General features: G+C 61.7%; 52 protein-coding genes and 3 tRNA genes (1 of these 55 running past the window's edge). 30 read left to right on the plus strand and 25 right to left on the minus strand.

From position 1 onward, the window contains the following. The 8 genes from G520_RS22480 to G520_RS0111130 all read left to right on the plus strand — a co-directional run. The coding region (locus G520_RS22480) for an NAD-dependent epimerase/dehydratase family protein (RefSeq protein ID WP_036666091.1) at positions 1 to 502 on the plus strand (502 nt) is incomplete at its 5' end. A gap of 14 nt (positions 503 to 516) precedes the next feature. Continuing rightward, a complete protein-coding gene (locus G520_RS0111100) occupies positions 517 to 1797 on the plus strand; it encodes a lipopolysaccharide biosynthesis protein (RefSeq protein ID WP_028535726.1) in 1281 nt (426 codons plus the stop codon). Continuing rightward, a complete protein-coding gene (locus tag G520_RS0111105) occupies positions 1794 to 3005 on the plus strand; it encodes an O-antigen ligase family protein (RefSeq protein ID WP_156876925.1) in 1212 nt (403 codons plus the stop codon). Before G520_RS0111100 ends, G520_RS0111105 begins: the two co-directional genes overlap by 4 nt. Before the next feature lie 4 nt (positions 3006 to 3009). Further along, complete coding sequence (locus G520_RS0111110; protein WP_028535728.1) at positions 3010 to 4278, plus strand: beta-galactosidase; 1269 nt, start codon at positions 3010 to 3012, stop codon at positions 4276 to 4278. A gap of 10 nt (positions 4279 to 4288) precedes the next feature. Next, complete coding sequence (locus tag G520_RS0111115) at positions 4289 to 5446, plus strand: glycosyltransferase family 4 protein (RefSeq protein WP_028535729.1); 1158 nt, start codon at positions 4289 to 4291, stop codon at positions 5444 to 5446. Further along, a complete protein-coding gene (locus G520_RS0111120) occupies positions 5443 to 6615 on the plus strand; it encodes a glycosyltransferase family 4 protein (protein ID WP_028535730.1) in 1173 nt (390 codons plus the stop codon). The genes G520_RS0111115 and G520_RS0111120 overlap by 4 nt, the downstream gene beginning before the upstream one ends. Then, on the plus strand, positions 6581 to 7357 hold the full coding sequence (locus tag G520_RS0111125; protein ID WP_211222814.1) for a WecB/TagA/CpsF family glycosyltransferase: 777 nt from the start codon (positions 6581 to 6583) through the stop codon (positions 7355 to 7357). The genes G520_RS0111120 and G520_RS0111125 overlap by 35 nt, the downstream gene beginning before the upstream one ends. After that, positions 7357 to 7818 carry a GDP-mannose mannosyl hydrolase gene (locus tag G520_RS0111130; protein WP_036666094.1) on the plus strand — a complete coding sequence of 154 codons (462 nt, stop codon included), beginning with the start codon at positions 7357 to 7359 and terminating at the stop codon, positions 7816 to 7818. Before G520_RS0111125 ends, G520_RS0111130 begins: the two co-directional genes overlap by 1 nt. A 55-nt stretch (positions 7819 to 7873) precedes the next feature. Here G520_RS0111130 and G520_RS22485 read toward each other — a convergent pair whose 3' ends face one another. From G520_RS22485 to G520_RS0111155, 5 genes are all read right to left on the minus strand, one after another. Beyond that, positions 7874 to 8953 (minus strand): acyltransferase family protein, encoded by a 1080-nt coding sequence (locus G520_RS22485; protein WP_169449832.1) that lies wholly within the window; start codon positions 8951 to 8953, stop codon positions 7874 to 7876. A gap of 122 nt (positions 8954 to 9075) precedes the next feature. After that, on the minus strand, positions 9076 to 10161 hold the full coding sequence (locus tag G520_RS23985) for an acyltransferase family protein (RefSeq protein WP_028535733.1): 1086 nt from the start codon (positions 10159 to 10161) through the stop codon (positions 9076 to 9078). Between the two features lie 180 nt (positions 10162 to 10341). After that, a complete protein-coding gene (locus tag G520_RS0111145) occupies positions 10342 to 11181 on the minus strand; it encodes a class I SAM-dependent methyltransferase (RefSeq protein WP_028535734.1) in 840 nt (279 codons plus the stop codon). A gap of 121 nt (positions 11182 to 11302) precedes the next feature. Continuing rightward, a complete protein-coding gene (locus tag G520_RS0111150) occupies positions 11303 to 11482 on the minus strand; it encodes a hypothetical protein (RefSeq protein ID WP_028535735.1) in 180 nt (59 codons plus the stop codon). Between the two features lie 116 nt (positions 11483 to 11598). Then, the gene (locus G520_RS0111155; RefSeq protein WP_028535736.1) at positions 11599 to 12702 is read right to left on the minus strand and encodes an NAD(P)/FAD-dependent oxidoreductase; all 1104 of its coding nucleotides are present in this window, start codon (positions 12700 to 12702) and stop codon (positions 11599 to 11601) included. A 133-nt stretch (positions 12703 to 12835) separates the two neighbouring features. Here G520_RS0111155 and G520_RS0111160 point away from each other — a divergent pair, with 133 nt between their 5' ends. Then, a complete protein-coding gene (locus G520_RS0111160; RefSeq protein WP_036666098.1) occupies positions 12836 to 13714 on the plus strand; it encodes a type 2 periplasmic-binding domain-containing protein in 879 nt (292 codons plus the stop codon). Between the two features lie 13 nt (positions 13715 to 13727). Here the strand turns inward: G520_RS0111160 and G520_RS22495 are convergent, their stop codons facing one another. From G520_RS22495 to G520_RS0111190, 6 genes are all read right to left on the minus strand, one after another. Beyond that, a complete protein-coding gene (locus tag G520_RS22495) occupies positions 13728 to 14048 on the minus strand; it encodes a hypothetical protein (RefSeq protein WP_051229335.1) in 321 nt (106 codons plus the stop codon). A gap of 74 nt (positions 14049 to 14122) precedes the next feature. After that, positions 14123 to 14998 carry an alpha-1,2-fucosyltransferase gene (locus G520_RS0111170; RefSeq protein ID WP_036666101.1) on the minus strand — a complete coding sequence of 292 codons (876 nt, stop codon included), beginning with the start codon at positions 14996 to 14998 and terminating at the stop codon, positions 14123 to 14125. Between the two features lie 252 nt (positions 14999 to 15250). Further along, positions 15251 to 15326 (minus strand) — tRNA-Ala (locus G520_RS0111175). Between the two features lie 79 nt (positions 15327 to 15405). Further along, on the minus strand, positions 15406 to 16575 hold the full coding sequence (locus G520_RS0111180; RefSeq protein ID WP_028535739.1) for a methionine aminotransferase: 1170 nt from the start codon (positions 16573 to 16575) through the stop codon (positions 15406 to 15408). 309 nt (positions 16576 to 16884) lie between these two features. Continuing rightward, positions 16885 to 16960 (minus strand) — tRNA-Glu (locus G520_RS0111185). 21 nt (positions 16961 to 16981) lie between these two features. Beyond that, a tRNA-Ala gene (locus G520_RS0111190) sits at positions 16982 to 17057 on the minus strand. A 227-nt stretch (positions 17058 to 17284) separates the two neighbouring features. Here G520_RS0111190 and hpnC point away from each other — a divergent pair. The 6 genes from hpnC to radA are packed head-to-tail and all read left to right on the plus strand — an operon-like array spanning position 17285 to position 22865. After that, positions 17285 to 18091: a squalene synthase HpnC gene (gene hpnC / locus G520_RS0111195; protein WP_028535740.1), complete on the plus strand. Its 807-nt coding sequence runs from the start codon at positions 17285 to 17287 to the stop codon at positions 18089 to 18091. A 26-nt stretch (positions 18092 to 18117) separates the two neighbouring features. After that, positions 18118 to 18963, plus strand: a complete 846-nt coding sequence (gene hpnD, locus G520_RS0111200; RefSeq protein WP_028535741.1) for a presqualene diphosphate synthase HpnD — start codon at positions 18118 to 18120, stop codon at positions 18961 to 18963. After that, positions 18960 to 20219, plus strand: coding sequence for a hydroxysqualene dehydroxylase HpnE (hpnE, locus tag G520_RS0111205; RefSeq protein ID WP_028535742.1), 1260 nt, complete (start codon positions 18960 to 18962; stop codon positions 20217 to 20219). Before hpnD ends, hpnE begins: the two co-directional genes overlap by 4 nt. Next, complete coding sequence (locus tag G520_RS0111210) at positions 20216 to 20986, plus strand: SDR family oxidoreductase (RefSeq protein ID WP_211222815.1); 771 nt, start codon at positions 20216 to 20218, stop codon at positions 20984 to 20986. Before hpnE ends, G520_RS0111210 begins: the two co-directional genes overlap by 4 nt. A 2-nt stretch (positions 20987 to 20988) precedes the next feature. Then, on the plus strand, positions 20989 to 21501 hold the full coding sequence (locus G520_RS0111215) for a hypothetical protein (protein WP_028535744.1): 513 nt from the start codon (positions 20989 to 20991) through the stop codon (positions 21499 to 21501). 8 nt (positions 21502 to 21509) lie between these two features. Continuing rightward, entirely contained in the window at positions 21510 to 22865 is a 1356-nt protein-coding gene (radA, locus tag G520_RS0111220; protein WP_028535745.1) for a DNA repair protein RadA, read from the plus strand. Here the strand turns inward: radA and G520_RS0111225 are convergent. Together G520_RS0111225 and G520_RS0111230 are read right to left on the minus strand one after the other, a co-directional pair. Beyond that, on the minus strand, positions 22819 to 23202 hold the full coding sequence (locus tag G520_RS0111225; RefSeq protein ID WP_028535746.1) for a DUF2325 domain-containing protein: 384 nt from the start codon (positions 23200 to 23202) through the stop codon (positions 22819 to 22821). The genes radA and G520_RS0111225 overlap by 47 nt on opposite strands. A 92-nt stretch (positions 23203 to 23294) precedes the next feature. Then, a complete protein-coding gene (locus G520_RS0111230) occupies positions 23295 to 24977 on the minus strand; it encodes an ABC1 kinase family protein (protein WP_028535747.1) in 1683 nt (560 codons plus the stop codon). A 60-nt stretch (positions 24978 to 25037) separates the two neighbouring features. On the opposite strand from G520_RS0111230, the gene G520_RS22500 reads away from it, so the two are divergent. From G520_RS22500 to G520_RS0111280, 10 genes are all read left to right on the plus strand, one after another. Then, positions 25038 to 25739: a C40 family peptidase gene (locus tag G520_RS22500; protein WP_051229336.1), complete on the plus strand. Its 702-nt coding sequence runs from the start codon at positions 25038 to 25040 to the stop codon at positions 25737 to 25739. Positions 25740 to 25785: 46 nt separating this feature from the next. After that, the gene (locus tag G520_RS0111240; RefSeq protein WP_425516750.1) at positions 25786 to 25992 is read left to right on the plus strand and encodes a hypothetical protein; all 207 of its coding nucleotides are present in this window, start codon (positions 25786 to 25788) and stop codon (positions 25990 to 25992) included. A gap of 21 nt (positions 25993 to 26013) precedes the next feature. Beyond that, the gene (locus G520_RS0111245; protein WP_028535750.1) at positions 26014 to 27261 is read left to right on the plus strand and encodes a lipoprotein-releasing ABC transporter permease subunit; all 1248 of its coding nucleotides are present in this window, start codon (positions 26014 to 26016) and stop codon (positions 27259 to 27261) included. Continuing rightward, complete coding sequence (gene lolD, locus G520_RS0111250; RefSeq protein WP_028535751.1) at positions 27254 to 27937, plus strand: lipoprotein-releasing ABC transporter ATP-binding protein LolD; 684 nt, start codon at positions 27254 to 27256, stop codon at positions 27935 to 27937. Before G520_RS0111245 ends, lolD begins: the two co-directional genes overlap by 8 nt. 32 nt (positions 27938 to 27969) lie before the next feature. Beyond that, on the plus strand, positions 27970 to 29283 hold the full coding sequence (locus G520_RS22505) for a mechanosensitive ion channel family protein (protein WP_246542668.1): 1314 nt from the start codon (positions 27970 to 27972) through the stop codon (positions 29281 to 29283). Between the two features lie 16 nt (positions 29284 to 29299). Then, on the plus strand, positions 29300 to 29758 hold the full coding sequence (nudB, locus tag G520_RS0111260; RefSeq protein WP_028535752.1) for a dihydroneopterin triphosphate diphosphatase: 459 nt from the start codon (positions 29300 to 29302) through the stop codon (positions 29756 to 29758). After that, positions 29746 to 30495: an endonuclease/exonuclease/phosphatase family protein gene (locus G520_RS0111265; protein ID WP_028535753.1), complete on the plus strand. Its 750-nt coding sequence runs from the start codon at positions 29746 to 29748 to the stop codon at positions 30493 to 30495. The genes nudB and G520_RS0111265 overlap by 13 nt, the downstream gene beginning before the upstream one ends. A 181-nt stretch (positions 30496 to 30676) precedes the next feature. Next, positions 30677 to 31414: a methionine ABC transporter ATP-binding protein gene (locus G520_RS22510; protein WP_051229337.1), complete on the plus strand. Its 738-nt coding sequence runs from the start codon at positions 30677 to 30679 to the stop codon at positions 31412 to 31414. Then, positions 31414 to 32100, plus strand: a complete 687-nt coding sequence (locus G520_RS0111275; RefSeq protein WP_028535754.1) for a methionine ABC transporter permease — start codon at positions 31414 to 31416, stop codon at positions 32098 to 32100. Before G520_RS22510 ends, G520_RS0111275 begins: the two co-directional genes overlap by 1 nt. 36 nt (positions 32101 to 32136) lie before the next feature. Next, on the plus strand, positions 32137 to 32931 hold the full coding sequence (locus G520_RS0111280) for a MetQ/NlpA family ABC transporter substrate-binding protein (RefSeq protein ID WP_425516769.1): 795 nt from the start codon (positions 32137 to 32139) through the stop codon (positions 32929 to 32931). Between the two features lie 116 nt (positions 32932 to 33047). Here the strand turns inward: G520_RS0111280 and G520_RS0111285 are convergent, their stop codons facing one another. Beyond that, complete coding sequence (locus G520_RS0111285; protein ID WP_028535756.1) at positions 33048 to 33602, minus strand: flavodoxin family protein; 555 nt, start codon at positions 33600 to 33602, stop codon at positions 33048 to 33050. Positions 33603 to 33872: 270 nt separating this feature from the next. Further along, the gene (locus G520_RS0111290) at positions 33873 to 35141 is read right to left on the minus strand and encodes an AraC family transcriptional regulator (protein ID WP_028535757.1); all 1269 of its coding nucleotides are present in this window, start codon (positions 35139 to 35141) and stop codon (positions 33873 to 33875) included. Between the two features lie 623 nt (positions 35142 to 35764). Here G520_RS0111290 and xylF point away from each other — a divergent pair. The 3 genes from xylF to G520_RS0111305 all read left to right on the plus strand — a co-directional run bounded on the left by xylF (position 35765) and on the right by G520_RS0111305 (position 39550). Beyond that, on the plus strand, positions 35765 to 36778 hold the full coding sequence (gene xylF / locus G520_RS0111295) for a D-xylose ABC transporter substrate-binding protein (RefSeq protein WP_036666104.1): 1014 nt from the start codon (positions 35765 to 35767) through the stop codon (positions 36776 to 36778). 73 nt (positions 36779 to 36851) lie between these two features. Next, positions 36852 to 38414 (plus strand): D-xylose ABC transporter ATP-binding protein, encoded by a 1563-nt coding sequence (xylG, locus tag G520_RS0111300; RefSeq protein ID WP_028535759.1) that lies wholly within the window; start codon positions 36852 to 36854, stop codon positions 38412 to 38414. Next, positions 38411 to 39550, plus strand: a complete 1140-nt coding sequence (locus G520_RS0111305; RefSeq protein WP_028535760.1) for a sugar ABC transporter permease — start codon at positions 38411 to 38413, stop codon at positions 39548 to 39550. The genes xylG and G520_RS0111305 overlap by 4 nt, the downstream gene beginning before the upstream one ends. Positions 39551 to 39560: 10 nt before the next feature. On the opposite strand, the gene G520_RS22515 is transcribed toward G520_RS0111305, so the two are convergent. The 5 genes from G520_RS22515 to G520_RS0111330 form a co-directional block, all read right to left on the minus strand. Then, on the minus strand, positions 39561 to 41180 hold the full coding sequence (locus G520_RS22515) for a tetratricopeptide repeat protein (RefSeq protein ID WP_036666106.1): 1620 nt from the start codon (positions 41178 to 41180) through the stop codon (positions 39561 to 39563). Positions 41181 to 41200: 20 nt separating this feature from the next. Continuing rightward, a complete protein-coding gene (locus tag G520_RS0111315) occupies positions 41201 to 41830 on the minus strand; it encodes a sensor histidine kinase (protein ID WP_211222816.1) in 630 nt (209 codons plus the stop codon). Positions 41831 to 42025: 195 nt separating this feature from the next. After that, on the minus strand, positions 42026 to 42682 hold the full coding sequence (locus G520_RS0111320; protein WP_028535762.1) for an HD domain-containing protein: 657 nt from the start codon (positions 42680 to 42682) through the stop codon (positions 42026 to 42028). Continuing rightward, entirely contained in the window at positions 42679 to 43599 is a 921-nt protein-coding gene (locus G520_RS0111325; RefSeq protein ID WP_028535763.1) for a pseudouridine-5'-phosphate glycosidase, read from the minus strand. Before G520_RS0111325 ends, G520_RS0111320 begins: the two co-directional genes overlap by 4 nt. A gap of 23 nt (positions 43600 to 43622) precedes the next feature. Continuing rightward, entirely contained in the window at positions 43623 to 44714 is a 1092-nt protein-coding gene (locus G520_RS0111330; RefSeq protein ID WP_028535764.1) for a PfkB family carbohydrate kinase, read from the minus strand. 159 nt (positions 44715 to 44873) lie between these two features. Here G520_RS0111330 and G520_RS0111335 point away from each other — a divergent pair, with 159 nt between their 5' ends. Beyond that, a complete protein-coding gene (locus tag G520_RS0111335; protein ID WP_028535765.1) occupies positions 44874 to 45920 on the plus strand; it encodes a sensor domain-containing diguanylate cyclase in 1047 nt (348 codons plus the stop codon). Here G520_RS0111335 and dnaE read toward each other — a convergent pair whose 3' ends face one another. Continuing rightward, on the minus strand, positions 45921 to 49364 hold the full coding sequence (gene dnaE, locus G520_RS0111340; protein WP_028535766.1) for a DNA polymerase III subunit alpha: 3444 nt from the start codon (positions 49362 to 49364) through the stop codon (positions 45921 to 45923). Positions 49365 to 49409: 45 nt separating this feature from the next. Then, positions 49410 to 50318, minus strand: coding sequence for a VirK/YbjX family protein (locus G520_RS22520; protein ID WP_036666108.1), 909 nt, complete (start codon positions 50316 to 50318; stop codon positions 49410 to 49412). Between the two features lie 197 nt (positions 50319 to 50515). Here G520_RS22520 and G520_RS22525 point away from each other — a divergent pair, with 197 nt between their 5' ends. Beyond that, on the plus strand, positions 50516 to 52198 hold the full coding sequence (locus G520_RS22525; RefSeq protein WP_051229338.1) for an ArnT family glycosyltransferase: 1683 nt from the start codon (positions 50516 to 50518) through the stop codon (positions 52196 to 52198). 22 nt (positions 52199 to 52220) lie between these two features. On the opposite strand, the gene G520_RS0111355 is transcribed toward G520_RS22525, so the two are convergent. From G520_RS0111355 to nadB, 3 genes are all read right to left on the minus strand, one after another. Beyond that, positions 52221 to 52466, minus strand: coding sequence for a PhaM family polyhydroxyalkanoate granule multifunctional regulatory protein (locus G520_RS0111355; protein ID WP_028535767.1), 246 nt, complete (start codon positions 52464 to 52466; stop codon positions 52221 to 52223). Between the two features lie 52 nt (positions 52467 to 52518). Further along, positions 52519 to 54798 (minus strand): NADP-dependent malic enzyme, encoded by a 2280-nt coding sequence (locus G520_RS0111360; protein WP_028535768.1) that lies wholly within the window; start codon positions 54796 to 54798, stop codon positions 52519 to 52521. An 80-nt stretch (positions 54799 to 54878) separates the two neighbouring features. Continuing rightward, a protein-coding gene (nadB, locus tag G520_RS0111365) for an L-aspartate oxidase (protein ID WP_028535769.1) crosses the window boundary here: on the minus strand, positions 54879 to 56432 show its 3' portion. Its footprint extends 21 nt past the window's final position; only the last 1554 of its 1575 coding nucleotides appear in the window; its start codon lies off the right edge, out of view — the gene reads right to left on this strand; it ends in the stop codon at positions 54879 to 54881.

Consider the following 56432-nt stretch of genomic DNA (forward strand, 5'->3'; position numbering starts at 1 on the left):
GTACGGCACGCGCTACCTGGCGGTGATGCCGACCAATCTGTACGGTCCGGGCGACAACTACCACCCGGAGAACAGCCATGTGATCCCGGCGCTGATCCGCAAGGCGCACGAGGCCAAGGTCCGCGGCGACGCGCAGATGGTGGTGTGGGGCAGCGGACGGCCGCTGCGCGAGTTTCTGTACAGCGAGGACATGGCGGCGGCGTGCGTGCATCTGGCGCTGCTGCCCGAGCCCGAGTACGGGGCTCTGCTGAACGATCGCACGCCGCCGCTGGTGAATATCGGCGTCGGTCACGACATGAGCATCCGCGAGCTGGCGGAGACGGTGTGCCGGGTGGTGGGCTTCGACGGCGAGCTGGTCTTCGACGCGAGCAAGCCGGACGGCACGCCGAAGAAGCTGCTCGACGTAAGCCTGCTCGCGGCGCAGGGCTGGCGGGCGCAGGTGGCGTTCGAGGACGGACTGGCGCGCGCTTATGCCGATTTTCAGGCACAGCAAGCGCTCTGAGCCGCCGGAGCACTATGCGTAATTTCAGTAAGTTGCTGACAGGCCAGCTCGCACTCGGCGCGTACTGGTCGATGCTGGATCAAGCGGTGCTGAGCGGTTTGAATTTGCTCATCGGCATGGTGTTCATCCGCTTTTCCAGCAAACCGGACTATGCCTTGTATTCGCAGGTGATCGCGTTGATGTACCTGACGACATCGGTGCAAAGTTCGCTGATCAACTCGCCGGCGCTCAGCGTCTTGCCCAAGGCGAGGCCTCATCGCAAGAAAGAGCTGGCCAGCGGTTTCTTGTTCTGGCAATCGATACTCAGTGCGACGATGGTGATCGGCACGATGATCGGTCTGTTTCTGTTCCCTTCGCTGCTCAATAACGGCAGCCAGGTCGGTGTGGCGTGGGTGGCGGCAGCGGCGGGGCTGACCATCTTTACCTCGTGGTTGCGCGATTTCATCCGCAATCAGATCTATATCGAGATGCGCCCCTTCGCCTGCCTGCTGCTCGACGGCAGTTATGCGCTGCTGCTCGCGCTGGGACTGGCGGCGCTGTGCTTCTGGCATCGGGTCGATGCGCGCTGGGTTCTGCTGCTTGGCGGTGCGATTGCTCTGGCGACGGCACTGCCGTTTTTCCGTCTGGCCGGCTTGTCGCGCACGCGTCCCGCCATCGGCGTGGTCCTGCGCAAGGCGGCGCGGCTGGGAAAATGGGCTTTGCCGGCCGGGGTGGTATTGTGGGTCTTCGGTAACGGTTATGTGCTGCTCTGTGCCCGCCTGGTCGGTGTCGACGCCACGGCCGAAGTGGTGGCCGCCCGTCTGTTCATGGCGCCGCTCGGCATGATTTTTCTGGCCTGGGCCAATATCTTCAGGCCGCGCGCCAGTCGCTGGGTCGCCGGAAAGCAATGGGACCCGCTGGTACGGGCATCGGCATTGGCGGTGTTGGCGATTGCGGTGCTGGTCGTGGCCTATACCGCTGTCTTTTTGCTGGCCTATCCCTTTCTGCTGCAGCATGCAATGGGTGGGAAGTATGGAAATATCCAGCAGGAGATCCTGATATGGGCGGTATTTTTTCTGTTTGGCGGGGTGTGCAGCATTGCCACCGGGGTACTCATGGCGCTTGAAAATTACAAGTCGACTTTCGTCGGGTCGCTACTGGGAGCGGGTGTCAGCCTGCCGCTGATGATGGTCCTGGCCGGCCCCTACCACAAGGCGGGAGTGATGTCCGGGCTGGTCGCAGGCCAGATGGTGGTCGCGATCTACCTTTTCGCCGTTGTCAGACGCATGATCGCTGACAGGAGGATATCCGCTTGACTACTGAAATCCGGGTGCAAAACATCAGTTCGATCAAGTTCAGCGACTGGTTTTTCTATATCGTCCTGTTCCTCAAGCCGGCAGCGGATGCGTTTTACGAAGTCGGTTCCATCCGTTATCTGTATATGGTGCTGTTGTTCGGCACGGCCGCCATCGCCTTTACCGGCAAGAAGCTGGCGGGGGGGGCGATGCATTTCGACGGACGCAACTGGCTGCAGGTTGCGCTGTTCTCGCTGGCTTATTTCAGCTTCCTGCTGATCATGTCCGTCATCTATGGCGGTTCATGGGACGGGATGTTCAAAATCATCAGTCCTTTCATTCTGTTTCTGCTGATCAGTGCCGCGGCGGACGAGAATCTGATCTACGTCCTTGGTTGGAGCAGCGTGGGCACGATCATTGGCAATGCGATGCTGCTGCCGTTCAGCTATGGCTGGGTGTACTGGGGAACAGTGCATACCTTCAAGGGCTTTTACTACTTCAAGACCGATCTGGCCTATGCACTGACGTTTTCCGCCTTGTTCGTGGCGATGATGGACAAGTTCAAGCTTACACCGCTGGTCATGTTCTGCTTCGGCCTGGCTTCCATCCAGATCGTGCTTTCGAATTCGCGCATGAACTATCTGACGTTCTCGGTGCTGACGTTGTTTCTGCTGACGCGCAGCGGCTTGAGCGTGATGTCGATTGTCCGCATCCTCCTGTTGCTGACCTTCATCGGCGGGGTTGCGGCCACCCTGTACGATCCTACCCGCCTGCTGTCGTTCGATGCCAGCAACCTCAACAGTTTTACTCAGGGGCGCGATCATATCTGGTCGGTCATGTTTTACCAGGGCTTGATGAAGTACACCCCGCTGCAGTGGATGTTTGGCAAGGGAATGTTTGCCGATTCGTTAATCTATGCCCGAAATGTATTCTCGGCCGAGGCGCACAACGCACATAACGAATGGTTGCACATGCTGACCACGCAGGGGGTCATGGGACAGATCGCCTACCTTGCCCTGTGGTGGATGGTGGCCCGCGCCTGCCGCCGTTCGGACACCCCCGGCTGGTGCCGCCGGGTATTGGGGCTGGCGATGCTACTGGCTTTTCTGCAGAGCTTTACCATTCAGATTTCCTTGTTCTCGACCAAGACCTGGCCGTTGATGTGCGTCTTCCTTGCTGTCGCCATGGTGAAAGCGGAGAAGCCGGGCGTCGGCGCGCGGGAGAAATGAAGCCATGCGTTTTTTGAAGCTGCTGTGTTGCATCATCCTGCTCGCCGGGAAGTCCTGGGGCGGCGCACCGCTGGATAAGCGGTTTTTCGGTTTTCACGGGCACGAGCTGTTTTCGTCCGCCGCCGCTTTCAATGTCGGTTTCGGTTCGATCCGGCTGTGGGACACCGGCACATCGTGGCGTGATGTCGAACCCGAGAAAGGGCGTTTCGATTTCTCGCGCCTCGACGAGTTTGTGCGCATTGCCGGCAAGAACGATCTGAAGGTCACGCTGACGCTCGGCAGTACGCCGCAATGGGCCTCCCTGCGCAAGAACGAATCCTGCGCCTATGGCCAGGGCTGCGCTGCGCCGCCGGCCGATATCGAGGACTGGAAAAATTATGTCGCCACCGTCGTCAGCCGTTACAAGGGACGCATCGAGTGCTACGAGAGCTGGAATGAAGTCAGTTTCCCATCGGAGCCCGCCCTGCTGTACAAGGTCGGCGGGGGCAATCCGATGTTCTATTCCGGAACGATCGCGCAGCTGGTCGACTTGCAAAAGGTCGTCTACGAGCAGGTCAAGGCCATCGATCCAAAGGCCTGTGTCCTGTCGCCATCCTTTCACAGCACGGGAGACTGGGTGCGCAAGGCCGATCTGTTCATGAAGGCGGGTGGGGGGCGCTATTTCGACAATCTGAGCTTCCACTTGTATTTTGGCGATTGGCCCGAGCGGATGGTGCCGGTCATCGCAAGGCTGCGCGCTGCGCTCGACCACTATGGTCTGAAGGCCAGCCGCATCTACAACACAGAGGTCGGCATCCCCTTCGATCAGTACCAGAACCGCGCCCGCAGCCAGGCTGTATTGTCGGGGCACAGCAGCGGCGACCCGGCGAATATCGGCGCGGCCTTGATATTGCGAACCTATCTGACCAATGCGGCCTTCGGCGTGGACCGGGTCTATTGGTATGCCTGGGACGATGGGGTCTTCGGGATGGAAAAGCCCGATGCGTTTTCACGCGACGGCGAGAAACGCGTATTCGGGCAAGTGGTGAAATTACTGGAGGGGCAGACCATCGACGGTTGCGCCAAGGAGAGCGGCGATCGCTACTGGACGTGCCGCCTGCATTCGGCGGCGGGGAAAATGGCGGTGTACTGGACCGATCCGCATGCAGAGAGGGCGCAGTTCAAGATTCCGGCCACCGCCCGCTCCGCCTATCTGTTCGGGCGCGAGGGGGGGCAACTGCCCGCCGGCAGCAGTCTTATGCTGGGTTTTGAACCCGTCGTCGTGCGTTTCTGAGATGCTAACGATGAATCAGGCGACAGAGCTTGGCGAGGGAAAGCCGGTCACCAGCCAGGTGCCGCAAGGGGGCCGACGCCGGGTGGCGTTGATCACCAATATTCCCGCTCCATACCGGATCCCGGTATTCGAGCGTTTGGCCCAGTATCGCGAGTTGGAAATCTGCATTTTCTACTGCAGCGCGCGCGAGCCCAACCGCGACTGGAACATGGGGCGAGGACGTTATCGGCATACCTTCATGCGCGAACGGATACTGACCTGGCGCGGCCGCTATATCCACATCAACCCTGATATATGGGGCGAGTTGAAGCGCTTTTCGCCCGACGTTGTCATCACCACCGGTTTCAATCCGACGCATCTCCTGGCCTATGCCTATGCGCGTTTCCATGGTGTGCTGCATATACCGATGACAGATGGGACGGTGGTGTCCGAACGTACGCTGGGGTTCTGGCATCGCCTGGTCCGCAAGCATGTGTATCGCCACAGCGCAGCGTTCGTCGGTGCGAGCCTCGGCTCGCTCGATCTATACCGTGCTTATGGTGCCCGTGCCAGCGCGCTGTTTCAGTCCCACTTGTGCACGGATAATGCCGTCTACCCCGGGGTGCCGAAATCGGCCCGTCGATTCGACTTCATCTTTTGCGGCCGCTTTGCTCCGGTCAAGCTTCCCGGCTTTGCCATCGATGTCGCGCAGAGCGCAAGCCATCGTCTCGGGCGCAAGACATCCCTGCTGTTTGTCGGCTCGGGCGAACTGGAGAGTCGCCTGCGCTCCCAGGCCGCGCGTGTCAGCGAGGACGTCGAGTGCGAGTTCGCCGGATTTGCAACTCAGGCCGAGCTGCCCGGGTATTATGCCGCGGCGAGAATCATGCTGTTCCCCACGCTCTACGATCCGTGGGGCGTCGTCGCCAATGAAGCCTGTGCCGCGGGCTTGCCGGTACTGACCATGGCCAGCGCCGGTGTCGCGGGCGAGCTGGTCCGCGACGGTGAGAATGGCTATATCCTCGAGCGTGACCTCGAACGCTGGACCGATGCCGCTTGCGCCCTGTTGAGCGACCCGGCTTTGTACGCGGCGCAGTCGGCGCGCAGTCGCGAACTGGTCGCCAGCTACCATTACGATAATGCCGCGAAGGGCATTGCCGATGCCGTGACGTTCGCCCTGGAGAGTCGATGAGCCCGGTACGGGTATTACTGGTTCACAATGCGTATCAGCAGGCCGGGGGCGAGGATGCGGTCGTGGCCTCCGAAGCGGCGATGCTGCGCCGTTTTGGACACGAGGTCGCTCTCCTTACCCGGCATAACGATGATATCGCTGCGATCGGGCGGCTTTCCTTGCTGCGGCAAACGCTATGGTCCGGCACGACCCGGCGCGACTTTGATGCGAGTTGCTGCGAGTTCGCCCCTGACATCGTGCATGTCCATAATACCTTCCCCCTGATCTCGCCCTCGGTGTACTGGGCGGCGGGCCGGCGCCGCTTGCCGGTCGTGCAGACCTTGCATAATTTCAGGCTGTTGTGCCCGCAAGCCATCTTCCTGCGCGATGGGCACATCTGCGAGGATTGCCTGGGAAAGTTGCCGTGGCGCGGAGTGGCGCGGCGTTGTTACCGTGCTTCCCTGGCCCAGAGCGCGGCGCTGGGCGGCATGTTGGTGCTGCATCGTGCACTCGGAACCTGGCGCGGGCATGTCGATCGCTATATCGCCCTCAACGCGTTTTGCCGCGATAAATTCATCGCCGGGGGACTGCCTGCCGACAAGTTTTCGATCAAGCCCAACTTCGCCGATATCGCCGAACTCCCGGGGGAGGGCGCGCGTCGCGGCGGCCTGTTCGTCGGTCGACTATCGCAAGAGAAGGGACTGCAGGTTCTGGTCGGCGCCATGGAGCGCGCGCCCGGCCTGAACGTGCAGGTAATCGGCGCCGGCGATGGCGCCGATCTCGCGCGCCAGGTTTTCGGCGCCGGTTTTCTCGGCTACCGCGATCTGGATAGTATCTTGCACGGCATGCGCCGTGCGAGCTATCTGGTCGTGCCCAGCATCTGCTACGAGAGCTTTCCGCGCACGATTGTCGAAGCGTTCGCCTGCGGCCTGCCGGTCATTGCCAGCCGGCTGGGATCGCTGATCGATATTGTCGGACATGAGCGAACCGGCCTGTTGTTCGAGCCCGGCAACAGCGACGATCTGGCGGCCAAAATGGCCTGGGCCGACGCGCATCCCGAACGGATGGCGGAGATGGGGCGCGCGGCTCGCGCCGAGTACGAGCGCCATTACACGGCCGAGACGAACTATCAGATGCTTATGGAGATTTACCGACATGCTATCGACGATCATGCCGCTGCCCGCGCGTAGACGGGGTCGCGTAATCGGGGCGTCCATCGATGCGCTCGATTGGGACGAGGCCTTGACGAAACTGTTGCACTGGGGGGCGCAACATGAATCGCGCAGCGTATTCATCTGTAATGCGCATTCGGTGGTGACCGCGCGCCGCGATCCCGCCTTCTCGGCGGCCCTGGCGCGAGCCGACATGGCCACGCCGGACGGCATGCCGGTCGCCTGGATGCTGCGCTGGCAGGGCTTTTCCGCCCAGCAGCGCATAAACGGACCCGATCTGATGTGGCGCTATTGCCAACGGGCCGAAGCCGAGGGGCATAGCCTGTATCTCTATGGTGCGAGCGGGGACACGCTGCAGGCCCTGGTTGCCGTGCTGCGCCGTCATTTTCCGCGCCTTGCGATCGCCGGTTGGTATTCGCCGCCGTTCCGTCCCCTGAGTCCGGTGGAAGATCAGGAGGTCATCGAGCGCATCAATGCCAGCGGAGCGAATGCCCTGTTCGTCGGCCTCGGCTGCCCGAAGCAGGAGCTGTGGATGGACGAGCACCGTGGCCGTATCAATGCCGTGATGATCGGCGTGGGGGCGGCTTTCGACTACCACGCCGGCAGCGTGCGCCGTGCGCCGCTCTGGATGCAACGCCACGGTCTGGAGTGGCTCCATCGGTTGTGCTCCGAACCGCGGCGCTTGTGGAGGCGTTATCTTGTGACCAATACCCTGTTCTTGTTTCATGCTCTGCGCCAGTTGCTCGGACGTAAAGACTGATGCTCGACGTTGACGATTTCAGGCGTGTCGTACGCGATGCGCCTTTGGTGGCAATCGATCTGTTGGTCGGAGACGGGAACGGACACTATCTGCTCGGTTTGCGGCGCAACCGGCCGGCAGCGGGCTTCTGGTTCGTTCCTGGCGGGCGCGTTTACAAGGACGAAGCGCTGGATGCCGCCTTCGCACGTATCGCCCGGGCCGAGTTGGGACTCGAATTGTCCCGCTCAGGTGCAACGGCGATGGGGGTGTCCGAGCATTTTTATCCAGACAGCTTCGCCGATGTGACGATAGGCACGCACTATGTGGTGCTGCCGTACCGCGTGACGGTGTCGCGCGAGGCCATTCCCGTGCGGGCGGGCGAGAAGCAGCATTGTGCGCTCGAGTGGATGTCGTCCATGCAGCTGCGGACCCGCACCGACGTGCATGCGCATACACGTGCCTATTTTATTGCAGACGAATGAGGGGGGCGGAGCGGCTGGGATTGTGACTGACGGGCCATCCGGGCGGGCCACCTTGTCAGCCCAGTGCGTTTATCCATTTCCTGGTCAAGGCATGGCTTCCGCTGTCTATCGTAATGGCTGCCAGCCTGGAAACGAGATAGCCGAGCGCGGTTGTCGAAACGATGGCAAAGACAAAGGCGACATTGTCGAGTCGCGGTAGCAACCTCAGCGCGTGGCCAATAATATTCATTATAATAAAGTGAGATAGGTATATCACATAGGAATTTCTGCCTAGCTCATTGATTGCTGCGTTGTGCAATGATTTTTTTATTGCAAATGCACTCGAATAATACATTGTAATTATCGCAAGTACAAAATAAAATGATTGATGGCTTATTGTTTTTGTGTAAGCCAATAGGAGGCTTGTTAAAATCCATGCAATTATAATTTTTTCTCCGTGCAACCCTTTGTGATAAATTGCCATCCCAAGAAAAAATATCGGAAGCTGGTTGAAGAAATTATAATAAAGAAAATTTGCTATCAGAATACTGCCCGCGACGTGATAGTGGTCATTAAAAAAAAGGGTTGTTGCCGGTGCAATCGCAAGCGCGTTCAGGAAATAGGCCCCGGCCGCCAGCCATAGAAAGCCGTATTGGTTCCTGGTTCTCGAGATGATGAACGGGAAAACCAGATAGAATGTCATCTCGACGGCAATGCTCCATCCTCCCGGCACGACTGCATTGAAGCTGTCTGGCCAGAACCCGTGCATGAACGTCGCAGTCAGAACGATCTGCCTGGCACTTATCCCTTGCGGGGCCCAGTAGCCAGGCTCGGTTCCGTTGATGAGCAGGTATACGGGAATCGCGAGCCAGAACATCGGTGCAATGCGCATCATCCTGCGAATGTAGAATTTGAGCGTGCGGAAATTCTCACCTTCTCTGATATCCCACATATGGCACATCGTCATGGCACTGACCATGAAAAAAAGCTGTACACCAAAGTGCCCCAGATTGACCACTCTATTCAAGGTGGAGGACATTGTCGGGAATCGCGATACGGCATGAATCGCGATAACTCCGATGATGGCGATGCCGCGCAAGAAATCGAAAGGAAGCACTCGCCTGTCGTTTTCAATTGCTATGTTGGCTGCTGTCATGAGAGCTTCCGTTCTAATCAAGCTGAATCCGCCGATAGATATCATCCCGTTCCAGAGCTCGATGCGAGCTTGGAGTGGCGTGTGTCGACAGCTTTCGAAACCGTTGCTGCGTCAACTCTCTGCTAAGGTTCTTTTTGTCCAATGATAGTCATCGTCCATGGAGTCGAGAAGCGGCTTAACATTGCTTTTCGCATCCGCGGCTCATAGTGACGGGCAATGGCCAACGCGCTTGGGACGAGCACCGCCAGCAGCAGCAGACCGCTGAGTGGCGCGTACGCCGGCACCCGGTTTTTGAAGACAAAATAGAATATCTGACCGAACGGAATGTGAAACAGGTAGAGAGGGTAGCTGATTTCGCCGAGAGCAATCAGGAGCGGGCTCCAGCGCGTTTCCTGTCCTCTTGCCGCAATCAGTACCAGTATCGGGAATATGAAGATAATGATGAGCACATCGGTGATTTCATCATAGCGCCCGAAAGAAGGGGTCGACAGTATCAGCGCCACGGCAAGCAGGGTGGCCCAGGCGGGAAGGGCTGACGGCAGGTAGTGCTGCAGACGTTCTTTGTTATGGAACAGATAGATGCCGGCAAAGATTCCGAACGCCGAACGCGTGATACCCGTGCCGAAGCTGGACATCCCCCATGTCGACCCGCCGCCACCCGCGCCCTCCAGGAAAATTTCGGCGCTGAGCAGGCCTGCCGCTGCAATCGCAATCCAGGCCAGGCGACTGTTGTCGAGTCGGCGGCGGAAGCGGGCATAGACGCCGTTGATGACCAGCTCGTAAAACAGGGACCAGTAGGCCCCATTCATCGAATACAGGCTTGTGCTGTCACCGACTCTGGACGGCAGAAAGAGTGCTGCCAGCATGATCGCGGCAAGGAGCTGCAGGCACGTCGCATTAGACAGCCCGTGCCCGGGGTAGATGACTTTTCCGATTTCGCATGCGCCACTCAGTAGCAGCGACAGGATGAATGCCGGGTAGAGGCGCGCGAGCCGAATTTTCATGAATTCGAGTGCCGACAGTGTGCCGTTGGCGATTTTTGCATCATAGGCACAGGCAATCACGAACCCACTGAGGATGAAGAAAAGATCGACAGCGAGGTAGCTGCGGAACAGGGAGACGTTCCAGTAATGGCCGGTGTGACGCGTGAGAACGAAGAGGGCGGCGAGGCCACGGATCCCATCGAGAAAGCAGTACCTGTTTTTCATAATCGAACGCCCCTCCGATGGCAAGAGAGTCAGTGGTCGATCTGATTTTCGGTCGGGGTGGGGAGGAGCGGCAATTGCAGATACGGCAGGTTCGCTGCATTGGTACTAATGAGCGAGCCCAAGATGGTCTCTGTGTTAAAGAAACAGAACGGTCCGCGGGGAGCGGACCGGAGCTGGAACTCAGCTTCCTGCTTGCGGGGCGAAGAAGCGTTCGCCCATTTCTTCCAGACCGAGTTCGCTCAGCAATTCTTGCAAGCGCTGTGTGGGTTGGCGACGGGCCTGCCCCTTGCGCGTGGCGATGATCAGTTCGTTCTTCATCGAGTGTTCCCAGCCGACCAGCTCGGTCACGCTGACCTGATAGCCATGCGCTTCGAGCTGAAGACAGCGCAGGACATTGGTGAGCTGGCTGCCGAATTCCCTCGTATGCATGGGATGACGCCATAATTCGGTCAGTACGTTCTTGGCCAGAATTTTGCTCTTGTTCTTGCGCAACACTGCCGCAACCTCAGCCTGGCAGCAGGGCACGAGTACGATGAAACGCGCGTCCTTTTGCAACGCAAAGCGAATCGCGTCGTCGGTGGCGGTATCGCAGGCGTGCAGGGCGGTCACGACATCGATGCGTGCGGGCAGCTGGTCCGACACGATGGAGTCGGCGACACTGAGATTGAGAAAGGACATGCCGGGGAAGCCCAGGCGCTCTGCCAGTGCGCGCGAGCGCTCGACCAGTTCGTCCCGCGTTTCTATGCCAAAGATATGTCCGTCGCGGCTTCGGTTTTTGAAGAAGAGGTCGTAGAGGATGAACCCCAGGTAGGATTTGCCTGCCCCGTGATCGACCAGGCGCAAGGTCTGTCCGTCCTGATCGAGTTCGCGCAGCAGGGGTTCTATAAATTGGTAGAGGTGGTAAACCTGTTTCAGCTTGCGACGGCTGTCCTGGTTCATTTTTCCGTCCCGCGTAAGGATGTGCAGCTCCTTGAGCAGTTCGATCGACTGACCGGGGCGGATTTCTGGCATGTCTTGCATGTACGGTTCTCTGATAGGACGGCGGTAAGCCCTCTATTTTAGAGAATCTGCGGCTCTCGCGCTGCGTTTTAGCGCGGCAATGCAAATGGGCGCCGCAGCGCCCATCGTTTACCGTCGCGGTTTACCACTGAACAGGGTGCTGACCGCTGATTTGCAGGCTGCGGACCAGAAAGCGGATCAATGCGCTGCCCAGACGTTGTTGCCATGCCGGATCAATATCGTAGTCGAGGCCGGGAAGGCCGCTTCCGTTCAGAGTCGGAGAATAAACGTTAGCGCTTGCTTGGCTGGACTGGGTATTCATGGTTGTCCTCTCTGGGGGCTGGATGACCTGACTTTAGTTCCTGCACGGCGATAGATAAAATGAATAAATTTTACAAATAAAGTTCCAGTTAGGAATGAAATCGGTTTCGTTACTGCTTATAGCAGGGTCAGTACATGGTCGGCGATCGCGAGGGAGGCGGTGAGTCCCGGCGATTCCATGCCAAACAGATTGACGAGGCCGGGGATGCCGTGTCGCTGCGGCCCATCGATGAGAAAATCGGCTGCGGCTTCGCCCGGGCCGCTGATCTTGGGACGGATGCCTGCATAGGCCGGGTCCAGTGCGCCGTCGGGCAAGCCCGGCCAGTATGTGCGGATGGCGGCGTAGAAGGCATCCGCTTCGGCCGGGTCAACCCGGTAGTCCTCTTCCTGTATCCAGCGGACATTGGGGCCGAAGCGGGCCTGACCGGCCAGATCCAGGGTCAGGTGGGTGCCGAGCCCGCCCGGTACCGGAATCGGGTAGATCAGGTGGCTGAACGGCGGCTTGCCGCGCAAGCTGAAATAACTGCCTTTTGCCATGCGTGCCTGCGGCAGTGCCTGGCGCGGGTACGCCGCGATGGCCGCCGCCAGGCGCGGTGCGGAGAGTCCGGCGGCATTGATCAGTGTCCGGCACGCGACATCCATCGTCCCGCTCTCTTCGCCGACGGTCAGCACGATGCGCCCCGCCGTGTCGATCCGGCCCGCGACAAGCGGGCTCTGTACGGCAAGCATGGCGCCGTGGCGCTCGGCGTCGTGCAGTAATGCCGCCATCAGGCCATGGCTGTCGACGATGCCGGTCGACGGCGACAGCAAGGCGGCCCGGGCGTGCAGTGCGGGCTCCAGTTCCGCCAGTTCGTCCGGGCCGATCCGGCGAAGGTCATTGACGCCGCAAGCTTGTGCATTGCGGTGAATGTCGCCCAGCTGTTGCGCCTGCGCGTCGTCGCAAGCGACGACGAGTTTGCCCGGTCGCGCGTGTGCGACGGCATGCTCCTGGCAAAATCGGTATAACTGCGGGCGCCCGCTGATGCAAAGACGGGACTTGAACGAGCCTGCGGGATAGTAGAGTCCGGCATGGATGACTTCGCTATTGCGCGCACTGATGCCGCAGCCAAAGGCAGACTCCCGTTCGACTATCACGACCTCGCGTCCGGAGCGGGAGAGCAAACGCGCGCAGGCCAACCCTATGACACCGGCTCCAACGACGACGCAGTCCAGCGTTTCCATGATTTCCTCATGCCCCGAGCGAAGAGACTGCCGGCAGTATAGCGTGGCCCGCTCCGGAAATTGTCACATGTCCCATGTTATCGTGGGGCCGAAGGCACAGTGTCCATACTTTTTGTATGCACGGAGAAATGCGATGTGGCTGATCCGGTTTTTACTTCTGTCCGTGCTGGCGCTGTTCGCTGCGAGGGTCTCCAGTGCGGCGCCGGCTTTCGATATTGTGTATCCGCGCCCCGAGTCCTCCAGCGACCCGCGTTCGCTCTATCCCGAGCAGTTGCTGCGGCTGGCGCTGGAACGGAGTTGCCCGCAATGCCGAATGCGGCCTTCGTCGTTGCTGCTGATGCAGAACCGCGCTCTGACCGAACTCGGGAGAGCGGATGGGGAGGTCAATATCGCGTGGTCCATGACTTCGATCGAGCGTGAGCAACGCCTGCTGCCGATACGGATACCTCTCGATCGAGGTTTGCTCGGATGGCGGATTCTGCTGCTGATGCCGGCGACCGAAACACGGCTGGCGGCGGTGACCGGACTGGCCGATCTGCGCCGCTTCAGCTTGGGCCAGGAGCAGGATTGGCCCGATACGGCCATTCTGCGTCAAAATCAGTTGAATGTGCAGGCTAGCGCACAGTATGAAACCCTGTTCAAGATGCTGGTGGCTGGCCGCTTTGAACTGTTTCCCCGCTCCCTGATCGAGATCGGGCAGGAGGCGCGGCTCCATGCGGCAGAGGGAATGGTCATCGACAGGTATATCGTCATGCATTACCCGACGGCGTTCTATTTTTTTGTGAATCGTGGCAATGTCGCGCTGGCGGCGACGGTACGGCGAGGCCTGTTGCGGACCCTGGCAGATGGCAGTTTCGAGGCTTTGTTCCAGAAGACATTCGGGGCGCAGCTGAAGGCGGCGCGCCTCGAGAACCGCCGCGTGATCGAACTGGCAAATCCGCTGCTGCCGACGGAAACGCCCGTCATGCAGTCTGTCTTATGGTTTCGTCCGCGCGGGCGGTCCGCCAGTTGAACGTGTCAACGGTTTAACGCTTGCGGTTTTTTTTCGCCATTCTGGCTGCGCGAGCGAGCGAGGCCAGGTATTGATATCGCGCGATATGGAAGCCGGATTGCCAGAAGACGAAGCCGCCGATGGCGGCGCCGACCGCCAGCCCAGGCCCGGGGGCGCCGAGGCGCTCGCCCAGATACTCGCCGATGCCGGCCAGCAGGCAGGCAAGGACCAGACTTAGCCATGTCTGCCACATGATCAGATTGTGGCCCTGAACCTTGCGCCAGGCTTGCTCGCGTTCCTGTTCCGGGAGTGCTGCCAGTTCGGGAATGTCGTGAAACGAACGGAAAAAATGCATGCAGTGCCCTGTCTAGAAGTAGGGGATCCTGTCGGCCATGATAGTGGGCCGCAGACATGCCGGCAAGCCGGCTCCTAGCAGCGCAGCCAGGCGGCCGGGATGATGTCGGCCGATTCGTACTGTCCGCCGCTGAACCAGCACTGCGGGGCGACGACGACTTTGTCCGGGGCCGCGTTCAGCCATGCGCTCCACCAGCTGTAGCTGCTGTTGGCGATAATGGCGTGTCGGCACTGGCTCATCAGCTGCATGTCGTGAAAGTCGAGCTTGTCCCAGCCGTCGATGAAACTGACTGGCGCACCCGGAATGTTCACGTTTTGTCTGGCCCAGTCCAGGTCGTCCGAGAAAACGAAAAAATGCGGGGCGGAAACGCGCGTGCGGATTTCCGCTACCGCTCGTGCGTAGTAGTCCAGTCCGAGCGCCTGGAGCGAGGCGGCGGCGTTCGCCGGTTGCACATAGTCGCCGCGCCTTATGTGGATGGCCACGGCTTCGCACGCGCCGATTTTTTGCTCCCAGTCGCGCATGATCGCGTTGTCCGTGGCGGGGAAGCGCAACGCCTTGCGCACGGCGGGGGCGTGATCGTCGAAATAGCGTTCGCTCTGAAAAAAACCATCGAGGATGTAGACGCTGCCGCGTGCGTCGGCAAAGAAATCCGGATTGATATCGTGCCCGTTTTCGGTAAATAGCCAGCGACCGAGCAACGGGGGCTTGCCATTGCGCTTGCGTTTCCGGTCCAGTATCACTGCCGCCTCCATCAGACAGCACAACAGCTTGCCCAGGTTGGCCTGGGGTGCATTGAATGCGCCGAGCGAATAGCTGCGGATTTTCTCGGTAAACATGCGGCTGCTGTCGACCATGAGGCGCCGGCCCGAGCGTTCCGCCTGAGCAATGCCTGCCGCGTACTGGAACATCTGATTGCCAAGTCCACCGCGGAGTCGAACGATAACGGTCATGATTCTGCCTCGGTTTGGCATCGTCAGCGGCGACGATGCGACGACGGGAGATGCGCTGTTGTAGCGTGTGGTAAGTGTATAGAGTACATGAAGAGCTATTTTAAATAAATACAAATAACACTTGATGAATGATGCGTGTTCACAAGGCAGGCTCGGGCGAAATCGGCAAGGCGGGATAACGGAAATACAGGCCGCAGAAGCAGTGGGACGGGTGGGGCCGGAAGGGGACAACGATATCGGGAAAAAAGGAAGTGGTGGAGATAAGCGGGATCGAACCGCTGACCTCTTGCATGCCATGCAAGCGCTCTCCCAGCTGAGCTATACCCCCACTGGTGTGACTGCCGTCGCACCGTGTGTGCTGCGACGAGGCCGAACTATACCGGTCTGCGTCGTAGCGCACAAGCCCCTCACGGCGTTTTTTGCACGCAGCCTGCCAGTTTTTCCAGATGCTGCTGTGCTGCGCGCAGCGTCGATTCGCGCTTGGCAAAGCAGAAGCGCACCAGGTGCTGGCTGCGGCCGTCGCCGTAGAACGCCGAAACCGGGATGCTGGCCACGCCATATTGCTCGATCAGCCAGCGCGCGAATTCCATCTCGGTCAGATCGGGGCGGATATCCGAGTAATCGGCCAACTGGAAATAGGTCCCGCGGCAGGGCAGCAGGCGGAAACCGGCTCGGGTCAGGCTGGTCGACAACATGTCGCGTTTACGCTGAAACAGCTCCGGCAACCCTTGCCACGGTGCCGAGGTTTTCAGAAAACTCGCGAGGGCATACTGGCTCGGAGTATGTACGGAGAACACGAGGTACTGGTGCAATTTCCGGAATTCACGCGTCAACTCGGGTGGGGCCACGCAATAGCCTATCTTCCAACCGGTGGTGTGTACGGTTTTCCCGAAAGAATAGACGGCGAAGCTGCGTTCGCGCAGGGCTTCGTACTCCAGGACGCTGTGGTGGACCGCTCCGTCGAACACCAGGTGTTCGTAGACTTCGTCCGACAGCACGAGGAGGTCGTGGCGTTGCACCAGTTCGCTCAACGCTTCCATGTCCTCGCGTTCGAATACGCTGCATGCGGGATTGTTAGGGTTGTTCAGAATAATCAGCCTGGTGCGTGGCGTGACGGCATGCTCCACCGCCTGCCAGTCGACGGCGAACGCGGGCGGAGACAGGGGGACGCGTATGGCACGGGCGCCCTGGGCGCGGATCGCGGGTTCGTAGCTGTCGTACGCCGGCTCCAGGATCAGGGCTTCGTCGCCGGCATGGAGAACCGTGGCGATGACCGTGTACAGGGCTTGTGTGGCTCCGGCGGTGATGGTGATCTCGGTTTCGGCATCGACGGTCAGCCCGCGCTGCTGCTGGATCTTGTGGGAAATGGCGCCGCACAGCGCCGGCACGCCCGCCATCGGGGCATACTGATTGTGCCCGGCGCGCAGCGCGGACATCATCGCCTCGGCCAGGGCTTCGTCGCATGGAAAATCAGGGAAACCCTGCGACAGGTTTACGGCTCCCTGTTCTTGCGCCAGTTGGCTCATGACACTGAAAATCGTGGTTCCGACCTGGGGCAGCTTGGAAACGAGGGCCATGGTCTCTCCCTTCCGGCGGACAAGGCCGCAAAATGGTATCGATCGAATTAGAGGGCTGTCTTGTCGCCTGCGGGGTGCGCGAGCCGCGGCGAAAGCGGCGCTGCTTCCTGGCTGTTCCTGACACCTGGCGCGGCGCGGCGTACGGGACGCGTTGTCGCTGCCCGCAGGGGGCGAGGACGGACTGACAGTGTTCCATACTTCGCTGTCTGCGCCAGTCTGTCAAATGCTTCCGTGAGTCCGGCAAGTGCCGATAGGGGGGTGTGCAGAGGCAAAAAGCGCCGGAATGGCCCGGCGCTTGTCGGCGGTATCTGGCGTCCCTACGGGGATTCGAACCCCGGTTACCGCCGTGAAAGGGCGATGTCCTAGGCCTCTAGACGATGGGGACGTGGTGTGACGACTGGAATGATGGTGGAGATAAGCGGGATCGAACCGCTGACCTCTTGCATGCCATGCAAGCGCTCTCCCAGCTGAGCTATACCCCCATGCGCATTCACAGTGCGGGGCATTTTAAGCAAGAGTGCGCCGGCTGTAAAGGGGGAGGCCGATTTTGGTTTTTTGGGCCGGGCTGCCGCGTGCACGGCGAGACGGGCAGAGCGGCCGGATACCGGTGCAAACGGTGCCCGGTCGGCGAGCTTGCGCGGGAAATCGCGATGACTTCACGATCGTGGGACGGCGTCCGGTTATAATCGCTCTTTTTCAGGGGGACGGAATGTCGGTAAGCCATTACGAGAATTTCCCCGTCGGTTCCGTTCTGTTGCCGCGGCACTTGCGCGAGGCGGTGCACGCGATCTATCGCTTCGCGCGTTATGCCGACGATGTGGCGGATGAGGGCGATCTCGACGCTGCGGGGCGTCTGGCCGAACTCGGCCGGCTCGAGGCCGGGCTGGACGCCATCGCACGCGGCGACACCGGTCTGGAGCCCCTGTTCGCCGATCTGGCTGCCGCCGTGGCGCGGCATGCGTTGCCGCTGGCCCCGTTCTACGATTTGCTGTCGGCCTTTCGCCAGGATGTGGTGCAGACGCGATACCGCACTTTTGCCGAGGTGATCGATTACTGCCGCCGTTCCGCCAATCCGGTCGGGCGTCTGATGCTGGCGCTTTACGGAGAGAACGATAGCCGTAGCATCGCCATGGCGGATGGTATCTGCAGCGCCTTGCAACTGATCAACTTTCTGCAGGATGTGGCGATCGACGAAAAGAAAGGGCGCATCTATCTGCCGCAGGACGATCTCGCTCGCTACGGCATCGCCGAGAACGGTCTGGGTGCCGATGTGCCCGGCTGGCGCCCCATGATGTTGCAGCAGATCGAGCGTGCGCGGCGGATGCTGCAGGGCGGCGCCCCTCTGGGCAAGAGGCTGCATGGCCGCATCGGACTCGAGCTGCGTCTTGTCATCCTCGGCGGCGAGCGGATCTTGCAGAAGCTGCACCGCTCGGGCGGCGATGTCTGGAACGCCAGGCCGGTGCTGACCTGGCGCGATTGGCTCTATATGCTGTGGCGCGCATTGCGCGCCGTGTGAGCAACCCCGAATCTTAGGAGTGGCGCGTGACGCCCGATCAGTATTGCGAAGACAAGGCTGCCGCCAGCGGTTCCAGCTTTTATTACAGCTTCCGTTTTCTCCCGGCCGACCGCCGGCGCGCAATCACCGCGCTGTACGCGTTTTGCCGTGAGGTCGACGACGTCGTCGACGACGTCGTCGACCCCATGGTGGCACAGGCCAAGCTCGGCTGGTGGCGGCAGGAGGTCGCACACCTGTTCGGCGGAAAGCCCGAGCATCCGGTGACGCGCGCGCTGGCGCCGCACCTGCTGGTGTACGGGCTGCCGCAAACCGAGTTCGAAGCGATCATAGACGGCATGGAGATGGACCTCGAGTTCGCTCGCTATGATCGCTTCGATGATCTGCGCGAATACTGCCATCGCGTTGCCGGCGTGGTCGGCAGGCTGGCTGCGCGGATCTTCGGGTTTCAGGATGCGGCTACCCTGCGGTATGCAGATGAATTGGGATTGGCTTTTCAGCTGACCAATATCATCCGCGACGTCGGAGAGGATGCACGCCGCGGCCGGATTTATCTTCCGATTGAAGATCTGCAACGGTTCGGCGTCACGGCGGCGGACATTCTGGCATATCGCGACAGCGACGAATTCACGCGATTGATGGCGTTTCAGATCGAACGGGCGTTGTATCACTACGCCCATGCCTGGGATCTGCTGCCGCCCCGCGACCGCAAGACGCAGCGGCCAGGACTGATGATGGCGGCGATTTATCGCGCCACGCTGCTCGAGATCGGGCGGGATGGCCCGGGACGGGTCTTGAGTCAGCGCTTGTCGCTGACCCCTGTCTTCAAGCTGTGGCTGGCATGGAAAACCTGGACTTTCGGCTACCGTCCATGAGTCGCCCCCGGATCGCTGTCATCGGCGCAGGCTGGGCCGGTCTGGCCGCTTCCATCGAACTGGCCCCCGTGGGGGAGGTGGTTGTTTTCGAGGCGGGGCGCGAGGCCGGCGGGCGTGCGCGGCGCGTGCGGGACGACAGCGAGTCGCTGGATAACGGCCAGCATATCCTGATCGGCGCCTATCGCGAGTGCCTGCGGCTGATGCGTTGCGTCGGGAGCGATCCAGAACGGTCGCTGCAGCGCTTGCCCTTGTCCTGGTATCAGGCGGACGGTCTGCGAATGGCGTGTCCGAGCCTGCCTGCTCCGTGGCATCTGGTCCTGGGGCTGCTCCGTGCAGACGGCTTGTCCTGGGGCGAGAAATACCATCTCGCCCGTGCGCTGGGTACGTTGCGGCGGAGCGGCTGGCAGGTCGCCGAGGATGGGACCGTGTCGGGCTGGCTGCGGCGCGAGCGACAGCCGGAAGCGCTGCTCGAGCGTTTCTGGCGGCCGCTGGTGCTGTCGGCGCTGAATACGCCTCTGGAAATCGCGTCGATGCGGATCCTGGCTACCGTGCTGCGCGACAGTCTCGGCGGCTCTCGTGCCGACAGCGATCTGTTGCTGCCGCGTGGCGATTTGTCGGCGTTGTTTCCTGATCCCGCTTGTGCCTGGTTGCGCGAACACGGGGCGGAGCTGCGTTTCGGGCACCGTGTCGACTCGCTGGAAACGGTGGAGGGGGGAGTGCGGGTGGAAGGCGAGCGCTTCGATGCCGCCATCGTCGCCGTTGCGCCTTACCATGCCCTGGCCCTCATTGGCGAGGAGGCGATGCCGGCGGGAGTCAAGGATCTGTCGTTCTGGCCGATATATACCGTGTACTTGCGGTTTGCACGCCCGGTGCGCCTTCCCCGTGCAATGACCGGGCTTGCGCATGGTACCGTCCACTGGATGTTTTCGCGTGCGGACGGCTTGTTCGCCGCCGTCATCAGTGCGCCTGATGCGGCGACTCTGCCGTCGCGCACGGCCCTGGTGGCGGCCGTGGTGGCCGATGCGCGCCGGGTCGATCCTGGCCTGCCCGAGCCGCTCTGGAGCCGGGTGGTGGTGGAAAAGCGCGCGACTTTCGCCGCGGTGCCAGGGCGTATCCGGCCGCCGGCGCGGACCGGTTTGCCGCAGGTCTATCTGGCCGGAGACTGGGTCGATTCGCCCTATCCGGCAACGCTGGAAGGAGCGGTGCGCAGCGGCGTTGGGGCCGCTGATGCGTTGAGGCAAGATTGGGATTCATGACAACAAAATTGATGACGGAATTCGACGACGATGCCGCGCTGTCGGGGCGCGTGCTGTTGGTGACAGGCGCCTCGCAGGGCATAGGGCGCGCAGCGGCATTGCGCTTTGCCGCCCTTGGTGCCACGGTGGTCCTGCTGGGACGCAGCCGCCGCGCTCTGGCGGCGGCCTATGATGAGATTGTACTGGCTGGAGGCCCTGAGCCGGCTGCGATCTCGCTGGATCTGCTGACGGCGGGCGAGGCCGAACTCGACGGCTTGGCGCGGCAGATCGCCTCCGAATGCGGGCGGCTCGACGGTATTCTGCATTGCGCGTCCTATTTGTACGCGCTGTCGCCGTTGACGGAGCAGACCATAGACGAGTGGATGAACCAGTACCGGATCAATACGGTGGCCCCCTTCGCGCTCACCCGCGCGTGCCTGCCGCTGTTGCGCGCCGCCGAGGACGCGGCGGTGCTGTTCGTCGGCGAGACGCACGGTCTGCACCCGGGACCGTTCTGGGGCGGCTTCGGTGCCTCCAAGGCGGCACTCGCGTATCTGGCTCAGGTTGCTGCCAATGAATGGGATGTCTATCCGGGGCTGCGCGTCAATTTATTGGTGCCGGGGCCTGTGAATTCCCCGCTGCGGATGCGCACGCATCCCGGCGAGGATCGGAGCGAGCGCGGCGAGGTCGCGGCCTTGCTGCCGCATCTCGTGTATTGGATGGGACCCGGGGGCCGTGGCCGTAGCGGCGAGACGATAGAACTGGACTTGCGACGCAAGGGAGAATGAACATGCGCTCCACGGCTTGGCTGCCGGTGCTGCTGCTGCTGACCAGCTGCAACTGGATCGGCAATGTGACCGGACTGTCGAAAGACGCCAATAAAGCGGTCGGCGCAGCTTGCCGCCAGAGCGGCCGCTCGCTCGAGCAGTGTTATCTGCGCAATCCGGAGGCCGACAAGGCACAGATCTATGCCGGCTGGCGCGAGATGCACGAGTATATGACGCGCGAGCATTTGCAGACGATGGCCCCGCCGCCCGACCCGCCGCCACCGACGCCCGAGGTGGCTTCCGCTCCGCGCGGGCAGGCGCCGGCCGCCGATGCGACGTCGAGCCGGGGGAGCGCCTACGACGATGCGGCCGCCAAGAATGACCCCGAAGTGGCGGCCGTGATGAGCGTCATCCGTAATCAGCATGTGCCGGCTAGCGGTGTGCGCGACGCCAAGGACCAGAAGGCCCTGCTCGATACCATCAATCAGCTTAACAATGCCCGTCGTGCCGGCGGCGCCTCGGCTCCGAGGAACTGAACACGGACATGGCCAAGATCAAGACGGTATTCCACTGCAGCGACTGTGGTGGCGAATCTCCGAAGTGGCAGGGACAGTGCCCGCATTGCGGCAGCTGGAATACCTTGAGCGAGTCGCAGGCGACCGAAGCGGCCGGGCCTGCCCGCTTCCAGTCCTGGGCCGCTGCCGCCGAAGTGCAATGCCTGTCCGATGTGCGCACCGAAGCCCTGCCGCGCGAAGCGACCGGTATCGATGAGCTCGATCGCGTACTCGGGGGGGGAATGGTGCGCGGCGCCGTGGTCCTGATCGGCGGCGATCCCGGCATCGGCAAGTCGACGCTGCTGCTGCAGGCGCTGGCTCGCATTGGCGAGCAGCGGCGCGTGCTGTATGTCTCGGGTGAAGAGTCGGCGCAGCAGACGGCCCTGCGCGCGAGCCGCCTGGCGCTGGACCCGAGCAAGGTGCGGCTGTTGGCGGAAATCCGCCTGGAGTCGATTCTCGCCGTTCTCAAGCGCGAGGCACCTGAATTTGTGGTCATCGATTCGATCCAGACGCTGTACACCGATCGGGTGACCTCGGCGCCAGGGTCGGTGTCGCAGGTGCGCGAGTGCGCGGCGCAGTTGACGCGCATGGCCAAGGAAAGCGGCACCACCATCGTCCTGGTCGGGCACGTGACCAAGGAAGGCGCGCTGGCCGGGCCGCGCGTGCTCGAACATATGGTTGACACGGTGCTCTATTTCGAGGGCGATTCGCACTCCAGCTATCGCATGATACGGGCGATCAAGAACCGCTTCGGCGCGGTCAACGAACTCGGTATTTTTGCGATGACCGAGCGCGGCCTGAAGGGGGTGAGCAATCCGTCCGCGATTTTTCTTTCATCGTGGCGTGATGATGTTTCCGGTTCCTGTGTACTGGTGACGCAGGAGGGGAGTCGCCCCCTGCTGGTCGAGGTACAGGCGCTGGTCGACGATGCGCATGGCTTTCAGCCGCGCAGGCTGGCCGTCGGCCTTGAACAGAACAGGCTGGGCATGCTGCTGGCGGTGCTGCACCGTCATGCGGGCGTTGCCTGCTTCGAGTCGGATGTGTTTCTCAATGCGGTCGGCGGCGTACGCATCAGCGAACCGGCGGCCGATCTGGCCGTGATTCTTGCCATCGTGTCGTCCCTGCGCAACCGGCCGTTGCCTGAAAAGCTGGTGGTGTTCGGCGAGGTGGGGCTGGCCGGCGAAGTCCGTCCTGTCGCGCGCGGTCAGGAACGCTTGCGCGAGGCCGCCAAGCTCGGCTTCACCCGTGCCGTCGTTCCACTCGCCAATTGCCCGCGTCAGCCGATCGAGGGACTGGAAGTCATCGGGGTCGAGCGGCTCGGCGAAGCGGTCGACTATTGTCGCTGAGCGGTCTCGCGGTCTCGGCCGGCGCGGCGTTGCAACGATCGCATTCGGCACACAGCCCTGCGCATTGCAGCGACTGCTGCAATGCGCATACCGAGCGGCGGCAGGCGATGAAGCGGATGTTATGCTCCGCTGCCAGCTCGCGGAAGTGGCGCATGACGTTGTGCCCCAGGAAATCGGTGAACAGGATGAGCAGGTCGGTGCCGGCCGGCAGCCGGTCGAGCTTGCGCTGATGCGAGCTGTTGCGGCCGCTCAGGTGGCGGGCGATGCTGATGCCGAATTTCTGCAGCACGTCCGGAATATTGCCCAGTGTATCGGCCCCTACCAGCATGGCGTTCATGGTCGTTCCTTCGCATGGCATATCAGATGAACGCTAATGATAATTATTACCATTGAAGCGTGCAAGTCCCGAAATGCGGCTTTTGTGCCCGGTCAAAAATTTTTACCGGCGCGCCAGATCGACCAGATCAGCCACATGCTATTGATGAAGGCGGCCAGAAATCCCAGAAAACCCAGGAAAGGCAGGCCGAACAGCTTGGGACCGGCGTTGACGGTCATGACGATGGACGAGCCGATGATCAGCGAACCGGTGACGATGCCCATGGTGAGGCGGTTGGCGCTGGTGTCGAGCTGGCGGCCGAAGCTGTCAAGCCGTTTCAGATCCAGATTGATGCGAAACTTGCCGTGCCGGACATCCTTGCCCAGTCGGACCAGATCACGCGGCAGGCCAGCCATCATGGCCGCGACTTCCTTTACCGTCTGGCGTCCGCGCTTGAGCAAGGTTGCCGGGTGGTAGCGCTCCAGTATCAGGGAGCGCACGAAGGGGGCGAGGTGGTCGACCAGCATGAATTCCGGGTTGAGCTGGCGCCCCAGACCTTCCAGCGTCACCAGTGCCTTGAATAGCAGTGTCAGATCCGGCGGCAGCAGGATGGAATGGTCGCGGACCAGCGCCATGATGTCGCTGACCAGTTGGCTGATATTGACATTCTTCAGGGCCACATGTTCGTACTGGAACATGAACTCGCTGATATCGTAGGAGAAGCGTTGCTCGTCAACCTGGGTGCTGCCTGTCCACGCCATCAATACGTCGGTCATTGCCGCTTCATCGCGTTCGCTCAAGGCCGCAAGCAGGTCGACGATCTCGTCGCGCCGGGTGTGGCTGATACGGCCGACCATGCCGAAGTCCACGAAGCAGATCGTGTGGTCGGCCTGGAAAATCACATTGCCCGGATGCGGGTCGGCGTGGAAATAGCCATTGATCAGAATCATTTTCAGCACTGCGTCGGCGCCGCGCCGTGCGAGTTCGACCGGGTCGAGCCCCGCCGCGCCGAGCCCGGACACGTCGCCGGCGGACAGGCCGGCGATATATTCCTGTACATTGACCGCCGGGTTGGTGAATTCCCAGTACACGCGCGGAACCGTCACCGTTTTGTCGTCGGCGAAGTCGGCGGCGAACCGCTCCATATTGCGCGCCTCGACGGCCAGGTCGAGTTCGCGTCGCAAAGAACGCGAAAACTGGTTGACGACTTCCTGGGGCTGGAAGCGGCGCACATCGGGAAACTCGAGTTCGAGAAGATAGGCCAGATGCGACAGAATGCGCAGATCGGCGTCTATCTTGTCGACGATGCCGGGGCGGCGCAGCTTGACGGCGACCTGGCTGCCATCGCGCAAGGTGGCGCGGTGCACCTGGGCGATCGAGGCCGAGCCGATGGGGACCGGGTCGAACTCGGCGAACAGGGTTTCCGCCGATGCGCCCAAGGTCGCCTTGACCAGTTGCTGGACACGTTCAGGAGGAAGCGGCGGGACCCGGCTCTGCAATTTCTCGAATTCGGCTATCCATTCCGGGGGGAACATGTCTACCCGCGTCGAGAGGATCTGGCCAAGCTTGATGAACGTCGGCCCCAATTCTTCGATGGCGAGACGGACCCGGACCGGAGTCGGCAGCCCTGCATTCGGATCCGGCAGACTCAGGTTCAACCACTTGCCGGCGATTTCCATCGCCCGCGGCAGCCGCAGGCGCTGGGCGAACTCGCCGAGTCCGTGATGAATCAATATTCCACTGATTTCTTTTAGGCGCGGCAAGTCGCGCATTGCAATAAGAGTTTCTCGCAGCATGAGGTATCCAGCCTGTCTGCCGGCTTTACACTGCCGGCCTCGTCCGTTAGAGTGCGGGCTATGAAATTGCATCGTCACCTACTGGCTTTGGTGCTCGCTGGCTTTATGGTATGCGCTTATGCCGCGCCAGAAAAAGCCGCGCCCGAAGCGCGCCCGAACGCCGAAGCCACGGAAGACCCGATAAGCAAGTATGCCTCACCCGGCGAAGACGCTGTGGGAGATATGCTGCTTCAGGCTGTCAGTCTGCTGGGCGTCGCCTATCGTTTTGGCGGTTCGACCCCGAACACCGGCCTCGATTGCAGCGGATTCATTCAATACGTCTTCAAGAAATCGCTCAAGGTCAATCTGCCGCGCACCGCGTCGGAAATGGCCCATGTCGGCCGCGCCGTCGATAAGGCGGAACTGATCCCCGGGGATCTTGTCTTTTTTAATACCCGTGGTTTTGCATACTCACATGTCGGTATTTATCTAGGTAACGGTAAATTTATCCATTCGCCGCGTACCGGCAAAACCATCGAGGTGACGACGCTGAACCAGTCGTACTGGGTTTCGCACTGGAACGGCGCGCGCCGCGTCTCGCGTACCGGCACGGCTGGCGCCAGTGCAGCGGCGGATGTTTCCGATACACCGGCGACGTCTTCCCCTTCTTCGGCGCGCTGTACGCGTGGCGCGAAAAAGTGCCGTGCGGCGGCGAGCGCCGCCAGGAGGGGCGGCGGTGCGAAAAAGAGCGCTGCCCACAAGGCACACAAGCACAAACACTAAGCCGCCCGGGCCGTGGCCCCGCGCGGCGAAGATGGAATGAATAGCGATGGAAATACCGATTTGGCGTGATCCGGAAGGAAATGTGGTCTCCTGCGTCGAGAAGATCAAGGTGATGCAGGAAAACCTCGAAGAATTGAGGCAGATGGCGCAGGATGCATTCGAGGATGCTCTGCTGATGGGGTGTGACGAGGGACAGGTGCGCGAGTTCCTGCTCCAGATGATGCAATCGCTGGAAAACCCCTACCACTCGTAGGTTCGCGAAGGATGGTGGTAGATGCATTTGCCTTTTGAGGCCTTTATCGGCCTGCGGTATCTCCGCGCCAGACGGCGCAACAGTTTCATTTCCTTCATCTCGCTGGTTTCCATTCTCGGCATCGCGTTGGGTGTGGCGGCGCTGATCATCGTCTTGTCGGTCATGAACGGCTTCCAGAAGGAAATCCGCGACCGCATCCTGAGCGCCGCGTCGCATATCGAAGTCAGCAGTGCCGATGGCCGCGTCGCCGACTGGCCGCGGCTTTCTGCCGCAATCGCACATGAGCCGCGCGTGCTGGCCACCGCTCCCTTCGTCAGTGCCCAGGGGCTGCTTGCCGCCAGTGGCAGCGTACGCGGCGCCATGGTGCGCGGCGTCGATCCGGCGGCGGAAAGTCGCGTGGTCACGATCGGCCGCCACATGGTGTTCGGCCGCTTCGATGCGCTCGCTCCGGGCAGCTTCGGCATCGTGATCGGGGTTGAACTCGCGCGCCAGCTCGGAGTAGGGGTTGGCGACAAAGTGACGTTGATTACGCCGGAAGGCAATATCACGCCAGCCGGCATGATGCCGCGGCTGAAGCAGTTCACCGTGGTCGGCGTATTCAAATTGAATATGTACGAGCTCGATGCCTCGCTGGCCATGATTTCCCTGCGCGACGCGCAAGTCCTGTTCCGCCTCGGCGACGATGTCAGCGGCGTGCGCGTACGGCTGGACGACGTGCTGGCTGCGCCGCAGGTCAAGGCCTCGCTGAGTGCGCGCTTGAACAGCAACGCCATGGTGACGGACTGGACCGATGCCAATGCCAACTATTTCCGGGCCGTGCAAATCGAAAAGCGCATGATGACAATCATCCTGACGCTGATCGTGGCGGTGGCCGCTTTCAATCTGGTGTCTACGCTGGTGATGGTGGTGACCGACAAGCAGGCCGATATTGCCATCCTGCGCACGCTGGGCGCTTCGCCGGGAAGTATCATGAGCATCTTCATGATCCAGGGAGCGGTGTCCGGCGTGCTCGGCACCTTGTGCGGGGTGGCGGGGGGGCTGCTGGTGTCCTTCAATCTCGACCCCATCGTCGGCGTGATCGAACATATCACCGGCAGCAAATTGTTGTCGGCCCAAGTGTACATGATCGATTACCTGCCATCCGACGTCCAGCTGGGCGATGTGGGCATGATTACCGTGATTTCCCTGCTGCTGGCCTTGTGCGCCACGGTGTATCCGAGCTGGAGAGCCGCGCGCACCCAGCCGGCGGAGGCGCTGCGCTATGAGTGACGTACTGGTGTGCCGGGGCCTTGGCAAGGTGTTCGATGAAGGTGGGTTGAATGTCCAGGTGTTGAGCGGGGTCGACTTTCGCGTCGGTGCCGGCGAGCGCGTTGCCATCGTCGGCGCTTCCGGCTCGGGCAAAAGCACTTTGCTGCATCTGCTGGGCGGGCTGGACAAGCCGACGCGGGGCGAGGTGGATGTCCTCGGGCGCAGTCTGGCCGGCATGAGCGAGCCCGAGCTCGGCGAGTGGCGCAATGCCAAGCTGGGCTTCGTGTACCAGTTTCACCATTTGCTGGCAGAATTTTCGGCGCAGGAAAACGTGATGATGCCGCTGCTGATCCGGCGCATGCCGCGCGAGCAGGCTGCCGCCGAAGCCGCGGAGATCTTGCGCAAGGTCGGTCTCGGCCACCGGCTGGCCCACAAGCCCGGCGAACTGTCGGGCGGCGAGAGGCAGCGTGCGGCCATCGCACGGGCGCTGGTGACGCGGCCTGCCTGTCTGCTGGCCGACGAGCCGACCGGGAACCTGGATGCACAGACGGCGGCACAGGTCTACGATTTGATGCTGGAGCTGAATACCCATCTGGGCACCAGCCTGCTGATAGTGACTCACGATGTCGAACTGGCGCGCCGTGCCGATCGGTGCTTGCGGCTTTCCGGCGGCGTCCTGAGCGAACTGGCCGGCTGAAACGGCCAGGCTGACCCGGCGAGGAGTGCGGCGTGATCTACTACAAGCGTACCGAGATTTCGATGGATGCTCTGGCCGATGCCCTGCAGACGGCGTCGGGGCTGGTCGAGCTGGCGCTGGGCGGGTTGTGCATGCTGGCCGGGTGGTATGTTGCCCGCCGTCTGTTTTTCCTCTTGTTTACCCGCCACCCCGGACGGTACGAGCGCTTTCTGCCTTATGCCGGCTTCCGTATGGTGATGCCGCTCACGGCGTTGCTGGTATCGATACTGTGCACCTTGCTGTGGCTGGACGTGACCCATCACCGTCCGCATGTGCTGCCCGCTGTCTCGGCGAGCCTGTTCTGGCTGGGCCTGATCCGCCTGCTGGCCGCCATTGTGCGCCAGGCCTTGCCCAGCGGGCGTTTCGAGCGGCATACCGAGCGCCTTATGGCGTCGGCGCTGTGGCTGGCATTCGTGGCCTGGCTGACCGGGCTCGACGATGTCGCACTGGACTGGATGCAGTCGGTCAGTTTCCGCGTCGGCAAGGAAAAGCTCGACCTGCTGATGATCATCAACGGTCTGCTCTGGGTGTCCGGCATCATGGTGGTGGCACTGTGGGTCAGCCGGGAGATCGAGTCATGGCTGATGCGGCTGTCCCATCTCGATCTCAATCTGCGTATCGTGTTTTCCAAACTGTCGCGCAGTCTGCTGCTGCTGCTGGCCGTGCTGATCGCCTTGCCCATCGTCGGCATCGATCTGACCGTATTGTCGGTGTTCGGTGGCGCGCTCGGCGTCGGACTCGGTTTCGGCCTGCAGAAGATTGCCAGCAACTATGTTTCCGGTTTCATCATCCTGCTAGACCGCTCCATTCGCATCGGCGATCGGCTGATGGTGGAAAACCGGGTCGGCTACGTCAGCAAGATCACCTCGCGCTACGTCGTTCTCAAGGGGCTGGATGGCACCGAGGCGCTGGTCCCCAATGAGGTCATGATCGCGAACACGGTGATCAATCAGTCGTACACCGACAAGACGATGTGGATCAGCCTGCCCATTCAGGTGGCTTACGGCACGGATCTTGACCTGGCTCTCGGCCTGCTCGTGCAGGCGGCGCGGCACGCGCGGGTGCACGAAGAGCCGCCGCCGTGCGGCTTCGTCACCCAGTTTGGCGATAATGGCATTACACTGGAAGTAGGATTATGGGTTCGTGACCCGGAAAACGGATTCATGGGACTGAAGTCGGATATCAATCGCGCGATCTGGCGCCTGTTCAGCGAGCATGGCATCGAAGTGCCGTACCCGCAGCGCGAGGTGATGCTGCGCAATCCTGAAGTCTTACGAGTGCAGCCCGCGCCGGATAGTCGCGGCTGAGTATTTGGGGCAAGGTATGGGAAACAAACAGCCGCTGTCGGTGCTGGTGGTGATTTATCGTCTCGACGGTCATGTGTTGTTGCTGGAGCGGGCCGACCGCCCCGGATTCTGGCAATCGGTCACCGGCAGTCTGGAGGGCGACGAGACGTTCGCGCAGGCCGCCGCTCGTGAAGTCGCCGAGGAGACGGGAATCCTGTCGCCGCCGCCGGATGATTGGGACAGGGTCAATCGCTATGAAATCTACCCGCACTGGCGCCATCGCTACCCGCCTGGCGTGACGCACAACGAGGAGCATGTCTTCGGGCTCGAAGTCGGGCGCGACATTGCCGTGCGGCTGGCTCCCGGCGAGCATCTGGACTGGTGCTGGCTGCCCTGGCGCGACGCTGCCGAGCGCGTGTTTTCCCCTTCCAATGCCGAGGCCCTGCGCCAGCTTCCCGAGCGCATGGCCGGCCGGATGCGCGCATGCGGGCGCTGACGGTCGCCAGTTACAACATCCACAAGGGCATGTCGCCGCTCAACCGTCACCTGCGGCTGGAAGAAATCGCCTGTGCGCTGGAAACGGTGCTGCCCGACCTGGCTTTTCTGCAGGAAGTACAGGGGCGCAATCTGCGCCGCGCGCGGCGCTGCAGCGACTGGTCCAGCCTGCCGCAGCACCGCTATCTCGCCCGTCGGCTCGAGCTGATGTCGGTGTATGGCCTGAATGCCGCCTACGAGTACGGCCACCATGGCAATGCCCTGCTGTCGCGCTTCCCCATCCATTCCTGGTGCAATCTCGATATCTCGGTCAATCGTTTCGAGAGTCGCGGCATTCTGCATTGCGTGCTGCATCCTGCCGGTTGGCCTACTCCGGTGGTGGCATTGTGTGCGCACTTCAATCTGCTAGGCCGCGATCGCAGCAAGCAATACCAGGCGCTGACCGCCTATCTGACCCATGCCAGCGATGCCGGCATTCCCTTGATCCTGGCCGGCGATTTCAACGACTGGCGGGTGCAGGCGAGCGACCAGCTTGCGCGCGATCTCGGGCTGAACGAGGTTTTCCTGATGCTGCACGGCGAGCATGCGCTGAGTTTTCCCGCACGCATGCCCTTTCTGCCGCTGGACCGCATCTATGTGCGCGGCCTCAAGCCGCTGCGTGCCGAAGTCCTGCATGGGGCGCCGTGGGCGCGCCTGTCCGACCACTTGCCGCTGGTGGCAAGCCTGCTTCCTGCTTGACAATATCGCGCAGTTCGGGTTGAATGACGGTTCGCCGATTTGACACAGCTTGCGGGCGTAAAACAGCTAAAGCGTGGGTAATCCGTAAGGGGTTGCGCATCTCTTCTCGATTGAAGACTCCACGTCCATCTGGCCCGCTCGCATTCTTGCTTGGCGGGCCTTTTGTTTTGGAGTTGACGCAATGATTCATTTGCAAGCTGTCCACAAACGCTTTCAGCGTCCCGATGGCGGCTGGTTTACCGCTGTAGAAGACACCTCGCTTTCCATCGGCGCAGGCGAGATTTTCGGTTTGATCGGCTTCTCCGGTGCCGGCAAGTCGACCTTGCTGCGCCTGATCAATCTGCTCGAGCGCCCCGATGCCGGCGCCGTCATTGTCGACGGCCGCGACCTGACCAGCCTGTCGGCGCGCGAGCTGCGCCGCGCGCGCCAGAACATCGGCATGGTATTCCAGCAGTTCAATCTGTTGACCAATCGCACGGTGGCCGACAATGTGGCCTTCCCGCTCGAAGTGGCCGGCTGGTCGCGCGCCGATATCGCCGCCCGGGTCGACGAGTGTCTCGATGTGGTCAGCCTCGGCGATCGGGCACGGCATTACCCGGCCCAGCTTTCCGGCGGCCAGAAACAGCGTGTCGGCATCGCCCGCGCACTTGCGTCGCGCCCGAGGGTGATTCTGGCGGACGAGCCGACCTCGGCGCTTGATCCACGGACAACGCAATCGATTCTGGAATGCCTGAAGAATATCAATGAGCGTTTCGGCGTCACCGTGGTCGTGGTGACGCACGAGATGGGAGTGATTCGGTCCATCTGCCATCGCGCCGCCTTGCTCGATCATGGGCGTATCGCCGAAGTGATGGACGTGGTCGACGGCAGTGTCGATGCGCGCACCGACCTCGCATTGTCCCTGCTGGAGGCTGCGTGATGGATGCACTTGCCGTACACGACGCCTTGCAGAATCTGCTGACGTTGACGCCGGAAATCTGGCAGGCGGTCAAGGAAACGGGGCTGATGCTGGGGATAGGCCTGTTTGCCGCCATCGCGATCGGAGGACCACTCGGAATCGTGCTCTACCTGTCGCAGCCCGGACAATTGTTTGCGCATCGGCTGCTAAACGGGGTGCTCGGCTGGCTGGTCAATCTGGTGCGCTCCTTCCCCTTCATCATCCTGATGGTCTCGCTGGTGCCGCTGACGCGGATCCTGGTCGGCAGCACCATCGGGCCGGTTGCGGCTGCCGTACCCTTGTCCTTCGCTGCGATTCCGTATTTCGCGCGCCTGGTCGAGCAGACTCTGCGCGAGATTCCGCGCGGCGTGATCGAAGCCGCGGAATCGATGGGGGCGAGTCCCATGCAGATCATCTGCAAAGTGCTGCTCAACGAAGGGCGCTCGGGGCTGATTTCCAGCCTGACCATACTGACCATCAGTTTTTTGTCGTATTCCGCCGTTGCCGGTGTGGTCGGCGGTGGCGGGATCGGCGACCTGGCGATCCGCTACGGCTACTACCGCTATGAAACCGAAGTCATGGTGGCCATGGTGCTGCTGCTGGTCCTGATCGTGCAGATCATCCAGATTGTCGGCAACCGCCTGGCTGCCCGGCTTGATAAACGCTAATTCAGAACAATGGAGTTCACAATGCAAAAAACAGTCATGACTGTCCTGGCCGCTGCCCTGTCCGGCCTATTTTTCGCCACGACCGCCCAGGCCGCCGATGCGAGCAAGCCGAATATCGTGATCGGCACCACGGTCGGCGACTTCGGCGACATGGTAAAAAGCCAGGTGAAGCCGATTCTGGAGAAAGAAGGCTACAAGGTCCGTCTGGTCGAGTTCACCGACTACGTCCGTCCCAATCTCGCGCTGCAGGAAGGCTCGCTCGATGTCAATGTATTCCAGCACAAACCCTACCTGGAAACCTTTGCCAAGGAAAACAAGCTGTCGCTGACTGCGCTGTTCCAGGTTCCGACTGCGCCGCTCGGCATTTACGCCGGCAAGCTCAAAGCGCTGAAGAGCGTGAAGGATGGCTCCACGCTGGCCGCTCCGAACGATCCGAGCAATTTTGCGCGTGCGCTGGTGATGCTTGCCGATCTGGGCTGGGTCAAGCTCAAGCCGGGGATCAATCCGCTGACTGCCAGCGAGCGCGACATCGCCGTCAACGTCAAGCATATCAAGATCATTCCGCTGGAAGCCGCACAGTTGCCGCGCGCGCGCAGCGACGCCGACTTCGCGGTCATCAACGGCAACTACGCGACCAGCTCCGGCATCAAGTTGACCGAGGCACTGTTCCAGGAAAAGAGTTTCGCTTATATCAACTGGGGTGTGGTGCGCAGCGCCGACGTGGGCAAGCAGTGGGTGCGCGACGTGACCGCCGCCTACAACTCGGCTGAGTTCAAGGGCTGGGCCAAGCAGAAATACGTCGGTTACAAGTTCCCGGCCGCGTGGAAGTAAGCGCGACCTTTTGTTGTACTTTCGGCATCAAGGCTTCTCGGAGGGCATGCGCCCTCCGTTTTTTTTGCGTGGCGGCGGGCGGGTAAAGCGCCATGCCCGCCGCCGTACACGACGACTCAGGGGCGCAGGCGCGCGGCAATCGCGGCAACGCGCTGGCCGTAGCTGCGAGCGGTATCCAGGTCGCCCTGCGGAATTTCTTCAACACTGGCATCGGACGGGGACTGGATCAGCAGACCGACAGAGCCGCCGAGGTTGTTGACATCGTTGCGCGAGGCGGCCTTGCTGTTGCTCGGCGGCAGGCCGAGGCTGACCCAGATGCCTCCATGCTGGGAAGCCAGTGTCTGCAATGCGATCAGGGATACCTGCTTGTCGCCGTTGAGACTCGCGCTATTGGTGAAGCCGCCGAAGACTTTGTCCTGCCAGGCGCGAGTGAACCAGGCCTTGGAGGTCGCGTCGGCGAATTTCTTGAATTGCCAGCTCGGGCTGCCCATATAGGTGGGAGCGCCGAAGATGATGCCGTCGGCCGCAGCCAGTTTGTCCCATGCTTCCGTGGGCAGGTTGCCTTCGGCGTCAATGGCGACAAGTTCGGCATTCGCGCCCTGTGCGACATTCTCGGCAACGCGCTGTGTGTGACCATAGCCGGAGTGGTATACGACGACAATACGAGCCATGTGAAACTCCTATGTGGTTTGCAAGTAGGGCAAGGTCTGCGGCATGACAGCCGCAAAACCGACATTCCATCTTAGCTTTTTCTATTGCACGAGACAGCGATTTTTAGGCAACAGACTATTTCTCGCTGGTTAACAATGCTCATTGTTCACGCGCGACCGGGGGCCTGCAGGGCGCAATCCGTGCTTCGGGGCGGTCGGGGCGTGCCGTCGGCTGTCGTCATCGTCCCTGTCGGGGGGCTCCCGCCGCAGGCCCGGCTCGGAGGCATGCGTTCAAGCCTGGGGAGTATGGCGCCGTTCTTCCCGCAGCGGGAACGGGCAGGGGGCTTTGCGGCGGTCGGGGCCCGGCGGTCTCGCGCCTGTGGACTGAGTCGCCTTGTCCTGCCAGGCGCGCGGGGTGCAGCCAAGCTCGCGTTTGAACACGGCATGCATGTATTGCACCGAAGTGAAGCCGCAACTGACGGCGATATCGGCCATCGAGTGTTGCTCGTTTCCCAGTCGGGTTTTCGCGGCCTCCAGTTTGAAGCGCAGAATTTCATCGTGCACGCTGCGTCCCAGCTTGCGACGGAAGTACCATTCCAGCGACGAGCGCGAGACACCGACGTAGTCGGCGACCTGTTCGGTCTTGATGCCCTGGCAGGCATATTGGCGAATGAAGTGCAGCGCCTGCATCACATGCGGATTGTTGTACGGTTCGTGCAGGCTGGACGCCTGGACATTGAGCCCGGCCGGCGGCACCACGATGCGGTTCCCCGCCAGACGTGCGCCATGCATCATCTGCTGCAATAGATGGGCGGCGGTACGCCCCATTTCCTGGGTGCCTTGAATCACCGAACTGAGCGGCACCCGCGTCAGGATGCGGGCGAGGGGGTCATTGTCGATGCCGACCAGGGCGACCTGCTCCGGCACGGGGATGCCGGCGCTCAGGCAGGCCTGCAGCAGTTGACGCGCTCTCGCATCGCAGACTGCGATGATACCGATCGGCTTGGGCAGGCTGCGCAACCAGGCGATCTGTTGCTCGACCGACGTATCCCATGAGGGGGCGCTGGTATGGACGCCCCGGTACAGCTCGCCTTGCATGCCATCTCGTTGCATCAGTTGCAAAAAGGCTTTCTCGCGCTCCTGGGCCCAGCGATTGAGCGGCGATTGCGGCAGGCTGAAACAGGCGAAACGCGTGAGACCGGCTTCGATCAGGTGGTCGTGCGCGAGTTTTACCAGTTTGAAATTATCGGTGGCCACATAGGGAATGCCATGGGGGTATTCTGCTTCGTCTGCGTAGGAGCCTCCGACGGCGACCACGGGCAGGGCGATGCGGGACAAGGCTGCGCTGACCTCCGGGTCGTCGAAGTCGGCGATGATGCCGTGCCCCTCCCAGTGTTCTATCCCTTGCAAGCGGCAGCGGAAGTCTTCCTCGAGAAACAGGTCCCATGAGGCGCGCGTGGTGCTCAGATAGGAGGCGATCCCGGTGATGATATCGCGATCGTAGATTTTGTTGCCGTTGAACAGTAGGGCGACGCGGCGTGCAGACGGCGTTTTTGTCATCCGGTGGTCTCCTTGTACAGGGAAGGAATGGCCTTGCGGGTGGCGGGCTCCGGCTTTGCGGTCCGGCATTGTGATTTTCACGATTGATTGTAATCAGCTCGCGCGGCGGCGTCAGCGAGAAAAGACGATTGTGCGGCTGCAATAGAAAGAAACGCTATCGCGCTTGGTGGATTTCATAATTGTGAGCGTGAATGGCCGGTTGATAGTATGGCGCCACACCATTGCCCGGACGCCTGCCGGGTCATGGCTGCGACATGCGCTGCGCGCCGGTTCCGTCGGTGGACCGGCCCCTTTCTCTCTGCGAGGAGACGTCCGATGAGTTATTTTCCCGCTGTCGTCTGCACTGGCATCGCCGGCCTTGGGCGCGCGTCATGGCGGCAGGTGGGCTCCAGTCTTCCTGCAGGATCAGGGGCGGCAGCGTGAGCATGCCCGAGCGGACAGAATCGAAGGGGGTGCACTTGTCGTTGCAAGCGTTGTGCTAAAAGCCAAGCGGCGGAAGGATGCGGGATGGTCGGGGGACTGTCTCCACGCCGTAGGGCATGCCGTGCCAGCCGGAGCGCTTCGGCTGCAGTGCGGGATCGGGTTCATCTGCTGTTCTAATCGCAACACAAGGAGACCTAGCCATGAACAAGACCATAAAAAATGCAGTACTGACACTGTTGTCCGCCTCCACCCTGCTTCTCGGCGCTACGGCGGCGCAAGCCGATGCCAAAAATCCTAAAATCGGTTTTTCCATCGATGATTTGCGGGTCGAACGCTGGGCGCGAGACCGTGATTTCTTTACCGCAGCGGCGGAAAAACTGGGGGCCAAAGTCTTTGTGCAGTCGGCCAACGCCAGCGAGCAGCGGCAGATTTCACAAATCGAGAACCTGATCTCGCGCGGCGTCGATGTGATTGTCATCGTCCCGTTCAACGCGACCGTATTGACCAATACCATCAAGGAAGCCAAGAAAGCCGGGATCAAGGTTGTATCCTACGATCGCCTGATACTGAATGCCGATATCGATGCCTATATTTCATTCGATAACGAAAAGGTCGGCGAGATGCAGGCGGCCGGCGTGGTCAAGGTGCAGCCCAGAGGCAATTACTATCTGCTCGGCGGCTCCCCGACGGATAACAACGCCAAGATGCTGCGCGAAGGACAGATGAAGGTACTCAAGCCGCTGGTGGACAAGGGGGCGATCAAGATCGTCGGTCAGCAGTGGGTCAAGGACTGGAGTCCAACCGAAGCCCTGTCCATCGTCGAGAACGCGCTGACGGCCAACGATAACAAGATCGACGCCATCGTCGCTTCCAACGACGGCACGGCCGGCGGCGCGATTCAGGCCCTGGCGGCACAGAAGCTGGATGGCAAGGTGCCGGTATCGGGGCAGGATGCCGATCTGGCTGCCGTCAAGCGCGTGATCGCAGGCACCCAGGCGCTGACGGTTTACAAACCGCTGAAGCTGATCGCCACGCAGGCGGCGAAACTCGCCGTGCAGTTGGTGCGCAACGAGAAACCGGCTTACAACTCCCACTACGATAATGGCGCCAAGCAAGTGAACACGGTATTGCTCAAACCGACCGCCCTGACTCGCAGCAATGTCGATATCCTGGTCAAGGATGGCTTCTACACCAAGGCTCAGATCGGAGAGTAAAGGGCAATCGATCGGCGCACGCGACCGGGGTCGCGTGCGGCCCTTTCTTTATCCTTTCTTTGCGAGAGCGAGCATGTCCGATTTTCTGATGGAAATGAGCGGTATCGTCAAGACGTTCGGCGGCGTGCGCGCGCTGGATGGCATCGATATCAAGATCCGGGCGGGGGAGTGCCTGGGACTGTGCGGCGAAAATGGTGCCGGCAAGTCCACGCTGATGAAGGTCCTCTCGGGGGTTTACCCGTACGGAACATGGGACGGCGAGATACTGTGGGACGGTCGGCCCCTGCGCGCCCAGTCGGTGCGCGACACCGAGGCGGCCGGCATCATCATCATTCATCAGGAACTGATGCTGGTTCCCGAACTGTCGGTCGCCGAGAATATTTTCATGGGGCATGAGCTGACCTTGCCCGGTGGCCGCATGAACTATCCTGCCATGTACCGGCGTGCGGGGGAGTTGATGCGCGAGCTGAACATGCCGGATATCAATGTGGCGCTGCCTGTCATGCACTATGGCGGTGGCCATCAGCAGTTGGTCGAGATCGCCAAGGCGCTGAACAAGAAGGCCCGCCTGTTGATTCTGGACGAACCGTCCTCCTCGTTGACCGCGTCGGAAATCGCCGTGCTGCTGGATATCATCCGCGGTCTGAAAGCCCGTGGAGTGGCCTGCGTATATATCTCGCACAAGCTCGACGAAGTGGCGGCGGTCTGCGATACGGTGGCGGTCATTCGCGATGGTCGCCACATTGCCACGACGGCGATGGCGGAGCTGGACGTCAACCGCATCATCGCCCAGATGGTCGGTCGCGAAATCGCGGCCCTGTACCCGCGCCAGACGCACGCGATCGGCGAGGTCGTGTTCGAAGCGCACCATGTCAGCTGTTTCGATGTCGATAATCCGCGGCGCAAGCGCGTGGACGATATTTCCTTTTCCCTGCGGCGCGGTGAAATTCTTGGCGTGGCCGGTCTGGTCGGGGCAGGGCGCACCGAACTGATGTCGGCTCTGTTCGGGGCCTATCGCGGGCGGTTCGAGGCAGAGGTCTGGCTGGATGGAGTCCCGGTCGATACCGGCAGTCCGCTCAAGTCGATCCGGCTCGGTTTGTGCATGGTCCCGGAGGACAGAAAGCAGTTGGGCATCGTGCCGGATCTCAGCGTCGGCCAGAATATCACCCTGACGGTGTTGCAGGAGTTTTCGCGCCATACCCGCATCGATTCGGAATCCGAGCTCAAGACCGTGCACGGCGAGATCTCGCGGCTGCAACTGAAAACCGCCAATGCTTTCTTGCCGATCACCAGCCTTTCCGGCGGAAATCAGCAGAAGGCGGTGTTGTCGAAGATGCTGCTGGCGCGTCCCAGGGTGCTGATTCTCGACGAGCCCACACGCGGGGTCGACGTCGGCGCCAAATCGGAAATTTACAAACTGATGATGGAGCTGGCGGCACAGGGCGTCGCCATCATCATGGTGTCATCCGAGCTAGCCGAAGTGCTCGGCGTTTCCGACCGCGTGCTCGTGATTGGCGAAGGTGTGCTGCGCGGCAACTTCATCAATCGCGATCTGAGTCAGGAGACGGTGCTGGCGGCGGCGATCGACCCCTCCGCGCGCGCGACCGGCCACTGCGATAATCGGGAGACGGCATGAACACCGGAACGATCAAACAGCTTTTCAGCCAATACAAAACCATGGCCTTGCTGATCGCCATTGCCCTGATCTGGCTTTTTTTCAACCAGGCAACCGATGGCGGTTTCGTCACGCCGCGCAATTTGTCGAATCTGTTGCGGCAGATGTCGGTGACCGGCATTCTGGCCTGCGGCATGGTGCTGGTCATCATCGCCGGTGAAATCGACCTGTCGGTCGGCTCCATGCTCGGTCTGCTGGGCGGTGTCGCCGCCGTGCTCGACGTGACGCAGCACGTGCCCCTGCCCATCGATGTGCCGCTGGTGTTGCTGCTCGGCCTGATGTTCGGCCTGTTCAACGGTTATCTGACGGCCTATTTGCGAATCCCCTCGTTCATTGTCGGTCTCGGCGGCATGCTGGCGTTTCGTGGCGTGCTGCTCGGCGTGACCGGGGGCATGACCATCGCACCGGTGTCCGGCAGCATGGTGTATCTGGGGCAGGGCTACTTGCCGCCCCAGCTAGGCGCCGTGCTGGGGGCGGGCTTGTTCTTGCTGGCGATGGTGCTGACCTGGCGGCAGCGCGTGAACCGCATGCGGCACGCGCTGCCGCTGACGCCGCCATGGCGCGATGCAATCCGTGTCGCACTGATCGGCGCGGTGTTGCTGGCTTTCGTGCGCACGCTCAACCACTACGACGGCATCCCCGTACCGGTGCTGCTGCTATTGGCTCTGCTCGGCATTTTCAGCTACGTCACGACGCAGACCGTGTTCGGCCGCCGCATCTATTCGGTGGGCAGCAATATGGAGGCGACGCGATTGTCCGGCGTCAATGTCCAGGCGGTCAAGATGTGGATTTTCGGGATCATGGGACTGATGTGCGCATTGGCAGGGCTGGTCAATACCGCGCGACTCGCCGCCGGCTCGCCATCGGCAGGCAATATGGGCGAGCTGGATGCCATCGCCGCCTGTTTCATCGGCGGCACATCGATGCGCGGCGGTTCCGGCACGGTCTATGGCGCGCTGATCGGTGCGCTGGTGATGGCCAGTCTCGACAATGGCATGTCAATGCTCGACGTTGACACTTACTGGCAAATGATCGTCAAGGGCGGGATTCTGATGCTGGCAGTATGGGTGGATGTCAGCACCCGCTCCGTCCGCTGATCGATACCGCTCAAGCACCGGGCTTGAGCGTTTCGAGCTGACTGATCAACTGCGAAAAGCGTTTCTCGCCGGGCGACAGTGCATTGGCGGACAGCAGAATCTGCCGCGCCTCGCGTTTCAGGGCCGGATCGAATTGCTGCTGCAGCGCCAGCAACATCACATGGCCGCAGTTGAGCAGCACGCGGACGTTGTTGGGCATGGTTTCCACCGCGTGCCTCATTGCGGCCACGGCTTCGTCCAACTTGCCATCGCGTGCGAGCAGCACCCCCTGGTTCATGAGGGCGACCGTTTCGCGACGCGCCTGTTCCATCCACTGGACCCCGACACTTGCGAGACCCGCATCGGTGAAGGCATCCGAAATTTGCTCCATGAGTTCCGCGTTGTCATGATTGTTCTGGACCACGACCGCCAGCAGGCCGACTGCGTCTTCCTGGCGGCCGGTGGCCAGCAGCAGGGTGGCGGCCTCCATGCTGGCCGCGACGTCGATGCCGGTTTGTGCGTTTTTGACCAGCTCGGCCAGTGCCGCCCCGGCTTCGGCAGCGCGCGTCTCGTTGCCGTTCTTGCGGGCGATCAGTCCTTCCACCGCCTTGGCACGGATTTTCGCCGCGTCTGTGTTGAACGCCTGTGGCATTTTTCGCAGCAGCCGAGTGGCCTCCTCCAGCTGTTTCTTGTCGCCAAGGATGTGCGCGAGCCCGATATAGCTGTCCGGCGTTTTCAGAACCGAATGTTCGCCGACATGCATGCTCTTGCGAAATGCGGCCTCGGCGGCGGCGACATCGCCCTGGCGCAAGGCGGCGTCGCCCAGATTCTTTTGCCTGACCGGCGAATTGGGCGACAGCTGCGCCGCGCGTTCCAGCGTCTTGCGTGCCCCGTCCAGATCACCGAGCTTGTCCTGCGCCTGTGCGAGCCAGTCGTAGGCCTCGACATTGGCCGGGTTTTCGGCGACGACCTGTTCCAGCAGGCTGCGGCTCTCGGCGTACTCGCCACTCAGCTGCATCGCCTTGGCCAGACCGACCTGGGCCCAGGGGACATCGCGTTCGGCGAGGATGCGTTCGAACAGCTCGCGTGCCTGGGCATGCTCGCCGATGGAAAGCAGCAGCTGGGTCTTCCAGCGCAACAGATCGGTGGCGTAGGCTCCCTTGTCCAGCGTCATTTTTTCATCGCACAGCGCGAGAGCGCCCTGATAGTCACGGCGCTTGAGGCGGGCATCGATCTCGGCGAACGCGCTTTTGCGCGCGAGCAGCTTGCCCAGGCGCGAATAGAGCAGGGCCGAATTGACAGGCTTGATCAGATAACCGTCCGGCTGGTATTCCATCGCGCCGACGACGGTATCGGGTGTTTTCTCTGCCGTGATCATGACCCAGGCGCACAAGGGGCCGATCCAGCCGTTGACCTTGGCCTCTTCCAGTATCTGCTGGCCGTTCTTGCCTGCCCCCAGATTGTAGTCGCAGAGCACCATGTCGTACTTCCGGCGAGAAACCAGCGAGGATGCGTCCTTGCCATTGGAGGCTTCGTCTATGTCGCGTGCTCCGCACTCGCGCAACATATCGCGCAGCAGGGTGCGCATGCCTGCAAAATCATCGACCACCAGGAATTTGAAGCGGGAGAAATCCGAGATGAAGTCGGCCATAGTGTCGGTGGGCTCTGAGGTCAGGGAAGTTGCAGTATGAAGCAGCCGCCACCAAGGAGGCCGCCGTTTTCCAGGCGCAGGCTACCGCAGCGGCCCTTGTTTTTATGCAGGGCAGCGACGCTGCGGGCGAAGTGCAGGCCAAGGCCGGTACTGCCGCGGTTGAAGTCTACTCCAAGCTGGGCCGCCTCGTCGCCGAGCATGCACGGAGGATAGCCTTCGCCGTCATCTTCGACGCGGATTTCCAGCATGCCGTCTACCATGGCGGCGGCCAGCCGAATCTGGCCGCGCGTGTACTGGCTGGCATTATTGAGCGCCTGGTTGATGGCTCCTTGCAGCAGGTCCTCGTCGAAATGCCCGACCAGCGTGTCGGGACAATCGCAGATGAGCGTGATACGACGCGCGGCGAGCAGGCGCGCATTCTGCGCCGCCAGTTCTCCCAGGAAGCCGGAGACGGCTACCGGGTGCGGGTCGAAGGGGTAGAGATTCTGGTCGAGCTTGTACAGTGCAAGCAACTGCATCAGGTCGTTGTTGATGCGCCTGGTCTCGTACAGCATGGACGACAGGTCTTTGTAACCCGAAAACACGGTTTCGCTTTGCTCGGCAAGGAACTTTTCCAGCAGGCCGCTGAGCATGCCCAGTGAATTTTTCATATCGTGGGCAGACGAAGCTAAAAATACCGAAAGATCCGGTGGCGGCGCTTGATGCATGGTCGACCTCTGTGCGAAACGGTGCCGTTTACGGTCGGAGCGAGTCCGCCGTATTGGGAGATCTTTCAATTTTAGTTAAAAAATGGAGGGGCGTGAAGCTTGCTGGCGACCGGTCGCACCCGGCCGCCGCTGCAGAGCTCAGTTCGCGCCGCCCCATTCGTCGATGAATTGCTCGCGGAAGGCCAGAATACGCTGCAGCCGGGTCTCGGCCAATTGCGCGCCGGCGCGGGTGCGCATCATGGCCGGCAGGCGTGCGAGTTTCACTTCGATATGGTCGAGCGCATATTCCAGGTCGTCCAGCGGTCTTTGCGCCGCGAGCGGGTCGTCCGCGTGCGCGAGCTTGCGCTCGAGTCGGCCCGAGACGTAGAACATGCGCGCCAGTCCGACAGCTCCGAGGGCATCCATGCGATCCGCGTCTTGCACGATGCAGGCTTCCTCGGTCAGCGGTTCGATGGCGGCGGAGAAACTGTGGGCTTCGATGGCATGCGCCACGGCGGCGATGCGTTCCGCGGGAAAGCCGAGCCCGGCCAGTACCTCGTGCGAGCGCTCCGCCGCCAGGCGCGAGGCCAGAGCGCGGCGGGGATCGTTCTTGGGCAGGTTGACGAGATCATGCAGATAGCAGGCCGCCAGCACCACCAGCGCATCGGCGGCCGGAAACGACGGCAATAGCCTGCGCGCCGTATTCCAGACCCGGCGCAGGTGAGCCATGTCGTGTGCGGCATCGCCGTCTGTCGGCTGGGCGCCCAGCCAGCTTTCCAGCCGCAGGCGCCATTCGTTCAGCTCCGGTCCTGTCATGCGGCGGCGTATTCGCGGGCGATGGCGACGGCGAGGCGCGCATTGTTGAATACCAGCTGGATGTTTGCCTCCAGGCTGTTGCCTCCAGTCAGTTCGCAGACGCGGGCGAGCAGGAAGGGAGTCGACTCCTTGCCATGGATGCCTTGTTGCTCTGACTCGGCGAGCGCCTGTTCGATGGCGGTATCGATGCGCTCCTGTGGCATCGCATATTCGTGCGGGATGGGGTTCGCGATGACCATGCCGCCTTTGAGTTCCATCTGCCACTTGGCCTGCATGACCTGAGCGATCTCGCGTGCCGAATCGAGGCGGTAGTCGACGTTGAATGCGCTCTCGCGCGTGAAGAAAGCCGGTAGCGTCGATGTCTGGTACCCGATTACCGGTACGCCATTTGTTTCCAGGTATTCCAGCGTCAGGCCGAGATCGAGAATGGACTTGGCGCCGGCGCAGACGACGGCAACCGGCGTGTTGGCCAGTTCCTGCAGGTCGGCGGAGATATCGAAGCTGTGTTCGGCGCCACGGTGCACGCCGCCGATGCCGCCGGTCGCGAAGACGCGGATTCCGGCCATGGCGGCGATGATCATGGTGCTGGCGACGGTGGTCGCGCCGGTCTGGCCTGCGGCTACGACGAAGGGCAGATCGCGGCGGCTGACCTTGAGGACGCTGCGGCCTTCGCGTCCGAGTTTTTCGATTTCGCCGCGAGTCAGCCCGGCTTTGAGACGGCCATCGATGACGGCGATAGTGGCGGGTACGGCGCCGGCTTCGCGGATGACCTGTTCGACCTGAAGCGCCGTTTCTACGTTTTGCGGGTAGGGCATGCCATGCGAAATGATGGTTGATTCCAGCGCTACCACGGCGTGGCCGGCGGCGATGGCGGCGGCGACGTCGGGGTGAATATCGAGATAACTGTGTGCTGTCATGATTGCTCCTGCAGGGTAGGCGGTTAAGCGAGGCACTTCGTCAACAAACTGTCGACGACGGCTTGCGATAAAGCGGGGTGATTGTTTTTGTCCGAGGTCAGCGTCAGCGCCGCGCAGCCGAGGGCAAAGCGTACGCTCTCGGTCAGTGTGTGCTGCTGCAAGCAGCCATAGGCGAGGCCGGCCATCAGTGCGTCGCCGGCGCCTTCGGCGCTGACGATATCGACGTGCGGCGGGTTCATCCAGCCTCGTGTGATGCCGTTGCTGTAGTACAAGCCATTGGCGCCGCCGCTGAGTATGATCTGGTTGACACCCGCACGATGGAACCAGTCGGCGACGGCGGGCGCCTGTTCGCGCGAATCGAAAGGCAGGCCGGACAACTGGCTGGCTTCGAGGCGGTTGGGCTTGAGGGTATGGATGTGGGAGAGCCAGGGGCGGATGCGCTCGGCCTTGAAGGCCGACACGGTGTCGACGAAGACCGGACGGTCGCCGCGATTGGCGAAAATCCATGCCAGCGCGTCCTCACCGAGATTGGTATCCGCCACGATCAGCGCGGCGTGGCGCAACAGGTCTCGTTGCGGCGCGAGGCGTTCCGGGGTCAGCCGGTCGAGGATGCCCATGTCGTTGACGGCGATCGCCATGTCGCCGTCCGGGCCATGCACTGACAGATAGGTCGAGGTGGCCGCGTCGGGGAGGATCAGGGATGGCGACAGGTCGACGCCTGCGGCGCGTGTGCTCTCGATGAGCATGCGGCCGTGCGCGTCGTCTCCGAATGCGCTGATCAGGCGGCAGTCGCAGCCGAGGCGGGCAAGATTCTCGGCGATGTTGCGCGCGACGCCGCCCGGGGTGCTGCGCACGGTGCCCGGATTGGAGTCAGAGAAGCGCAGGGCAGAGGTGGTCGAACCGGCGATGTCCATATTGGCGCCGCCTATCACCACTGCATAGCTCTTTTGGGCGAGAACGTAGCCTTTGCCTATGATAAGCCCCTTTTGCATCAGATTCATGATATGACCGGCCACCGCCGAGCGACTGATGCCCAGCTGGTCGGCCAGGGCTTGCTGCGGGATCAGCGGATCCTGCCGTATTCGTTCGAGGATTTCGCGCTCTCGTTCAGTCATTGCAAACATTAGTCCGGTTGTAGACATTTGTTTGCATCGTAGCTGGGGTGCGGTATGCTGTCAAGCGCGCGAGCGCGGCCATGCCTTTGCGTATGTCAACGCGACGGGGTGATCTCGGTGTAGGCTTAGACAAAGTGACGGGCAATAAGGAGGAGATGGATGTTGCATACCAAGCTGCGGGCCGTGTCGGAGGGACAGGCGCGACTGGAATCATTGCGCCGCATGCTGATGCTGGGGGGGCCAAAGGAAGAGGATTTTCTGCGGGCGACACGTCTCGCCAGCCACCTGTTCAATGCTCCCATCGCCTATGTTTCCATCATCGATGGCCAGAGCCAGGTGATGATGTCGCCCATGGGGATGCGTCCGCAGACGCTGCCGCGCGAGCAGTCGATGTGTCAGCAGGTGGTCGAGCTGGGCAGCTTGATCCTGTGCCAGGACGCACGGGCAGATGCACGCTTCAGTGGTGCCTACAATGTGGTCAACCCGCCGTATGTGCGTTCGTACATGGGCCAGCCGGTGCGCAACGCGGAGGGGCATCTGATCGGTGTACTGTGCGTGGCCGACCCCGCTGCGAACCGTTTCAGCGAAGAGGACGGCAAATTGCTGGTCGACCTGGCTTTTCTGCTGGAAGCCACCATCGCCTTGCGCTATCTGAGCTTTTCGCACGAACAGGCCTTGAATCTGGCGAGCCGTGCCGGCGAGGCCGCGCTGACCGACGCGCTGACCGGCGTGCTCAACCGGCGCGGTATCCTCGACATGGCCAACCACGCGTATGCCCGCTGCCGTCACGAAAACCGCAGTTTTTCCCTCGCCTTGCTCGATCTGGACCATTTCAAGCAGATCAATGACAGCCACGGGCACCTGGCCGGCGATGCGGTACTGAAGGAAGCCGCCAGGCGCTTGCAAGGTGCTCTGCGCACCGGCGACATCGTCGGGCGCTGGGGCGGCGAAGAGTTTCTGGTCGTGTTTCCCGGACTGGCGCCCGAGATGCTGCAGGACGTCGGAGCCAAACTGGTGCATGCCGTCACGGGGGAGGTCGCCTGGCAGGGGGAGACGCTGCCGCTATCGGCCAGCGCAGGCCTGGTCGGCGTCAGCCATCTGCACGATGTCTTCAATGAAGAAACCCTGCTCGATGCGGCCGACCAGGCGCTGTACCTGGCCAAGGAGCGCGGCCGAGGCCGCGCGGTGGTCTATCCGGGCGTGTGATCACCACACGATTCTGACCGCCTTCTCCCCCAGCCATTCCTTGAGCGAGCCGAGCAGGCCATCGTCGAGACGGACCCCCCATTCCGGCGGCAGCATCAGTTCGGCTTGCGCTTTGTCGTTACGGTAAAGGATGCGTACCGGGCAGCCGGCATCCTCGCTGCGGTAGGGGGTCACCAGTCCGGCAAATCGGTCGACATCGGCATTGCCGTTCATCTGCACCAGCAGGCTGCGCGCATAGCGGCTGCGCGCTTCGCCCAGTTCGTAGATTTTGTCGGCGATGATGCGCAAGCCGCCGGAAAAGTCGTCGTTGCTGACTTTGCCCTCTATCACCAGCACCTGGTCTTCCCGCAATCGGTGACGGTTGGCCTCGCAGGCCTCGGCGAAGACGCTGACTTCGAGCTTGGTGCTACCGTCGTCGAGCTGGATGAAAGCCATTTTCCCGCGGTTGCCGACCTTGGTCCGGATGCCGGTAACGAAACCGGCCAGCAACTGGGGCTCCTTGCGCGGTCCGATGCGGTTGAGCGGCGTCTTGATGAAGCCGCGGACTTCGCGTTCGTAAGCCGTGAACGGGTGGCCGGACAAATAGTAGCCGATAGCCAGTTTTTCTTCGGCCAACTGGGTTGCGGCATCCCAGGGACGCACTTCCTGCATCGATACCGTCGGCGCATCCGCCGCGTCGAACATGTCGAACAGGCCGCCCTGATTGGCATTGGCGGCTTCCTGATCGGCGGCCTCCAGCGCCAGCGAGACATTGGCCAGCAGACGGGAGCGGTGCGGATCGATGGCATCGAAGGCGCCACCGCGGACCAGCGACTCGATCACGCGCTTGTTGACGATCTTTTTGTCGGTGCGGCGGGCGAAATCGAACAGGCCGGTGAACGGGCCCGTAGCCTGGCGCACGGCGACGATATGCTCAACTGCCGCTTCTCCTGTACCCTTGATCGCGCCGAGGGCGTAGCGGATGTGGCGGCGGTCGACCGGCACGAAACGGTAGAACGACTCGTTGACGTCGGGGGGCAGGAAGACGAGCTTGTTGACCAGCGAGTCGTCGTAGAAGACTTTCAGCTGGTCGGTATTGTCCAGTTCCGACGACATGGTCGCCGCCATGAACGCTGCCGTGTGGTGCGCCTTGAGCCAGGCGGTCTGGTAGGCGACAACCGCATAGGCGGCGGTGTGCGATTTATTGAAGCCGTACTCGGCGAATTTTGCCATCAGGTCGAACAGATGCTCGGCCAGTTCCTGTTTGTAGCCTTTTTTCAGCGCGCCTTCGACAAACAGCCCGCGGTGCTTGTCCATCTCCTCGGCTTTTTTCTTGCCCATCGCCCGGCGCAGCATGTCGGCGCCGCCGAGCGTGTAGCCGCCGATGATCTGCGAGATCTGCATCACCTGTTCCTGATACACGATCACGCCATAGGTCGGGTCGAGGCAGCCGGTCAGGTCGGGGTGGAAATAATCGACTTCCTGCTTGCCGGCCTTGCGCAGAATGAAGTCGTCCACCATGCCCGAGCCAAGTGGTCCGGGACGATACAGGGCCAGCACGGCGATGATGTCTTCGAAACGGTCCGGGCGAAGCTTTTCCAGCAGCCGCTTCATGCCGTCGCTTTCGAGCTGGAACACCGCCGTGGTGTTGGCTTCCTGCAAGATGCGGTAGGCGGCCGGATCCGTGAACTCGAGCAGATTGAGGTCGGTGTCGAAGGCCGGGTCGAGGGCCTTGATGTAACGCACGGCCAGATCGATGATGGTCAGGTTGCGCAAGCCGAGAAAGTCGAACTTCACCAGCCCGATTTTTTCGACGTCGTCCTTGTCGTACATCGACACCGACACGGCATCGTCGCCGCTGGCCTGGTAGAGTGCGCAGAAGTCGGTCAGCTTGCCCGGAGCGATCAGTACCCCCCCTGCGTGCATGCCGATATTGCGGGTCAGCCCCTCCAGCTTCTTGGCCAGCTCCCACAACTGACGAACTTCTTCTTCGTTCTCCAGCCTTTCCTTGAGGACGGGTTCCATCGCAATGGCGTCGTCCAGGCTGTACTGCTTGCCCGGAGCAGCCGGAATCAGTTTGGAGAGCTGGTCGCAGAAAGTGTAAGGCAGATCCAGTACGCGACCCACGTCGCGTACCACGGCTTTGGCCGCCATGGTTCCGAAGGTGGCGATCTGGCTGACCGCATCGGCACCGTAGGCCTGCCGCACGTACTCGATCACCCGATAGCGGTTGTCCTGGCAGAAGTCGACGTCGAAGTCAGGCATCGACACCCGTTCGGGGTTGAGAAAGCGCTCGAACAGCAGGGCGTAGGCGAGCGGATCGATGTCGGTGATGCCGAGCGAGAAGGCGACCAGCGAACCCGCGCCCGATCCCCGTCCCGGCCCGACCGGGCATCCGTTTTTCTTGGCCCAGTTGATGAAGTCGGCCACGATCATGAAATAGCCGGGGAAGCCCATCTGCACGATGGTGTCGGTTTCGAACTTGAGCCTTTCCTCGTAACGCGGACGGTTGGCTTCCAGTATGGCCGGATCGGGGTAGAGCGCTTTCAGGCGGACTTCCAGCCCTTCGCGCGCCTGCTGGATCATATAGTCGTCCAGCGTCATTCCTGGCGGAGTCGGGAAATCGGGCAGGTAGTTCTTGCCGAGCTGCACATTGATATTGCAGCGCTTGGCGATCTCGACGCTATTGGCGAGCGCCTCGGGCAGGTCGGCGAAGCGCTCTTGCATTGCTTCCTGCGTGAGGAAGGACTGGCATTCGGAGAAATGTCGCGGTCGGCGCTTGTCCGACAGGGTATAGCCTTCCGCGATGCAGACCCGGGCCTCGTGCGCCTTGAAGTCGTCCGTGTCCATGAACTGGATCGGATGCGTGGCGACGACGGGGAGACCGGTCTCGCCAGCCAGCCACAGTGTCTGCTGCAGTACGTTTTCGATCTGGGGGTTGTCGACGCGCTGCAACTCCAGATAGAAGGAATCGGGGAACAAGCCGCTCCAGTAGGCGGCACGGCGCAGCGCTTCGTCGCGCTGGCCGTTGGCCAAGGCGGCGCTCACGTCGCCGAGATGGGCTCCGGACAGGCAGATCAGATCGCTGTTGTCGCCGTCCTCCAGCCAGGCGCGTTTGATCTCGGCGCGGCCGCGGTACTGGTTGCGGGTGAAGGCATCGGCCAGCAGTACGCACAGCCTGCCGTATCCTGCACGATTTTTCACCGTCAACATCAGGCGGAAGGGCTTGTCGCGGTCTTCCTCGTTTTCCAGCCAGACGTCACACGAGATGATGGGCTTGATGCCCTGCTCGCGGCAGGCCTTGTAGAATTTGACCATGCCGAAGATATTCATCAGATCGGACATGCCCAAGGCCGGCATCGAATACTGCCGTGCGCGCTTGACGGCATCGTCGAGCCGGACGATGCCGTCGGTGATGGAGAACTCGGAGTGGAGTCGGAGATGGATAAAGCTGGGTGCGTTCATCCGTGCATTTTAGCGGCTCGCGCGTCTGCGCACCACCGCCGTCGATTACGCGAGGCTGAGCGCCACTTGCGTGCTCAAATCGTCGAGCAGGGCATAGCGGCGGCGGTACTCCGCGCGCTTCTTGCTCGCGATCTCTTCCATGCCCTTGCGTTGCAGCGGCTGCGGAAGGCGGAAAGCGACATAGCCGTCGGCATGCCCTCCCAGCGCTTCCCAAAACGCATCGTAATCGGCTTCGAAGCTTTTGCGGTAGCGCCAGGAATTATAGATATGGACGCTTTTGCAGCCGGCGCGGACCGAGGTGATACCCAAGGCGGTGGCCAGAGCAATCAGGGCTTCCATCGCCACTCGCTTCGGAAAAAGGCCATGCAGGGCCTTGGTTGCCTCGCGGATGCATTCGTGGCCGTGACGGTGGGATGGGCCCTGCAATCCGCCGATCCAGAGTTCCGCGCCGTCGCCGCTATTGCGCAGCAGCGTCAGTGTGATCTGCACCAACGCGATACCCGCCTCGTCGGACAGGGTGAGCGCGAGTTCCCCCTCTTTGTCGAAATGGTGATGGTGGGTCAGCGCGATGAGGTAGTGTTGTCCGTCCTTGCCGGGAATACGGGCCAGTTCAAGCTCTCCGTCGCCCCGCAAGATAGCGCCCTGGGTGCAGGGAAAACGTTCGAGCTCAAGCGCATAGTGCTGCTGTAAAACGCCGAATTTGCCGCTCAGGGAGAGATCCCGGCGCAGATAGGTGCGGTGCAGCTTGCATGCCAGACGCGGGTGCACCCGCAGGAGTGCGAGCAGGCGCGGGTCGGCACAGAGGACAGCCAGCCATTTCAGCGTCGAGCGCAGCGTCAGCAGACTGCGCAGGGCGAATTTGAAGCGGTGCTTGAATTCATCGAGTCCGTCGCGGCGGGAAAATCGTCCGATGGCGATTTGAAACAACAAGTCGGAGGGCGTCAACGGTTTCATTTTGGCCAATCTGCAGACTGTGTAAAACGGCGCCTGGCTATGTTAGTGGCGGAATTCCTTCTTGTCAGACATTATACCAAACTCTAGTACAGTTTTCCCGACTGCTTGCGCAGGCGTGCGCCCGGCTCGGCTTTTCTCCCGCGACAGACTAGGTTATCGTATGCGCTCGGAAAACCATCCGCCCTTATATAACAGCAATGATGCACTCCCACCGTCCTATCGACGTCGCCGAATCTCCCGCCAGTTTGGCCGCCCTGCTTTTGCTTCTGGTCTGGCTGTTGCCGGGCCTGTTCGGCCTTGAGCCGTGGAAGCCCGACGGTGCCTACAGCTTTGGCCTCATCAACCATGTCGCGCACAGCGGGGATTGGGTCGTGCCCTATCTTGCCGGCGAGCCTTTCATGGAGAAGCCGCCGCTGTACTACATCACCGCGGCCTTGTTCGAAAATGCATTCGGCAGCTGGATGTCGCTGCCCGATGCCGCACGGCTGGCTACCGCGCTTTATCTCGGCCTCGCATTCTGGGCGACGTATCTGTCGGGCCGCCTGCTGTATGGGGGAAGGGGCGCCTGGTGGGCGCCGCTGGTCCTGATCGGCACGCTCGGTTTTCCGGTGCGCGCGCATCAGATGATCACCGATACCGCCCTGTTTGCCGGCATCGCCTGGGGACTGTACGGTCTGCTTCTTGCGCCGCAGAAGCCTGTCGCTGGCGGCGTGGCCCTCGGCCTGGGGGCCGCGGCCGCCATGCTCAGCAAGGGCCTGCTCGGCCCGGGGATGCTCGGTTTATGCGCCCTGTCATTGCCCCTGTGCAGTGCCGGCTATCGTAGCCGACGCTACCTGACGAGCCTCGCCGTCGCCTGCATCGTAGGGCTGCCGCTGCCGCTGCTGTGGATGATCGCGCTCTATCGCCGCGATCATGCGTTGTTTGATCTGTGGTTCTTCGCCAATAACTTCGGCCGTTTCTTCGGCACCAACCACCTGGGGCCGGCCGCGGACAAGCTGTTTTATCTGCGAACCTTGCCCTGGTATGCGTTCCCGACCCTGCCTCTGGCTTGTTATGGAGTCTGGCGCGCGCGACGTTCGGGCGATGCCTGGCGTCTGGCCGCACCGCTGGCCTTGTTTGCCGTGGCGCTCGTCGTGCTGACCGTGTCCGCCAACGCACGCGAGCTGTATGCGATGCCGTTGCTGGCGCCACTGTGCCTGCTGGCAGTGTCCGGGATCGCTCCCGGCGGCTATCTGTCCCTGGGCGGGCGACGCCTCTGGGCGCTGGCCGCAGCGGCGATCGCCGCCGGCCTGTTGCTGGTCGCCGTCCATATCGCGACCGGCCATCCCGTCGCCTTGGCGCACCCGCTCGCGCGCTGGACTGCCGGCTGGCAGCCGCACTGGGCTATCGCTTATTGGATTGGGGGAGGGCTGGCCCTGGCGCTGCTGCTCGTATTGTGGCGGGCGGCCCCGGCGGAGAGAATGGGCGGGCAGGTGTGGCGCTGGTGCTGGATGATTACCCTGATCTGGGCGCTTGCTTTTACCTTGTGGCTGCCGGCGGTTGATATCGGCATGGGCTATCAGGTCCCGTTCGGGCAGCTGCGTCCACTGCTGCAACAGGCGGCAAGCGAGAGTTGCGTCGCCAGCGACCAACTTGACGAGCCGCAGCGCGCGCTAATCGAATACTACGATGGTCTGGTAACGCGACGTATCGAAGTCAATCCGGCTGCGGCGGCCTCATGCCGATACTTGCTGGTGTACAGCCGGGAAGGCTGGTTGCCGGATGCGGTCAAGAAAGCCGGCCTCTCGCCGCTGCTGAGAGTGGCGCGGCCGGGCGATCGCAAGGAAAGTGTCGTGCTGTTCGCCGTTCCCGGTACGGTCGGGGCGCTTTACCGCCGCTGACGCGGCAGGAGGCGCCGCTCTCTCATTCGTTCTTGGGTTTGAGAGCGGCAAGCCCCGCTTTTTGCATTTCCAGAGTCTTGATCTGCATCGATAACATGCCGAGATTCAGGGTTAGCCACCCTTCTATCACTTTCAATTCGCCGATCTTGCGGTCGATCTCCGCCTCGTTCAATGGAGGCAGGAAGGCTTGCGACCCGGGGGGCGCCACGTTCTGCAGCATTTGGCGGAACAGGGCGAAAGGGTCCGAAGGGTTGAATTCTGCGTTCACGATACACTCCTGCGTGTTGGCGAAGGCGGCGCCCGGCGGGCGCCGCCCGGGTTTACTGCACGGTCTGCGCGTCGACGCAGGCCAGTGCGACCATATTGATGATGCGGCGTACCGACGATATCGGGGTCAGGATGTGTACCGGCTTGGCGATCCCCATCAGGATAGGACCGATCGTGACACCGTCTGCTGCCGACACGCGCAGCAGGTTGTACGAAATATTGGCCGACTCGATATTCGGCATGACCAGCAGATTGGCCGAGCCCTTGAGTTGATTGTCGGGTAGGGCCTGGCTGCGGATATGCTCGACCAGTGCGGCGTCGCCCTGCATCTCGCCTTCGATTTCCAACTCCGGTTGCCTCGCCTTGATCAACTCCAGCGCGTCGCGCATTTTGCGAGCGGACGGGCAGTCTATGGTTCCGAAGCTCGAGTTCGACAAAAGTGCGACTTTGGGGACGATGCCGAAGCGCTTCATGGCCGTGGCCGCCATCGCCGTGATTCCGGCGATCTGTTCGGCGTCGGGGTCGGAGTTGACATAGGTGTCTGCTATGAAGATATTGCCGTTGGGCAGCATCAACGCATTCATCGATGCGGCCAGCCCCTCCTCGTTATTGTAGCCGAGGACTTCGCGCACGATGTCGAAGTGTTGCCGGAAGCCACCAAAGGTGCCGCAGATCAGCGCATCGGCTTCGCCGCGCCTGACCATCAGCGCGCCGATCAGCGTGGTGCTGGCGATGACGCGACGGCGTGCGTGTTCTTGTGAAACGCCCCGACGCTTGCTCAGGGCATAATAGTCCTGCCAGTAGTTGTTGAAGCGCGGGTCGGATTCGTTATTCACCAGCTGGAAATCCTGGCCGATGACCAGCTTGAGGCCGAGCTTGGCGATGCGTTTCTCTATCACGCTCGGCCGTCCGATCAGTATCGGCTCGGCCAGTCCTTGCGACACGATTTCCTGCGTCGCGTGCAGTACGCGCTCATCCTCGCCTTCGGCCAGCACCACGCGGCGCTTGTCGGTGCGTGCCTGACTGAACACCGGCTTCATGAACAGGTTGGTCTTGTAGACGAACTGGGCCAACTGCTCGATATAGGCGTTCATGTCCGCGATGGGGCGGGTGGCGACGCCGGAGTCCATCGCCGCTTGCGCCACGGCCGGTGCGATCTTGACGATCAGGCGCGGGTCGAAGGGTCTGGGGATCAAATAGTCGGGGCCGAAGGTCAGTTCCTGTTCGCCGCCATAGGCGCTGGCGACGACATCGGACTGCTCGGCCATTGCCAGGTCGGCAATGGCGCGCACGCAGGCAAGCTTCATCTCTTCATTGATGGTGGTGGCACCGACGTCGAGTGCGCCACGGAAAATGAAGGGGAAGCACAGGACGTTGTTGACCTGATTGGGGAAATCGGAGCGGCCGGTGCAGATGATCGCGTCGGGGCGCGCTTCTTTTGCCAGCGGCGGCAGGATTTCCGGTTCCGGATTGGCCAGTGCCAGGATCAGCGGCTGCGTCCCCATCGATTTGACCATTTCCGCTGTGACAAGGCGCGGACCGGATACGCCGAGGAAGATGTCGGCACCCCGAATCGCATCTTTCAAGGTTCGCAGCCCGTTATCGGCGATGGCGTAGCGTTGCTTGGACTCGTCGAAGCGCGGGTCGCGGCCTTCGAAGATCACCCCCTTGGAGTCGCAAACAACGATGTTGGCGCGCTGTACGCCGAGCGCGACGAGCAGGTCGAGACAGGCGATGGCGGCGGCGCCTGCGCCGGAGGTGACCAGCCGGACCGATTCCATTTTCTTGCCGACCACGCGCAAGCCATTGAGCACGGCGGCGGCAGTGATGATCGCAGTGCCGTGCTGATCGTCATGGAATACCGGGATTTTCATGCGCTCGCGCAGCTTCTTCTCGATGGTGAAGCATTCGGGGGCCTTGATGTCTTCAAGGTTGATGCCGCCGAAGGTCGGTTCCAGCGATGCAATGATATCGACCAGGCGATCAGGATCGAGCTCGTTGACCTCGAGATCGAACACATCGATGCCGGCGAATTTCTTGAACAGCACCCCCTTGCCTTCCATCACCGGTTTGCCGGCCAGCGCGCCGATATTGCCCAGGCCGAGCACGGCGGTGCCGTTGGATATGACCGCTACCAGATTGCCGCGCGCGGTGTATTTGTAGGCGTTGAGCGGATCGTCAACGATGGCGTCGCAGGCGGCGGCGACGCCGGGAGAGTAGGCCAGCGCCAGATCGCGTTGCGTGGCCAGGGGTTTGGTCGGCGCGACCTGGATCTTGCCAGGGGTGGGGAACTGATGGTACTCGAGTGCACTTTGTCGCAGCTGCTCATCCATGATGATCTCTCCGTCTCTCTTTATTGGAATGGTTTTGCGGCTTACAAACCCGGCGCGGTCGTGGGCCCGCGCCGGCAAACTCACTCGGGGGTGAGTACGGTCTCCTTGCCTTGCGGCAGAGTGTCCGGGAAGTCGCGGCTGAAATGCAGGCCGCGGCTTTCCTTGCGCGCGAGTGCGGAGCGGACGATCAACTCGGCCGTCTGCACCAGATTGCGCAATTCGATCAGGTCGTTACTGACGTGAAAATGGCTGTAGTACTCGTTGATTTCCTCGGTCAACAGCTTGATGCGGTTCAAGGCGCGCTCGAGTCGCTTGTTGGTGCGAACGATGCCGACGTAGTCCCACATCGCGCGTCTGAGTTCGTCCCAGTTGTGCGATATCACGACCGACTCATCCGGGTCTGTCACCCGGCTGTCGTCCCAGTCGGGAATGGCCGGCAGCGCGATATCCCTCTGCGCGATGATGTCTTCTGCCGCCGCCTTGCCGATGACCAGGCATTCCAGAAGCGAGTTGCTCGCCAGGCGGTTGGCTCCATGCAGGCCGGTGCAAGCCGCTTCGCCTACCGCGTACAGCCCGTCGACATCGGTGCGTCCCTTGAGGTCGGTGATCAGGCCCCCGCAGGTGTAGTGGGCGGCCGGGACGACTGGAATCGGCTCGCGCGTGATGTCGATTCCGAGATCCAGACAGTGCGCGTAGATGGTCGGGAAGTGTTCTTTGATGAATTCAGCCGGCTTGTAAGAGATATCGAGATGGACGCAGTCGAGACCATGCCGCTTCATTTCAAAGTCGATCGCGCGCGCGACGATGTCGCGCGGGGCGAGTTCGGCGCGCGGGTCGTGCTGCGGCATGAAGCGCGTGCCGTCGGGCAGGCGCAAAATCGCGCCCTCACCGCGCACGGCTTCCGAAATCAGGAACGACTCGCTGTGCGAGTGGTAGAGCGTGGTCGGGTGAAACTGGATGAATTCCATATTGCCGACGCTGCACCCGGCCCGCCAGCCCATCGCGATGCCGTCGCCGGTCGCGGTATTGGGGTTCGTGGTGTACAGATAGACCTTGCCTGCGCCGCCGCTGGCGATGATGGTGCTCTGGGCGGCGATGGACACGACGGCGTCGGCACTCTTGTCCAGTGCATAGGCCCCAAAACAGCGCTTGCCGTCGATGCCCAGCTTGCGCGAGGTGATCAGGTCGATCGCAATATGTTCTTCGAGTAGCGTGATGTTCGGGTGGGCCCTTATTTTCAGTCCCAGCGTCGAGGTCACGGCGGCACCGGTCGCGTCGGCGGCGTGGATGATGCGGCGGTGGCTGTGGCCGCCCTCGCGGGTAAGGTGGTAGCCGGTGCGGTTGGTTTCGTCGCGGGTGAAGGGCACCCCCAGGGCGATCAGCCAGTTGATGGCTTCCGACGAGTGTTCGACGATGAAGCGGGTCGTGTTTTCGTTGCAGATGCCGCCGCCGGCGATCAGCGTGTCGCGGATGTGTTCCTCTACCGAATCCTCGGTATCCAGGACCGCGGCGATGCCGCCTTGGGCGTAGCTGGAACTGCCATCCAGCAAGTCGCATTTGGTGATAAGACCGACTTTTCGCTTTTCGGCCAGATGCAGCGCCAGCGTCATTCCCGCCAGTCCACTGCCAATGAT

The sequence above is a fragment of the Paludibacterium yongneupense DSM 18731 genome, from assembly GCF_000422925.1.
Lineage (GTDB): Bacteria > Pseudomonadota > Gammaproteobacteria > Burkholderiales > Chromobacteriaceae > Paludibacterium > Paludibacterium yongneupense.

Excerpts from the sequence above, each read along its gene's own strand:
- G520_RS0111100 (WP_028535726.1), top strand. The coding sequence starts at position 517 with ATGCGTAATTTCAGTAAGTTGCTGACAGGCCAGCTCGCACTCGGCGCG.
- G520_RS0111110 (WP_028535728.1), top strand. The coding sequence starts at position 3,010 with ATGCGTTTTTTGAAGCTGCTGTGTTGCATCATCCTGCTCGCCGGGAAG.
- G520_RS0111115 (WP_028535729.1), top strand. The coding sequence starts at position 4,289 with ATGAATCAGGCGACAGAGCTTGGCGAGGGAAAGCCGGTCACCAGCCAG.
- G520_RS0111120 (WP_028535730.1), top strand. The coding sequence starts at position 5,443 with ATGAGCCCGGTACGGGTATTACTGGTTCACAATGCGTATCAGCAGGCC.
- G520_RS0111125 (WP_211222814.1), top strand. The coding sequence starts at position 6,581 with ATGCTATCGACGATCATGCCGCTGCCCGCGCGTAGACGGGGTCGCGTA.
- G520_RS0111130 (WP_036666094.1), top strand. The coding sequence starts at position 7,357 with ATGCTCGACGTTGACGATTTCAGGCGTGTCGTACGCGATGCGCCTTTG.
- G520_RS22485 (WP_169449832.1), bottom strand. The coding sequence starts at position 8,953 with ATGACAGCAGCCAACATAGCAATTGAAAACGACAGGCGAGTGCTTCCT.
- G520_RS23985 (WP_028535733.1), bottom strand. The coding sequence starts at position 10,161 with ATGAAAAACAGGTACTGCTTTCTCGATGGGATCCGTGGCCTCGCCGCC.
- G520_RS0111145 (WP_028535734.1), bottom strand. The coding sequence starts at position 11,181 with ATGCAAGACATGCCAGAAATCCGCCCCGGTCAGTCGATCGAACTGCTC.
- G520_RS0111150 (WP_028535735.1), bottom strand. The coding sequence starts at position 11,482 with ATGAATACCCAGTCCAGCCAAGCAAGCGCTAACGTTTATTCTCCGACT.
- G520_RS0111155 (WP_028535736.1), bottom strand. The coding sequence starts at position 12,702 with ATGGAAACGCTGGACTGCGTCGTCGTTGGAGCCGGTGTCATAGGGTTG.
- G520_RS0111160 (WP_036666098.1), top strand. The coding sequence starts at position 12,836 with ATGTGGCTGATCCGGTTTTTACTTCTGTCCGTGCTGGCGCTGTTCGCT.
- G520_RS22495 (WP_051229335.1), bottom strand. The coding sequence starts at position 14,048 with ATGCATTTTTTCCGTTCGTTTCACGACATTCCCGAACTGGCAGCACTC.
- G520_RS0111170 (WP_036666101.1), bottom strand. The coding sequence starts at position 14,998 with ATGACCGTTATCGTTCGACTCCGCGGTGGACTTGGCAATCAGATGTTC.
- G520_RS0111180 (WP_028535739.1), bottom strand. The coding sequence starts at position 16,575 with ATGGCCCTCGTTTCCAAGCTGCCCCAGGTCGGAACCACGATTTTCAGT.
- hpnC (WP_028535740.1), top strand. The coding sequence starts at position 17,285 with ATGTCGGTAAGCCATTACGAGAATTTCCCCGTCGGTTCCGTTCTGTTG.
- hpnE (WP_028535742.1), top strand. The coding sequence starts at position 18,960 with ATGAGTCGCCCCCGGATCGCTGTCATCGGCGCAGGCTGGGCCGGTCTG.
- G520_RS0111210 (WP_211222815.1), top strand. The coding sequence starts at position 20,216 with ATGACAACAAAATTGATGACGGAATTCGACGACGATGCCGCGCTGTCG.
- G520_RS0111215 (WP_028535744.1), top strand. The coding sequence starts at position 20,989 with ATGCGCTCCACGGCTTGGCTGCCGGTGCTGCTGCTGCTGACCAGCTGC.
- radA (WP_028535745.1), top strand. The coding sequence starts at position 21,510 with ATGGCCAAGATCAAGACGGTATTCCACTGCAGCGACTGTGGTGGCGAA.
- G520_RS0111225 (WP_028535746.1), bottom strand. The coding sequence starts at position 23,202 with ATGAACGCCATGCTGGTAGGGGCCGATACACTGGGCAATATTCCGGAC.
- G520_RS0111230 (WP_028535747.1), bottom strand. The coding sequence starts at position 24,977 with ATGCTGCGAGAAACTCTTATTGCAATGCGCGACTTGCCGCGCCTAAAA.
- G520_RS22500 (WP_051229336.1), top strand. The coding sequence starts at position 25,038 with ATGAAATTGCATCGTCACCTACTGGCTTTGGTGCTCGCTGGCTTTATG.
- G520_RS0111240 (WP_425516750.1), top strand. The coding sequence starts at position 25,786 with ATGGAAATACCGATTTGGCGTGATCCGGAAGGAAATGTGGTCTCCTGC.
- G520_RS0111245 (WP_028535750.1), top strand. The coding sequence starts at position 26,014 with ATGCATTTGCCTTTTGAGGCCTTTATCGGCCTGCGGTATCTCCGCGCC.
- lolD (WP_028535751.1), top strand. The coding sequence starts at position 27,254 with ATGAGTGACGTACTGGTGTGCCGGGGCCTTGGCAAGGTGTTCGATGAA.
- nudB (WP_028535752.1), top strand. The coding sequence starts at position 29,300 with ATGGGAAACAAACAGCCGCTGTCGGTGCTGGTGGTGATTTATCGTCTC.
- G520_RS0111265 (WP_028535753.1), top strand. The coding sequence starts at position 29,746 with ATGCGGGCGCTGACGGTCGCCAGTTACAACATCCACAAGGGCATGTCG.
- G520_RS22510 (WP_051229337.1), top strand. The coding sequence starts at position 30,677 with ATGATTCATTTGCAAGCTGTCCACAAACGCTTTCAGCGTCCCGATGGC.
- G520_RS0111275 (WP_028535754.1), top strand. The coding sequence starts at position 31,414 with ATGGATGCACTTGCCGTACACGACGCCTTGCAGAATCTGCTGACGTTG.
- G520_RS0111280 (WP_425516769.1), top strand. The coding sequence starts at position 32,137 with ATGACTGTCCTGGCCGCTGCCCTGTCCGGCCTATTTTTCGCCACGACC.
- G520_RS0111285 (WP_028535756.1), bottom strand. The coding sequence starts at position 33,602 with ATGGCTCGTATTGTCGTCGTATACCACTCCGGCTATGGTCACACACAG.
- G520_RS0111290 (WP_028535757.1), bottom strand. The coding sequence starts at position 35,141 with ATGACAAAAACGCCGTCTGCACGCCGCGTCGCCCTACTGTTCAACGGC.
- xylF (WP_036666104.1), top strand. The coding sequence starts at position 35,765 with ATGAACAAGACCATAAAAAATGCAGTACTGACACTGTTGTCCGCCTCC.
- xylG (WP_028535759.1), top strand. The coding sequence starts at position 36,852 with ATGTCCGATTTTCTGATGGAAATGAGCGGTATCGTCAAGACGTTCGGC.
- G520_RS0111305 (WP_028535760.1), top strand. The coding sequence starts at position 38,411 with ATGAACACCGGAACGATCAAACAGCTTTTCAGCCAATACAAAACCATG.
- G520_RS22515 (WP_036666106.1), bottom strand. The coding sequence starts at position 41,180 with ATGGCCGACTTCATCTCGGATTTCTCCCGCTTCAAATTCCTGGTGGTC.
- G520_RS0111315 (WP_211222816.1), bottom strand. The coding sequence starts at position 41,830 with ATGAAAAATTCACTGGGCATGCTCAGCGGCCTGCTGGAAAAGTTCCTT.
- G520_RS0111320 (WP_028535762.1), bottom strand. The coding sequence starts at position 42,682 with ATGACAGGACCGGAGCTGAACGAATGGCGCCTGCGGCTGGAAAGCTGG.
- G520_RS0111325 (WP_028535763.1), bottom strand. The coding sequence starts at position 43,599 with ATGACAGCACACAGTTATCTCGATATTCACCCCGACGTCGCCGCCGCC.
- G520_RS0111330 (WP_028535764.1), bottom strand. The coding sequence starts at position 44,714 with ATGACTGAACGAGAGCGCGAAATCCTCGAACGAATACGGCAGGATCCG.
- G520_RS0111335 (WP_028535765.1), top strand. The coding sequence starts at position 44,874 with ATGTTGCATACCAAGCTGCGGGCCGTGTCGGAGGGACAGGCGCGACTG.
- dnaE (WP_028535766.1), bottom strand. The coding sequence starts at position 49,364 with ATGAACGCACCCAGCTTTATCCATCTCCGACTCCACTCCGAGTTCTCC.
- G520_RS22520 (WP_036666108.1), bottom strand. The coding sequence starts at position 50,318 with ATGAAACCGTTGACGCCCTCCGACTTGTTGTTTCAAATCGCCATCGGA.
- G520_RS22525 (WP_051229338.1), top strand. The coding sequence starts at position 50,516 with ATGATGCACTCCCACCGTCCTATCGACGTCGCCGAATCTCCCGCCAGT.
- G520_RS0111360 (WP_028535768.1), bottom strand. The coding sequence starts at position 54,798 with ATGGATGAGCAGCTGCGACAAAGTGCACTCGAGTACCATCAGTTCCCC.